This is a genomic window from Nostoc sp. DSM 114167 (assembly GCF_052692655.1).
Genome location: NZ_CP195116.1, coordinates 4,743,358 through 4,801,028, shown reverse-complemented (window position 1 = coordinate 4,801,028; position 57,671 = coordinate 4,743,358). Strand labels below are relative to the sequence as shown.

36 protein-coding genes and 2 pseudogenes are annotated in these 57,671 nt (G+C 42.0%); 19 read left to right on the top strand and 19 right to left on the bottom strand.

Annotated elements, in window-relative coordinates:
- Positions 1–276: 276 nt before the first annotated feature.
- Entirely contained in the window at positions 277–783 is a 507-nt protein-coding gene (yidD, locus tag NSTC731_RS20410) for a membrane protein insertion efficiency factor YidD (protein ID WP_445626532.1), read from the top strand.
- Positions 784–878: 95 nt separating this feature from the next.
- A complete protein-coding gene (locus NSTC731_RS20405) occupies positions 879–1,895 on the top strand; it encodes a sulfate/molybdate ABC transporter ATP-binding protein (protein WP_445626531.1) in 1,017 nt (338 codons plus the stop codon).
- A 310-nt stretch (positions 1,896–2,205) separates the two neighbouring features.
- Here the strand turns inward: NSTC731_RS20405 and NSTC731_RS20400 are convergent, their stop codons facing one another.
- Positions 2,206–5,025, bottom strand: a complete 2,820-nt coding sequence (locus NSTC731_RS20400; RefSeq protein WP_445626530.1) for a M16 family metallopeptidase — start codon at positions 5,023–5,025, stop codon at positions 2,206–2,208.
- A 401-nt stretch (positions 5,026–5,426) separates the two neighbouring features.
- Here NSTC731_RS20400 and NSTC731_RS20395 point away from each other — a divergent pair, with 401 nt between their 5' ends.
- Positions 5,427–5,894, top strand: a complete 468-nt coding sequence (locus NSTC731_RS20395) for a hypothetical protein (RefSeq protein ID WP_445626529.1) — start codon at positions 5,427–5,429, stop codon at positions 5,892–5,894.
- A 393-nt stretch (positions 5,895–6,287) separates the two neighbouring features.
- Here NSTC731_RS20395 and NSTC731_RS20390 read toward each other — a convergent pair whose 3' ends face one another.
- Positions 6,288–6,764: a Uma2 family endonuclease gene (locus NSTC731_RS20390; RefSeq protein ID WP_445626528.1), complete on the bottom strand. Its 477-nt coding sequence runs from the start codon at positions 6,762–6,764 to the stop codon at positions 6,288–6,290.
- Between the two features lie 165 nt (positions 6,765–6,929).
- Here NSTC731_RS20390 and NSTC731_RS20385 point away from each other — a divergent pair, with 165 nt between their 5' ends.
- Positions 6,930–10,616 (top strand): YlcI/YnfO family protein, encoded by a 3,687-nt coding sequence (locus NSTC731_RS20385; RefSeq protein WP_445626527.1) that lies wholly within the window; start codon positions 6,930–6,932, stop codon positions 10,614–10,616.
- A gap of 15 nt (positions 10,617–10,631) precedes the next feature.
- On the opposite strand, the gene NSTC731_RS20380 is transcribed toward NSTC731_RS20385, so the two are convergent.
- From NSTC731_RS20380 to NSTC731_RS20355, 6 genes are all read right to left on the bottom strand, one after another.
- On the bottom strand, positions 10,632–12,701 hold the full coding sequence (locus tag NSTC731_RS20380; RefSeq protein ID WP_445626526.1) for a prolyl oligopeptidase family serine peptidase: 2,070 nt from the start codon (positions 12,699–12,701) through the stop codon (positions 10,632–10,634).
- Between the two features lie 369 nt (positions 12,702–13,070).
- On the bottom strand, positions 13,071–18,713 hold the full coding sequence (locus NSTC731_RS20375; RefSeq protein WP_445626525.1) for a response regulator: 5,643 nt from the start codon (positions 18,711–18,713) through the stop codon (positions 13,071–13,073).
- Between the two features lie 189 nt (positions 18,714–18,902).
- The gene (locus NSTC731_RS20370) at positions 18,903–21,839 is read right to left on the bottom strand and encodes a methyl-accepting chemotaxis protein (protein ID WP_445626524.1); all 2,937 of its coding nucleotides are present in this window, start codon (positions 21,837–21,839) and stop codon (positions 18,903–18,905) included.
- Positions 21,840–21,853: 14 nt separating this feature from the next.
- Positions 21,854–22,384 (bottom strand): chemotaxis protein CheW, encoded by a 531-nt coding sequence (locus NSTC731_RS20365; RefSeq protein WP_445626523.1) that lies wholly within the window; start codon positions 22,382–22,384, stop codon positions 21,854–21,856.
- A gap of 13 nt (positions 22,385–22,397) precedes the next feature.
- Positions 22,398–22,763: a response regulator transcription factor gene (locus tag NSTC731_RS20360; RefSeq protein WP_069073698.1), complete on the bottom strand. Its 366-nt coding sequence runs from the start codon at positions 22,761–22,763 to the stop codon at positions 22,398–22,400.
- Between the two features lie 248 nt (positions 22,764–23,011).
- On the bottom strand, positions 23,012–24,190 hold the full coding sequence (locus tag NSTC731_RS20355) for a response regulator (RefSeq protein WP_445626522.1): 1,179 nt from the start codon (positions 24,188–24,190) through the stop codon (positions 23,012–23,014).
- A gap of 384 nt (positions 24,191–24,574) precedes the next feature.
- Here NSTC731_RS20355 and hmpF point away from each other — a divergent pair, with 384 nt between their 5' ends.
- Positions 24,575–26,335, top strand: a complete 1,761-nt coding sequence (gene hmpF / locus NSTC731_RS20350) for a pilus motility taxis protein HmpF (protein ID WP_445626521.1) — start codon at positions 24,575–24,577, stop codon at positions 26,333–26,335.
- Positions 26,336–26,609: 274 nt separating this feature from the next.
- Here hmpF and tilS read toward each other — a convergent pair whose 3' ends face one another.
- Complete coding sequence (tilS, locus tag NSTC731_RS20345) at positions 26,610–27,602, bottom strand: tRNA lysidine(34) synthetase TilS (RefSeq protein ID WP_445626520.1); 993 nt, start codon at positions 27,600–27,602, stop codon at positions 26,610–26,612.
- A 474-nt stretch (positions 27,603–28,076) separates the two neighbouring features.
- On the opposite strand from tilS, the pseudogene nrdJ (NSTC731_RS20340) reads away from it, so the two are divergent.
- The 3 genes and pseudogenes from nrdJ (NSTC731_RS20340) to NSTC731_RS20330 all read left to right on the top strand — a co-directional run.
- Positions 28,077–29,306, top strand: a pseudogene (nrdJ, locus tag NSTC731_RS20340) (ribonucleoside-triphosphate reductase, adenosylcobalamin-dependent); the annotation flags it as partial.
- Positions 29,307–29,661: 355 nt separating this feature from the next.
- Positions 29,662–30,732, top strand: a pseudogene (gene nrdJ, locus NSTC731_RS20335) (ribonucleoside-triphosphate reductase, adenosylcobalamin-dependent); the annotation flags it as partial.
- A 461-nt stretch (positions 30,733–31,193) separates the two neighbouring features.
- Complete coding sequence (locus NSTC731_RS20330; RefSeq protein ID WP_322696078.1) at positions 31,194–31,415, top strand: hypothetical protein; 222 nt, start codon at positions 31,194–31,196, stop codon at positions 31,413–31,415.
- Positions 31,416–31,726: 311 nt separating this feature from the next.
- Here NSTC731_RS20330 and NSTC731_RS20325 read toward each other — a convergent pair whose 3' ends face one another.
- Both NSTC731_RS20325 and NSTC731_RS20320 read right to left on the bottom strand, forming a co-directional pair.
- Positions 31,727–33,490 (bottom strand): WD40 repeat domain-containing protein, encoded by a 1,764-nt coding sequence (locus NSTC731_RS20325; RefSeq protein WP_445626519.1) that lies wholly within the window; start codon positions 33,488–33,490, stop codon positions 31,727–31,729.
- Positions 33,491–33,901: 411 nt separating this feature from the next.
- The gene (locus NSTC731_RS20320; RefSeq protein WP_445626518.1) at positions 33,902–34,297 is read right to left on the bottom strand and encodes a hypothetical protein; all 396 of its coding nucleotides are present in this window, start codon (positions 34,295–34,297) and stop codon (positions 33,902–33,904) included.
- Between the two features lie 264 nt (positions 34,298–34,561).
- Here NSTC731_RS20320 and NSTC731_RS20315 point away from each other — a divergent pair, with 264 nt between their 5' ends.
- Positions 34,562–35,239: an SDR family oxidoreductase gene (locus NSTC731_RS20315; protein WP_445626517.1), complete on the top strand. Its 678-nt coding sequence runs from the start codon at positions 34,562–34,564 to the stop codon at positions 35,237–35,239.
- A gap of 1 nt (position 35,240) precedes the next feature.
- Here NSTC731_RS20315 and NSTC731_RS20310 read toward each other — a convergent pair whose 3' ends face one another.
- From NSTC731_RS20310 to NSTC731_RS20300, 3 genes are all read right to left on the bottom strand, one after another.
- The gene (locus NSTC731_RS20310; RefSeq protein ID WP_445626516.1) at positions 35,241–36,293 is read right to left on the bottom strand and encodes a Rieske 2Fe-2S domain-containing protein; all 1,053 of its coding nucleotides are present in this window, start codon (positions 36,291–36,293) and stop codon (positions 35,241–35,243) included.
- A 183-nt stretch (positions 36,294–36,476) separates the two neighbouring features.
- Complete coding sequence (locus tag NSTC731_RS20305; protein WP_445626515.1) at positions 36,477–36,914, bottom strand: secondary thiamine-phosphate synthase enzyme YjbQ; 438 nt, start codon at positions 36,912–36,914, stop codon at positions 36,477–36,479.
- Positions 36,915–37,000: 86 nt separating this feature from the next.
- Positions 37,001–38,170 carry a pyridoxal phosphate-dependent aminotransferase gene (locus NSTC731_RS20300; protein WP_445626514.1) on the bottom strand — a complete coding sequence of 390 codons (1,170 nt, stop codon included), beginning with the start codon at positions 38,168–38,170 and terminating at the stop codon, positions 37,001–37,003.
- A 466-nt stretch (positions 38,171–38,636) separates the two neighbouring features.
- On the opposite strand from NSTC731_RS20300, the gene NSTC731_RS20295 reads away from it, so the two are divergent.
- The 4 genes from NSTC731_RS20295 to NSTC731_RS20280 all read left to right on the top strand — a co-directional run bounded on the left by NSTC731_RS20295 (position 38,637) and on the right by NSTC731_RS20280 (position 43,104).
- Entirely contained in the window at positions 38,637–39,629 is a 993-nt protein-coding gene (locus NSTC731_RS20295) for a hypothetical protein (RefSeq protein ID WP_445626513.1), read from the top strand.
- Between the two features lie 284 nt (positions 39,630–39,913).
- Complete coding sequence (locus tag NSTC731_RS20290) at positions 39,914–40,105, top strand: hypothetical protein (RefSeq protein ID WP_445632134.1); 192 nt, start codon at positions 39,914–39,916, stop codon at positions 40,103–40,105.
- A 90-nt stretch (positions 40,106–40,195) separates the two neighbouring features.
- Complete coding sequence (locus NSTC731_RS20285) at positions 40,196–41,347, top strand: AI-2E family transporter (protein ID WP_445626512.1); 1,152 nt, start codon at positions 40,196–40,198, stop codon at positions 41,345–41,347.
- Positions 41,348–41,934: 587 nt separating this feature from the next.
- A complete protein-coding gene (locus NSTC731_RS20280) occupies positions 41,935–43,104 on the top strand; it encodes a homocysteine biosynthesis protein (protein ID WP_445626511.1) in 1,170 nt (389 codons plus the stop codon).
- Positions 43,105–43,256: 152 nt separating this feature from the next.
- Here NSTC731_RS20280 and NSTC731_RS20275 read toward each other — a convergent pair whose 3' ends face one another.
- Positions 43,257–44,279: a hypothetical protein gene (locus tag NSTC731_RS20275; RefSeq protein WP_445626510.1), complete on the bottom strand. Its 1,023-nt coding sequence runs from the start codon at positions 44,277–44,279 to the stop codon at positions 43,257–43,259.
- A gap of 378 nt (positions 44,280–44,657) precedes the next feature.
- Between NSTC731_RS20275 and NSTC731_RS20270 the strand changes: the two genes are divergently transcribed.
- On the top strand, positions 44,658–45,551 hold the full coding sequence (locus tag NSTC731_RS20270; protein ID WP_445626509.1) for a tetratricopeptide repeat protein: 894 nt from the start codon (positions 44,658–44,660) through the stop codon (positions 45,549–45,551).
- A 153-nt stretch (positions 45,552–45,704) separates the two neighbouring features.
- Here NSTC731_RS20270 and NSTC731_RS20265 read toward each other — a convergent pair whose 3' ends face one another.
- The 4 genes from NSTC731_RS20265 to NSTC731_RS20250 all read right to left on the bottom strand — a co-directional run bounded on the left by NSTC731_RS20265 (position 45,705) and on the right by NSTC731_RS20250 (position 48,716).
- Complete coding sequence (locus tag NSTC731_RS20265) at positions 45,705–46,325, bottom strand: TMEM165/GDT1 family protein (RefSeq protein ID WP_445626508.1); 621 nt, start codon at positions 46,323–46,325, stop codon at positions 45,705–45,707.
- Between the two features lie 309 nt (positions 46,326–46,634).
- Entirely contained in the window at positions 46,635–47,087 is a 453-nt protein-coding gene (locus NSTC731_RS20260; protein WP_445626507.1) for a DUF29 domain-containing protein, read from the bottom strand.
- 113 nt (positions 47,088–47,200) lie between these two features.
- On the bottom strand, positions 47,201–47,521 hold the full coding sequence (locus NSTC731_RS20255) for a hypothetical protein (protein ID WP_445626506.1): 321 nt from the start codon (positions 47,519–47,521) through the stop codon (positions 47,201–47,203).
- A gap of 235 nt (positions 47,522–47,756) precedes the next feature.
- The gene (locus NSTC731_RS20250; RefSeq protein ID WP_445626505.1) at positions 47,757–48,716 is read right to left on the bottom strand and encodes a protochlorophyllide reductase; all 960 of its coding nucleotides are present in this window, start codon (positions 48,714–48,716) and stop codon (positions 47,757–47,759) included.
- 585 nt (positions 48,717–49,301) lie between these two features.
- Here NSTC731_RS20250 and NSTC731_RS20245 point away from each other — a divergent pair.
- The 5 genes from NSTC731_RS20245 (at position 49,302) to NSTC731_RS20225 (ending at position 57,031) form a co-directional block, all read left to right on the top strand.
- Positions 49,302–50,708 carry an AAA-like domain-containing protein gene (locus NSTC731_RS20245; RefSeq protein ID WP_445626504.1) on the top strand — a complete coding sequence of 469 codons (1,407 nt, stop codon included), beginning with the start codon at positions 49,302–49,304 and terminating at the stop codon, positions 50,706–50,708.
- A 265-nt stretch (positions 50,709–50,973) separates the two neighbouring features.
- Positions 50,974–52,536 carry an AAA-like domain-containing protein gene (locus tag NSTC731_RS20240; protein WP_445626503.1) on the top strand — a complete coding sequence of 521 codons (1,563 nt, stop codon included), beginning with the start codon at positions 50,974–50,976 and terminating at the stop codon, positions 52,534–52,536.
- A 210-nt stretch (positions 52,537–52,746) separates the two neighbouring features.
- A complete protein-coding gene (locus tag NSTC731_RS20235; RefSeq protein WP_445626502.1) occupies positions 52,747–54,060 on the top strand; it encodes a hypothetical protein in 1,314 nt (437 codons plus the stop codon).
- 186 nt (positions 54,061–54,246) lie between these two features.
- A complete protein-coding gene (gene recQ / locus NSTC731_RS20230; protein ID WP_445626501.1) occupies positions 54,247–56,415 on the top strand; it encodes a DNA helicase RecQ in 2,169 nt (722 codons plus the stop codon).
- Between the two features lie 43 nt (positions 56,416–56,458).
- On the top strand, positions 56,459–57,031 hold the full coding sequence (locus NSTC731_RS20225) for a Uma2 family endonuclease (RefSeq protein WP_445626500.1): 573 nt from the start codon (positions 56,459–56,461) through the stop codon (positions 57,029–57,031).
- The last annotated feature ends 640 nt before the right edge of the window (positions 57,032–57,671 follow it).

The following is a 57,671-nucleotide window of genomic DNA, read 5'->3' as shown; positions in this document are numbered from 1 at the left end:
TTCTGGTGATTTGGCGCTTTACCTCCAGGTTTCTGCACAAATGCAATATTCCTTAATGTTTCGATACGAATTGAACCTGGGGTATTGAGTATTTGGTATTGAGTATTGGGAAGAATGAAGAACAGGATTTACGCAAAATCATGAAAAACGAACCTCATAGATGCAAAGCGGCTTCTTGCAGGGTATAACACAAAGAAATAAGAGTTTCAAAGAGCTTTTGCGTAAGTACAAAAGAATATTGGTTAGTGCCAATGCCCAATGCCCCAGTTATAAAATATGCAGATTTCCTTATTCGATTCTTTTACTAGACAAATTAGTACTGCCGCAATTACTGGATATCAAAAACATATTTCTCCGCACAAAGGTTTTGCTTGTGCCCACAGAATACTATATGGCGGCGAATCTTGCTCGCAATACATTAAGCGGATAGTTGCTAAGGAAGGGTTAAAAGCAGCTTTTGTTAATTCCCGCGAACGATTTCAAGCTTGCAAGCAAGCCAATCAAATATTGCGAATGCAGAGCGAAAACTCAGAAGAATCTACAGAGGAGGAAAGAGACATGCAGCAACGACAAGCATCTGGTAAAGTTACTCAAAAATCTTCATTTATTAGTAGCGACAATACCAACTGTTTTGATTGTGCCGATTTGGGCTGTAATTGTGTCGAGATCGTTAGCATAACTCCCGATTGTGCTTCCCTAGATTGTGGTGCTGCTGATTGTAGTTCCCTAGATTGCAGTGGTGCTGACTGTAGCTTCCTCGATTGCGGTAGTTGCGGTAGCTAAATCTTGTTCATCCATAAATAACAATATATGGTATATGTAGGACACAGTAATCCTACCAAGGATCTGTAGATTTAGTTGCAGAGGTTATAGTAGCAGTGGGTATAGTAGTTGAGAACGTCTCCAAACAATTTGGGAGTTTCAAGGCAGTTGATGAGGTTAGCCTAGAAATTAAGAGTGGTTCGCTAGTTGCATTACTTGGTCCATCGGGATCGGGTAAATCTACGCTACTACGGTTAATTTCAGGTTTAGAAATGCCAGATAGCGGTAAAATCCTGCTTACCGGTAAGGACGCTACATACCAAAGTGTGCAACAACGAAATATTGGGTTTGTATTTCAGCACTATGCTCTATTCAAGCATCTGACAGTTAAGCAAAATATTGCCTTTGGCTTAGAAATTCGTAAGGCACAGCCAAAGAGGATTAAAGGACGAGTAGAACAGTTACTCGAATTGGTGCAATTGACTGGATTAGGCGATCGCTATCCATCACAACTTTCTGGCGGTCAAAGACAACGCGTAGCTTTAGCTAGGGCTTTGGCAGTAGAACCGGAAGTTTTATTGCTAGATGAACCCTTTGGCGCACTTGATGCTAAAGTCCGCAAAGACTTACGGGCATGGTTACGCCGCCTCCATGATGAGGTTCATGTTACCACAGTTTTCGTCACCCACGACCAAGAAGAAGCAATGGAAGTCTCCGATGAGGTTGTGGTGATGAATAAAGGACGTGTAGAACAGGTGGGGACACCATCTGAAATTTATGATAATCCTGCCACCGCATTTGTAATGAGCTTCATTGGCCCGGTGAATGTGTTACCCAGCAACTCGAAGATTTTTCAAAGTAGCGGGTTTGATGCGCCACACCCACAAGTATTTTTGCGCCCGCAAGATGTGATTTTAGAAAAGGCTGCTAACGGTACCACTACACCTGCAACAGTAAGCCGATTAATACATTTGGGTTGGGAAATTCAGGTGGAATTAACTTTCGATGACGGGCAAGTAGTGATGGCGCATTTAACACGCGATCGCTTTAATGACTTAAAGTTAGAACCTCTACAGCGAGTGTATGTGAAGCCAAAGGATGCAAAGTCCTTTCCAGTGTCTTATTCAATTTAAAGGAGGCAGAAGGCAGGAGGCAGGAGGCAGGAGGCAAGAAGTACGAAGGTGATATTAGCCATCCTACTAAATCATTCGTAAACAATGAAATCCCCGACTTTTTAAAGAAATCGGGGATTTTATTATTGCGATTTTTACCAATCAGATAGGATTGTTATACCATTTTGGATTTTAGTTGTGTAGGTTGGGTTGAGGAACGAAACCCAACATTTTCATAGCTTTGTTGGGTTGCGCTTTGCTTCACCCAACCTACAATTTTTCTTAACTGAACTGTATTGAATCAAATCCCATTAGTATGTATCTGAGGTGATTAGCTGCCTTTGGTTACACTATCTCCAGGCCCGGCGGTGACAATCACCAGATTTTCTGGCTTAATTAAATCTTCAATTGCCTTTTGTGTATCAGCCATAGTGACTGCTTCAATCCGTCGAGGAAACTCTCGGATTTCTGACCGTGAAAGCCCCAAGACAGCATTATCCAAAATGATGCTTGATACATCACTAGGATTAGCTAAATCCACAGGATAGCTATTGGTAATTGAGCGTTTTGCTGCGTTTAATTCAGCTTCAGTTACTCCTTGCTCGCGTAACTGTTTTAGTAATGCGAGAGTACTGGCGATCGCTTTTTGAGCATCAAGAGGAGCAGTTTGCATTTGAATCAAGAAGGGCCCCGGATTGATCCCAGCAGCAAAACCACTATATATACCGTAGGTTAAACCTTGGCGATCGCGCACTTCTGTACCCAAGCGGCTGGCTAAGGTATCACCACCCAAAATTTGATTTAGCACCAATGCCGCATAATAACGTGGATCTTTCCGGGAGATGCCGTTGTAGCCGATGTAAGTAACAGCCTCAGCTTTACCGGGAATTACTTTATTTAGTTGTGTCAAAGTTTTCGGAAATGGTACGGTTGGTATTTTAAGAACAGGTGGCTTACCTGTGGCTTGCCATTTACCAAAGACTTCATTTAGCAAAGCTTTTACCTTAGCTGGCTCGAAGTCTCCTACTAAGGCGATCGTTGTGGTATCCGGTCGGTAGTGTGTCTGGTAGAAACCAAGCAAATCATCACGAGTAATAGTCTTTAAACTCTCGGCTGTGGGAAAGCTGTGGAATGGATGATTTTCAGGGTAAATTGCCTGTTGGAATACTTGCCTTCCCAAACCTCTAGGGTCATCTAGCTGGACTTTCAGACTTGTCAATGCCCTTTGGCGACTTAGTTCTAACTGATCTGCGGGGAAAGTGGCGTTTTCTAACACATCTGCCAGAGTTTGAATCAATATTGGCAAATTTGCTGAAAGTCCCTCACCACTAACGCTAGTTCCCTCGCGGCTAGCGCTGAAACTCAAATCGGCTCCCAGGTCTTCTAAGGTTTTTGCTAGGGTCAGAGCATTTTTAGTCTGCGTCCCATTCATTAAGTTGCTTGCAGTTAGATTCGCTAATCCAGCTTTTTGATTGCCGTCAAATTCACTACCAGCGTCAATTTGTCCGCTTAAGTTAATAGTGGGAAGATTGCGATCGCTCAACAGCAGAACCTTCAAACCATTCTTTAAGGTAAACTCTTCTGGTAGTGATTGTTTAGCTGAATCTGTCTCTGATGTGGCAGGTGGCAAATATTTTGCTAGTTCTGCTGGATCTACAGGCTTACCAGGGCTGAAATTTTCCACCGTGCGACTAGAACCAGCGCTAGAAGTTCCTGGTTTACCATCTGGTTGAGTCGGCTCAAAGAAACCAATGGTTTGTTGAGCCGGATTGAGGTAAGTTTTTGCAGCTTTTTGGACTTGAGCAGGAGTTACTTTTGCGATCGCAGCCAGATACCTTTCAATAAAATGATAATCCCCTGCGATCGTTTGGTTATATCCCAGTTGATTAGCTTGACTAGTGATATCTTGATTACCCAAAATATACGAGGCTTGCAGTTGCGTCTTTGCCCGCTTCAACTCTTCTGAGGTAACAGGCTGCTCTTGCAATTTTACTAAAGATTCCTGGAGTACCTGGGCAATTTTCCCTAGTTCTTGACCGGGAGCCGCTGTAGCATTAATTTCATACCAACCCGGTTCGATCAGTTCGGCAGCACCACCACTCACTGAACTAGCCAGTCCAGATTCCACTAAAGCCTGATAAAGTCGAGAACTACGTCCACCTGTAAGAATGGCATCCATCAAATCAATTGCTGGAACATCAGGATGTTTAATATCTGGCAGAGGATACACCGCTTGCAATAGTGCTGTACTTCCAGGTTGCTTGAGGACAATCGGTGCTTTTTTCGCAGCAGGGGTAGATGGAGAAGCGTTGGCAACAGAAGAAGATGCCGAGGAATTATCAATCGTTCTCCTGGCATTATTGACTACCGTATTCTTTTTTGCTCGTTGCGATAACTTCCCAAAAGTTTCTTGGACAACTTTGAGTGCGGGTTTTGTGGCAAAATCTCCGGTAATCACCAATGTGGCATTTTCTGGGCTGTAGTAGGTTTGGTAATAATTCCGTACCTGCTCGACCGTGAATTTCTCGACATCGGCTTTTGTGCCTCCCACCGATAAACCATAAGCTCGATTAGGGAAAGCAGCTCGCATCACTGCCTTACTCAGACGATAACCTGGTGAATTTTCGTATCCCTGTAACTCGGAGATCACCACCCGCTTTTCACTGGTGAGTTGTTCAGGTCCAATTAAGGAATTTTCCATGCGATCGGCTTCTAGTGTCAGCAGTGCTTCTAATTTGTCTCGCTGCACTGTGCCAAAGTAAGCTGTTTCGTCATAACTAGTAAAAGCATTGAACTGGCTACCCAAAGCACTAAACAACCGTCCAAACTGTACTGGACGGTCATTTGTACCTTTGAACATCAAATGTTCTAGCTGGTGAGAAATACCATTCTCTCCCTTAACCTCGTTGCGTGAGCCAACTTTATACCAAACTTGCACGCTCACCACGGGAGCAGTATGGACTTCCTTAGTTAGTACCGTTAAGCCGTTGTCTAATACCGTTTTTTGCACTCCTTGGGTGAATGAGAGGGCTGAAACAGGTGTGACTGCTGTTGGTGTTGCAGCATTAGTGAAATTGCCATGCATTGGCACGATAGTTAAAATAAGGCTGAGGAAAAATCCTAAAAGCATCATGTACGATCGCCGTTTCATAAGCAATACAAAATTTCCAATTTTAAAATAAAACCCCAAAGGGTATTTCAAAATTTAAATCTAACTCAAGTTGCTAGTTATTGAGGGAATAAGACAAAAATGAAATCAAAATTCCCTTAAAACAAATGTGACAGGGGAAGATGATATATAAACTTATTGCTGTACTACTTTTTTGCCCATAGCATATCTGGGTGCATTTGTTAAAACTACCCAAGGGTTATCAGGTTCGCAGAGCAAACTTTTACAGAATATTAGAAATTATTGCAAATATATTAACAAGCATTGCAATGTGTTCCATTTTACACGATTGTAGCAATATCTACTTTTAAAATTGATTTGATACCTATTGTCATCCCATTCGGGTAAGTATCTCCGTCAAACTAGCAAAAACTTTTTTAGATATGCAAACAAGAAATTTGATTGGATCGTTTACATTAGGTATGCTGTTAACAGCAATACCTGTATTATCAGCTAATGCCTCAGAAGTAGTACCAAACTTATACCAGTTTCAAGGTAAGAATGTCAGCATTAGCTACTCAACGACAAGCTTTACTGGCAAGCCCCTTTTTACCTATAAAGATAAGCAACAGACATTAAACTTTCAAGGTACCGAGCAGATCCGTAGTGTAGAAACAGAAATTGGTACATTAGTAAGTGTGACTATCCGTAAGACAGTAGATACTGGCAATACCGTGTTTACTTTGATTTTACCCCGTGTAAACCTTGGAAAAACCAACTCAGCGCCAGTAGAAACTAAGGGAATCACAACAACAAATCTCTTTTCTGTGATTCCTAAATTCAACCAGGGGCAAAGACAAACTTATACGACAATCCATTTGACCGGTACAGCTCAAGCTGTCGCGTTTTAACCGCACAAGAAGGATAAAAATATCAAACTTCTTGCTCACATCGGGAAAAGCGGTAATACTGTTTGGTTAAGGCAAGACGCGAGGAATCGCCGTCTCTACAATAATCATTCCTTTGTAGAGAGGGTGATTTCTCGCATCTTTAATAATCTAGAATTTTTATCAAAAAATCTTAACCGAAGCGTATTGAGGGTGAAGGTAAATAATTGTTTGTCTTCATTATTATTGCTTAACCCTTTGTTAAGGTTGATATCGCATGATTTATGAAATAGATAATAATTTAAATGAAGTAAAGGTTAGTTTTATCCAGGTTTTAATTAAAGATTATCAAGACTTTTAAGATACATTTTAAAAAGAAGTAATTTAGGCGGTCGCTTTCTCCCTTGTTCTCTAAAATTACCGTTTAATTTGTCTAGGAAACTTAGAAACTAACAAAGATTGCTCTAACTCGCCTTGCTCATTATAGAATGTCATTTGACCTTGTTCATTACATAACCATACTTCAATAGCTTGAGCTTCTAAATATAAATTTCTTTGAAATTCCATTTCTTCCAAAGTGTTACCAGTTGATTTGACTTCTACACAAATTTCTGGTGCAATAGACGCTGATACTTCATCTTCAATTTGAGAAAATCGTTCTTCTGAACACCAAACAACATCAGCAACTTTCACACCGTCTGATGTGTTGATAGCGCATTCTGGCATGACTTCTCCTATATTCAATAAAGATTCTAATAAACGTTGGATTCTTCCTTGATAAAAAGAATGTTTAATTTTGACTGGACTCATGACGATTTGACCCCATTTATTTAATTCGATTTTGAAGGGTAAATCTTGTAATTGTTTGTGTTCGCAAACTTCTTCCCATTTCATAATTAATATTTGCCTAGAGTGAGTGATTGATTGAATTTTAACTCATCTATCAATATTAAAACTCACCCTCTGATTGCAGATAAAGAGAGTGGAAGCAAACTTAGTCTTACTATTCTATGGGCACAATACAATAAATGGTATCCATATCTGGTTACACTCATTGCTATGGAACGCGAAGCCTTAACAATCTGTTTTCCGCCTGACTTGCTTGCAAAAGCCAGGAAACTCAAGGAAGGTAGCGAATCATTTAATGATTTAATAGTTAAGGCTTTAGAACGGGAAATGCGACACCGCCAGAGATGGGCTGCCGATCGCACCAAGGCTGAAAACCTCTTTGTTGGTGGCGGCGAGATAGGTGCATTGTTGAGATCGCACGATTGGTCGCAAACGTCGCTAGGGGCCGTCGAAACCTGGTCGGACAGTCTAAAAACGGCTGTGCAGATCCTGTTGACAGAACTAGATCGAGTCCAGCAGCTAGAATCCGATCTGCTGTCGGTTAGCACATCAACAGATACCTTGCCTCAAGCTGCCCAAGCCGATGCGCTTCGAGTCAAGCTCACCAATGCGCTACGCCCGCTGACTGATGCTAATGAGATTCAGGCGATCGCTGCCCGCATTCTAGGCGAGTCTCTAGGTGCAAGCCGCGTCATTTACATCGAAGTGTTACCCGGCAGTAAGGAGATCATCGCTCATAAAAACTACACGAACGGCGTTGCCGAACTGAGCGGACTGTACCATCTAGAAGACTTTGGGCGCAACCTGACAGATGACCATCGAGCGGGGCGAACGGCGATCGTTCCTGATGTGGTCAACTACTCTAAATACACAGCCAGCGAAAAGGCAAGGTATCGATCAATCGATATTGCCGCGCATATTGATGTGCCGCTGATCGAGAACGATCGATTTGTCGCTTTGCTGGCGGTGCATCAGGCAAACCCTCGCCAGTGGACGGAAGATGAGGTGAAACGAGTCGAGGAAACCGCAGAGCAGACGTGGGCAGCTGTCGAGCGTGCCCGTGCTGAAGCAGCATTACGCAAGAGCCGCACCGAACTGGAAGGGCAACTGCGGAAGTTTGACGCGCTTGTCGCTGCAATTCCCGATTTTATTTACACCTTTGATTTGGCGGGACGGTTCACGTATGTCAACCCGGCGTTGCTCAATCTTTGGCAGAAAACTTCGCATGAAGCTTTGGGAAAAAACTTTTTTGAGCTGGATTATCCAACCGATTTAGCAACCCGACTTCAGCAGCAGATTCAACAGGTGATCGCCACGCACCAGCCGCTCAAGGATGAAATGCCCTACACTAGCGCAATCGGCACACGCGCCTATGAATACATTTTCGTGCCAATTTTGGGCATAAACGGCGTAGTAGATGCAGTGGCAGGCGTGACGCGAGACATCACCGAGCGCAAACAGGTAGAGCAAGCTTTGCGCCAAAGCGAGAAGCAGACTCGAAATATTTTAGAGAGCATCGCTGAAGCCTTCTTTGCACTGGATGAGAACTGGCAGTTTACTTATATGAATCCATCTGCCGAAATACTACTAGATCGCACTCCAGGCGATTTAGTTGGCAAGAATTTGTGGTCAGAATATCCAGGACTGATTAGCAATGAATTGGCCCAGGTTTACTGGAGCGCCATGCGCGATCGTGTGGCTGCGTCAATGACCGCGTTTTACCCGGATCACGATCGCTGGTACGAAGTTCGCACCTACCCGGCCCCAAACGGCATCAGCGTTTATTTCAGCAACATCACCCAGCGCAAACAAGCCGAACGACAAGTGGAGTTTTTAACCGAGTTAAGCCGAAGACTCGGCACAGTGACGGATGCAGTGGAAATCAACCGCATCGTCACGCGCGAAGTCGGAACGTTTTTGAACGGACACCGTTGCTATTATCTCGATGTCACGCCGGACGGCAGCCAGGTAACGGTTTTACCCGATTGGCGGCTCGACGGATCGGATCTTGCCGGAACTTACGACCTTTCCCTTTTCGGTGTGAAGGAATGGTGGGAAACGGCGGCACGTCAACCGTTCGGGATTGACGACGTGAACGTGCATCCGTGGACAAAGGATTTCGCCGACAATTACACGCCGATCAATCTGCAATCCTACGTCATCGCACCGTTTGTCCGTGAAGGGCGTTGGGTAGCTTCGATCGGAGTCAGTTCCAACAAGCCGCGCCATTGGACGGCGGATGAGATGTTGTTGCTGGAAAACGTTGCAGCGCGTGTCGCTCCGCTGATCGAACGCGCCCGCACTGAAGCCGCCTTGCGCGACAGTGAAAACCGCTTTCGCATGGCGATCGAAGCTGCCCAATTAGGCACGTGGGACTGGAATTTCATCACCAACCAATTGATTTGGGATGAGGGTTGCAAAGCCATGTTTGGCTTACCACCAGAAGCCGAGAGCAGCATTGAGGTCTTTTTTGCCGGATTGCACCCCGACGATCGCGAACGACTAGAACAGGTGGTGCAATGGACTTTGAATCCGGCCAGCAACGGCAAGTATGACGCAGAATATCGCACGATTGGGATTCAGGATGGGGTTGAACGGTGGATTGCGGCCAGAGGACAGGCTTACTTTGATGCTGCCGACAATCCACAACGGTTTGTTGGCACTGTACTCAATATCACTGAGCAAAAACGCATTGATGCAGAACGAGAACAACTCCTGGTTCGCGAACAAGCCGCAAGAGAGGCAGCCGATCGCGCCAACCGGATCAAAGATGAGTTTTTGGCGGTACTGTCCCATGAATTGCGATCGCCTCTCAACCCGATTTTGGGCTGGACGCAGTTACTACAAAACGGCAAACTCAGCGAAGCTCGTAGAGCTGAAGCCTTGAAAATTATCGAGCGCAATGCCAATTTACAGACGCAACTAATCGAAGACTTGCTCGACATCTCGCGGATCATGCAGGGCAAACTCAGCTTAACAGCGGCTCCGGTCAGGTTGACTTTTGTGATTTCTGCTGCTGTGGAAACGGTACGTTTGGCAGCAGAAGCAAAAAATATTGCGATCGCTCTCGATCTTGACTTTGAGATCGCTCTGATTTCTGGTGATGTAGCTCGCTTGCAGCAAGTAGTGTGGAATTTGCTTACCAATGCGGTTAAGTTCACACCCCACAGCGGACAAGTAACCGTTGAACTACGGCAACTCAACGGGCTAGCTCAAATTCGGGTAATCGATACTGGTAAGGGCATCAATCCCCAGTTTTTACCTCATGTATTTGAGTATTTTCGCCAAGAAGACGGCTCAACGACACGCAAATTTGGCGGGTTGGGATTGGGGCTAGCGATCGTGCGACAAATTGTAGAAATGCACGGGGGCACGGTGACAGCAGAAAGTCAGGGTGAGAATCAAGGTGCAACCTTTATCATCCAATTGCCCCTCATGCAGCAGGCAAGAGCGATGCCTGCGGCAAGAGCAAAGCTCAACGCATCTGAGCCAATACACACACAGATAGAAGCAGAAGTGCCTTTAGACGGCGTTCAAATTTTGCTGGTGGATGACGATACCGATACCCGCGAGTTTCAGGCATTTGTGCTGTCACAAAGCGGGGCAAATGTGACAGCCGTCACTTCTGGCTTAGAAGCTTTGCAAGCTCTAGAGCAGTTCACTCCTGACGTGCTAGTGAGTGACATAGGTATGCCTGAGATGGACGGCTATATGCTGATGCAGCAGATTCGATCTCGCCCACCGAATCAAGGAGGAAACATTCGGGCGATCGCACTAACCGCTTATGCCGCAGAAATTGACCAACAAAGAGCGCTTCAGGTAGGATTTCAAACTCACATTACAAAACCTGTAGAGCCAGAGAAGTTAGTGAGGGCGATAGTTAGTTTAGTCTCATAGGGTAGGCAATGCCCACTAAAATTTCACATCTAAAGCACGTACCAAAAAAGCCCATTTGTCTGCGGCTTCTTCGATAATTTTAGCCGTGGGTTTACCTGCACCATGTCCGGCTTTAGTCTCAATTCTAATTAGCGTTGGCGCATCACCTGCGTGAGCCTCTTGCAAAGCAGCAGCAAATTTGAAACTATGAGCAGGGACAACGCGATCGTCATGATCGGCTGTGGTAATTAAGGTTGCTGGGTAAGCTGTATCTGGTGTGATGTTGTGTAATGGTGAATAGGCATACAGCGCGGGAAACTCTTCTGGATTATCTGCTGAACCATATTCGGAAGTCCAAGCCCAACCGATAGTAAATTTGTGGAACCGCAACATATCCATAACGCCGACTGCTGGTAACGCTGCACCAAACAAATCGGGACGTTGCGTTATACAAGCACCCACTAATAAACCGCCGTTACTACCACCTGCGATCGCTAGCTTCTGTGTCTTAGTGTACTTGTTAGCAATCAACCACTCAGCAGCGCCAATAAAGTCATCAAAGACATTCTGCTTTTTATCCTTTATTCCTGCTTGATGCCATTCTTCGCCGTATTCTCCACCGCCGCGGATATTAGGCATCGCATAGACACCACCCATCTCCATCCACACTAACAGACTCACAGAAAAGCCAGGTGTCATTGAAGCATTAAAACCACCATAAGCATAGAGATAAGTAGGGTTATTTCCATCTAATTTAATACCCTTTTTGTGGGTAATAAACATTGGTACTCTAGTACCATCTTTGCTGTGATAAAAGACTTGTTTTGTCTCGTAATCATCAGGATTAAAATCGACCACTGGTTGACGGAAAATCTCACTTTTTCCTGTCACCATATCGTAGCGATAAATAGTGCCTGGTATAGTAAAGCTGGTAAAGCTATAAAAAGTTTCAGTATCATAACGCTTGCCCCCAAAACCTCCAGCTGAACCGAGTCCGGGTAGTTCTACCTCTCGAATAAATCCACCTTTGAGGTCAAAAATTTTGATTTGACTGTGAGCATCTTTGAGGTAATCAGCAACGAACTGATTATTAAGTATACCGACACTTTCGAGAGTCTCCGCAGATTGGGGAATGATTTCTTGCCAATTTTCTGGAGCGGGGTTTTTGGTATCAATCGCAATAACCCTTCCCCGTGGTGCATTTAAATCTGTGCGAAAATAAAAGACGCTATCATCATTATCGATAAAGCTATAATCTGCCTCAAATTGGTTAATTAGTTCTACGACTTCCGCATTAGGATTCGTTAAATCTTTGGAAAAAACCAAATTTTTAGAGTCAGTACCTAGCCAAATTGAAATTATTAGATAGCGTCCATCTTCAGTAACGCCACCACTAAAACCCCATTCCTTTTGGTCAGGACGATGATAAATTAAAACGTCTTCTGATTGAGGTTTACCTAGTTGATGATAGTAGAGCTTTTGATAATAGTTGACATCTTCTAATCGAGTTTTTTCATTTGGTTCATCGTAGCGACTGTAGAAAAAACCTTGATTATCGTGTGTCCAAGATGCGCCAGAGAATTTAATCCACTTCAGGTGGTCTTGAAGGTCTTCCCCAGTTTCAACATCGCGTATTTTCCACTCTTGCCAATCAGAACCGGAGGAGGATAGACCATAAGCTAAAAGCTTACCATCCTCGCTAATCGATAATCCCGAAAGAGCAACAGTGCCATCTTCTGAGAGTTTATTGGGATCTAGTAAAACTTTGGGTTGGTCGTCGAGGGTTTTCAAGGTGTAAAAAACACTTTGATTTTGCAGCCCGTCATTTTTAAAATAAAAGTAGCTTTCACCTTCTTTAAAAGGAATACCGTATTTTTCATAATCCCAAAGTTTGGTGAGGCGCTGTTTAATTTTTTCCCTAGCAGGAATTTCACTCAGGTAGCCAAAAGTAACTTGATTTTGTGCCTCAATCCAAGTTCTTGTTTCTTCAGAGTCAGGATCTTCTAACCAACGGTAAGGATCTGCAACTGAAGTACCGTGGTAATTATCGACTTGATTGCTCTTATGGCTGGTTGGATAAGTGAGAGATTTTTCAGAAGAAGGCATAGTCTTAGGTCAAAGTGCTTCTTTACATACTACAAAGATAGACCCAAGACTTGGGGTATTCACTCTAATTGTTCTCAAAGGGAAAGCCTCGGCAGAAGCCGAAGCCAATACGTGCTATTTTAATTCATAGAACAATTGTACTATAAAAACGGGTATCAGCTGTAACAAAACGTGAGTTCGATGAACCTCTCCCGGACAACCTCCCTCTCCCACGGGGAAAGGGAGGAGTAACGAGAAATTAGGGTTTTGGCTCCGCTCTCCGTGTCGGAGAGGGGTTGGGGGAGAGGTCAAAAAAGGGCTTGTCAAACTCACGTTAACAAAGGTAGAAGCGTGTAGAGTTTTCCCTAAAATCTAAGTCTTTTGGTTGATTTAGTTAACAAGTTTCTCTCCTTTCAGCATCCGCGCTGCGGCTTCAAGTAGAGCTTCTTCGAGATAGGGCTTGGTAAAGTAGCCACTAGCACCGAGTTGAGCGGCAATCTGTCTGTGCTTGTCTGCACCGCGCGAGGTGAGCATTGCGATCGGTAAGTGGTTGAGGTTAGAGTCTTTCTGGATGCGAGAGAGTAATTCCAGACCGTCGCAACGGGGCATTTCGATATCGCAAAATACAATATCGCAAGGCAGACCTGAGCGGAGTTTATCCCAAGCTTCCTGACCGTCACGCGCTTGTTCTACGCGATAACCGGCTTTATTAAATGTCAGGGATAGCAATTCTCGGACTGTGATTGAGTCATCGACAATCAGCACTGTCGGGTCAATCTTCGCGGGAGAGGTATCTGGAGGAGTGAGTTTTTGTTGCCAAGAATTGCCACCAGCTTGTGTAGAAATCCGTCCCTGGAAGATGTCAATTATTTCTAGTACATCAGCAATGGGCATAATCCGACCATCGCCCAAGACTGTAGCACCAGCTACACCAATTGGTTTAGGTGCTGGCCCTTCAAATTGCTTAATTACAATTTCTTGTTCGCTTAACACCAGGTCAATCTGTAGAGCAATCAGGGTATTTGCCGATCGCACCACAACCACAGAAACCATATCATCATCTCTGGTGCCGCCATAGACATTACCGCGACTGATTTGGCGATTGAAGGTTAAAAGTTCCTTCAGAGGTCGGAATGGTAGCACTGTATCGCGCCAGGAAATAAATGATTGCCCATTGGCATCGTGCTGAATATTTTTGACTGGGATATCCAGCGTATCTTCTACACCATCCATCGGGAAGGCGATCCTGGAGCGATCGGAGACGCAGCAGAGAGCTTTACAAATACTTAGAGTCAGTGGTAAACGAATGGTGAAGGTGGTTCCTTTGCCGATCGCAGAATCGGTGTTAACTGTTCCCCGAATTTCGCTAATTTCGGAGCGCACTACGTCCATACCCACGCCACGACCAGAAATTTCATCGGCTTGATCTTTAATCGTAAAACCAGACTGGAACAGCAGATCGTAGACTTCCAGACGAGACATGGCTTTTGCCTGCGCTTCTGTAATCATGCCAATCTTCACCGCCTTAGCCTTAACCTTTGCGGAATCGATACCTGCACCATCATCGCCGACAGAAATGATCGTTTGGTTCCCTTGGTGGAAGGCACGGATAGTAATGATTCCTACAGGTGGTTTACCGGCAGTTTGCCTTTCTTCTGGCGTTTCAATACCGTGAGCGATCGCATTATTCAGCATATGAGTCAACGGATCGGTCAGATGATCCAAAATCATCTTGTCAATTAAGGTATCGCCACCTTCGATCACCAACTCTACTTGTTTGCCACACTTAATGGCGTTGTCGCGCACTCCTCGCCGCCAGCGATCGATAGTTTGAGCAAAAGGCACCATTCGCGCTCTAGTTAATCCCTCTTGTAACTGGGTGGTTACTTGGCGAAACTGCCTTGCTACGCGCTCGGTTTCTTCGGTAACAAAATCAATGTCACTTGCCGACTCACGTACTCGCACAATCCGCTCAATCATCTGCTGGGACAGCGTATGGAAGGGAGTAAAACGATCCATTTCTAACTCGCTAAAACCCCTATCGGCATTGGAATCAGGGTCTTGTAAGCCGGAGTCTTTCTTTTTACGTCCAGCTAATAGAGAAGCTTCCAGTAGCGATCGCTCGTACAACTCCTGCATCCTTGCGCCTACATCTGAGAGTTGTTGTACCTGAATTAGCAAGTTATCTAATGACTGTCGCAGTCGTTCATGATCCTGCTCTAAGGTATTGCGATTTACCACCAATTCCCCAACTAAATTACTCATATCGTCCAGTTGCTTAACTGGAACCTTCATCGTTTCTTCAAATCTCGCAGCCCGACGAGTAGACGGACGGGTAGCTTGGCTGGTGTTCGATTTTACTACAGTAGAATGGGATATTGTTTGATTCGCTTCTGCCAGCAATTTCTCTAAGTCACCAAATTCATCTTTTATGGCTGGTGATGGAGTAGCATTTTTAGCTGAGACTGGTTGAGTGTTGAAGGGCTGGCGTTGGCGTAGACCGTCGTAGACATCGTTGTTGTTATCTGTACTTAGCAAGTCTTCCAAGGCAGCAAAATCTACTTCTGGTATCTTCTTAGCTTTGGGGATGGGTACTATGTCCTCTTCTAATAATGCTGCCAAGTCTGCAAATTCATCTTCTTGAGCAACTATTTCAGTGGTTTTTGTCAACAATAAATTATTTTCAACAACTGTGTTTTCTCTTGTATCAAAGGTAATTTCTAAATTATTATTTTCCTCAGTCTCTAAAACTTCTGGGCTTGTCTGGACTGAATCTGAAGTTTCCTCAAAATTAATAGTTTCTGATAGTTCGTCCACAGTATTCTCTGTGGTGTCCATTTGAATATAGGTCAATTCATTTGTTGCGACTTCAAACAGCAGTTGTGAATTTTCATCGAGAGAGCCGAACAAGTCACCTGGCTGTGCTTTGGATAATGCTGAATCTGAAGTTTCTCCAAAACTAATAGTTTCTGATAGCTCGTCCACAGTATTCTCTGTGGTGTCCATCTGAATATAGGTCAATTCATTTGTTGCGACTTCAAACAGCAGTTGTGAATTTTCATCGAGAGAGCCGAACAAGTCACCTGGCTGTGCTTCGGATAATGCTGAATCTGAAGTTTCTCCAAAACTAATAGTTTCTGATAGTTCGTCCACAGTATTCTCTGTGGTGTCCATTTGAATATAGGTCAATTCATTTGTTGCGACTTCAAACAACAGTTGCGGATTTTCATCGAGAGAGCCGAACAAGTCACCTGGCTGTGCTTCGGATAATGCTGAATCTGAAGTTTCTCCAAAACTAATAGTTTCTGATAGTTCGTCCACAATATTGTCTGTGGTGTCCATCTGAATATAGGTCAATTCATTTGTTGCGACATCTTCAGAGTCGAACAAGTCACCTGGCTGTGCTTCGGATAATGCTGAATCTGAAGTTTCTCCAAAACTAATAGTTTCTGATAGTTCGTCCACAGTATTTTCTGTGGTGTCCATCTGAATATAGGTCAATTCATTTGTTGCGACTTCAAACAGCAGTTGCGGATTATCCTCAAAAGAGCCTAATGAATTAACTTCCAGATCGACAGCAGATATATCTGAGCTTCCATGAGTAAATTCTGGAACAAAATCTAAAGATTCTGGTTGTTGTGACCTGAGAATTTCTTCTCCAGGATGCTGCGCGAACAAAGGCGTTTCAGGCGTAGAGGTATCGTTGATTATAGGAGAAATAGTTAAGTTACTTGATGTTAATTCATCAAATAAATTATCTCCAGAGTCTGATGATAATATCAAATCTAGCTGTTCTTGATGCTGGAAATTGATATCAAAATCTTCTTCTATATCAAAATTGGCTATAGGAGAAGGTATGGACTGCTGATTATCAGCAAAAATGTCATCAGCCGCCGCAGTAAACAAACTTTCATCTAACGCCCTTTCCACATTCTGCTCAATTAAGGAATCGAATTCGTCCTTTTCCTCTGTGGTTTCCTGGTTCCAGAAGTTGCTCAGATCGTTTTCTGATTGAGAAAACTCAGGTTCTGTTACTGGAGGCGTATCAAATAAATCAGTGATTTCTAGTTCACTTGTCGATAGTTGTGGCTGTTCTTCCATTTCAGCAAACAAGTTGTCCAAAGACAAGTCTGTTGGCTGAGGTAATTCTATGTAGTCACTAGGGGTAATTTCTTCTACCCAATTGGCATTTTTAGTTTCTAAAAATAAGTTATCAAAATTATTTTCTTGGTTAGTAGATAGTTCCACACTAGTAAACGGCTCAGTTTCTGGTTGAGTGACATTGCTAGTTGGCAATAGTTCATCATCATCTAACCCCAGTGTCAATAAATCTTCGACTACACTATTTTGGGCAATCTCGCTATTAGTCTGGTTTGGCTCGTTAGAAATATCAATAAATTCTTGTAAAATTTCGGAAGAAGATGAGTCTAAATTTATCTCAAATTCGTTAATATCGCTCAACTCTAAAGGCGTAGCAGATGTTTGTTGATTTTGCGGTTCTGAATTATCTTTTTCTAGGAAATGGTCGCCAAATAACAAGGATAAATCTTCTGTTGTAGCGGTGGTTGTTGGGTGTAGCGCGTTGCTTATATCCTCATTAAAGGAGAGTAAGTCAGATAAATCGTTATGAGCATCTTCAGCCTCAGTGCTGCTCAAATCAATTCCAAAGTCATCGATAGTAACAATATCTAAGGTTTCTTCTTGATGCCAGCTTTCATCTAGTTCGGGAGTCTCACCGTCAAATAAATCGGCAAGGGTATTTAACTCAGCTATTCCTACTTCTGGACCATTGGGATCGAGATTGTTACTGATTGGGTGTGCTTCGTCATGTGTGGTGAAAGTAAGACTATTGTTTCTACTTTCGTTTAGTGGTATTCCTTGTAACTGAAGGGAGGGGCGTTCGTCGGAGACGTTGGCGTAGCCAGACGCTCGTGGACTCCCTAACGCTGCGCTATCGCTACTATCTTTGTCTAAATTCAGTTCTTCAGTTGTCTGGGCTAACGCCTTGGTGTCACCAGATAGAACTGACTCTGATTCTGTCAGAACCGGAGATTGTTCATCAAATAAATCAGGGGTTATTTCTAATAACTCAATTTCTGCAAAGTTTAAAAGTGCCTCTAGTTGCTGACTAATTGCAATTTCGGCTTCTCTACCTTGCAGAACTAATTCTTGAGCTTGTTTGATTTCGGTAATGACAATTTTAGCTAAAGTCAGATAAGTATTTTCGGGATTGCCGATCGCACTCGCTGCTGCTTGACACAAACCACACCAGTTGGGCAAATTCCAAGTTTCACCAAGTTTGACTAATTGGTGACAGCATTGCTGGAGGTTTTGCCGAGTTGAAGGTGTTGTAGTTTGCTTAAATAATTGCAACATTTCCCGCAGTGTTTGCAGCACTTGGGCTTGAAACTCACTCCAGTTATTATTTTCTTTAGCGGTGACTGGCGCTAGCGCCTCTTGGGGTGCTACCGAGTCTGAAGATTCCTGATGAGTGTATTCTGCCAGATCGGGAATATCTCGCCGCATGAAAATTTCTGTAAGTGTGGAGACATTCTCTATAGAGGTTGTGAGTTCTGTTGCGTCAGAACTGCTGGCTACTCCACTCTTTGCTTGTTCTACAAGTAGTTCCAGATGCTGATACAGCCATTGAAAAACTGGCTCAGTTTCTGACATCAAAGTATTAGCTGCATCTTCAGAAAGACCATAAGGCCCACTCAAATGCTCTAAAAGCGATTTTAGGGTATCAGAGACACCAAGAAATAAAGACTCTAACTTTTGGTCAATCTGAACCGGATTATCTTTGAGAATTTTGAAACAATCTTCCAGACGGTGGGAGGTATGCTGGATGCTAGTCAATCCAAGCATCGCCGCTCCTCCTTTGATGGAGTGAGCCGCCCGGAAGACCTCACTGATCATTTCCGGGTCGTTCAGGGTACCTTCTAAATTCAGCAAGCCCTGCTCAATGGTATTCAGGTGATCCCTGGCTTCTTCGATAAAGTAACCCAAAATCCGCTGTTGTTGTTCCGGCAGCATAGCAAAAGTTATGAGTTATGAGTTATGAATTATGAGTTATGAATTATGAGTTATGAGTTGTGAGATGTGAGTTATGATTTTTATTTTTAACTCCTCACCTCTAACTCCTAACTTTTTTCCAAGTTACGAGTTGTGAGATGTGAGTTGTGATTTTTATTTCTAACTCCTCACTCCTAACTCCTAACTTTTTTACCTGGTTTCCATAGTTTCCACTCGGAAACGTTCAACGGAGGCGATCAAGTCACGGGATACACCTACTAAGTGTTGTAGGGCACCTGAAACTCGCTGTGCTTCTTGGGAAGTTTCTTGGGCGGTCAGTTCTACTGATTGCATTACATGAGCAACGGCGCGGGAGGTTTCCGTTTGTTCCACAGTGTCACTAGTAATAGATCGCACCAGAATATCGATGCGATTCGCCACTTGAATAATATTTTCGAGCGATCGCTTGGCATCTTCTGCCAATTTTGTACCTTTAATTACTTGTTGTGTGCCTTCTTCCATCGCGGTCATTACAGAGCCTGTTTCGCTTTGGATTTGCATCACAATTTGTTCAATTTCCTTCAAGGATTTAGCAGATTTATCTGCTAGCTGGCGCACTTCATCTGCAACGATCGCAAACCCGCGTCCGGCTTCTCCGGCTCTTGCCGCCTCAATACTAGCATTGAGTGCCAGTAAGTTTGTTCTGGAAGCAATTTGAGAAATCAACGCCACAATTTTAGAAATTTCTTGGGAAGATTCCGCCAATCGCTTCACTTTGCGAGTGGTTTCGGCAACAGTTTCTCGAATTTCTAAAATCCCTGCCACGGTATTTTCTACTGCTTCGCCACCTTTCAAGGCGATCGTACTAGCATCACGAGCAACGGTTTCGGCTTCCCGCGCCGCTTCTGCTACCCGCTGAATCGAGTCGGTCATCACCTGTACAGAATTCAGCGTCACCGCTAACTCTTCTGCTTGCCGCAAAGCATCACTAGATAAAGCTCTCGCAAAGGTTTCAGAGTTAGTTGCACCTTTTGTCACATCCTTCGCCGCCACTTTTACCTGTTGAACGATATCCCGCAAGTTTTGAATTGTCAGGTTAAAGGCGTCAGCTACGGCTCCTAGTACGTCGGCGGTCACTTCCGCTTGGACTGTTAAATCGCCTCTAGCAGCTCCTTCCACATCATCCAACAAACGAATCACCTGACGTTGGAGATTTTCTTTGGCTTCCTCTTGTTCATCGGCTTTGCGTTGGGCTTCACTTGTGGTTGTGAAAATTACCCGCGCCATTTCATTAAAGCCAGTGGCTAAATGCCCCAATTCATCTTCGGAAAACACTGTAGCTTGAGCATTCAGATTTCCTTGACGTACAGCCTCAAACTGAGCTTGGAGGTCATCAGTTGTGCGCCGAATTTGTTTCAGCGCCAGATTTCCCATAAAGCCTGCGGTAGCAAAACCTGCAATCCCGGCTGCCAGTGACATTGCCCAACCTGTGTTTCGTACTGATTCTCGTTGTTGGGGTGGTGAAAATGTGGTAGCGACAAAGCTAACTGTGGCTACAACCAGCGCTGAGACTATGCCCACACTCCCAGCAATTAGCCATTGTTTTCGTTCGATGGAGGCATTTTCTAATGGTGCTAACCATCCTTGCTCAATGCTGACGTTGGGTTCTAGTTTCGAGATATCTGTTTGGCTAAAGACTGGAACGGCTTCATGGGAACCAGTCATTGAGAAAAGTTCTTCTTCGCGATCGGCTGAATTACTTGCAAAAGCCTCTGCTACTTGCGGGCGTCCAGTGTCACTAGTTTCTGATGGAGCAGAATGCATTGTGACATTACCGAAGTTAGAATCTCCTTCGATCAGGTCAAACCCTGGAATATTTCCTAAATCATCAAATTCCTCAAAGTCATCTAAAAACTCGATATTGCTCTTAGAATTTTCTCCATTCAGTATGTTACTTGAGTCTTCATAAGAGTTTAAACCATCTGAGCCAAAGGCAGACTCAAATGCTTCCATATCAAAATTTTCATCATCGAAGCTATTTTTACCGATGAATTCACCTGATTTAAACTGCTTTTCTTTTCGAGGTAAATTACTATTAAAAGCTGATTCATTATCGGGTAAATTCGGCTGAAAATCTGATTTCGCTTCAACTCTTTTTGGTGTTAACCAACTATGGGATTCGGTTTCAGACAAGTTATTTTGATTGCCGTATTCCAAGTTATTTGTTGTTGGCGAATCATTTTTTGATTCTTCTGCAACAATCAGTAAAGTTTCGTCTCCAAAACTAGATTTTTTATATTCTAAATTTCCCATATTCTGAGATGGAGACTTTGGCTCACTCAACAAATCAGAAAAATTATTCTCGTTATTATCAGTTTGTGAATTAGAAGATGAAGAGTTATTATTATCAATAGTTGAATTTCCGTAAGGAGAATTTATCTCATTATCTGAGAATTGACTATTTGCTAATGATTCTTCAGAAATATCTTCTGAGATACTTTCCTGCCAAAAAGCAGGCAACTCTAACTCTGTGTTTTCCTCCCAGTTTTTATTTGACTCTTGTTCCTGTGATTCTTCATTCATGGCAAAAGGGTCATCACCAAAAGCTCTAGAAGAATCTGATATTTTTTCTGTTCCAATACTATCTTCTGTGGGCAGGTCGAATGGACTTTTTGAAGATGTATCTTCAACGCCATTCATACTTTCTTGATGCTCTCCAAAAAAGTTCAAATCAAGGTTGTCGCTGTCAAACTCTTGATTAGCGTTTAAATCTTCTAATTCTGATTCGCTATATGCCAGTGGATCGGATATCTCTGAAGAGTTTATTTCCTCTTGACTTTCTGATGGATCTATCTGCCCACTAAATGACTCTAAATATTGATTGATATTGTCAATTCCATTCTTGGCAAAACCAATAATTTCTCGATCGTTAGTCAAGCCTAACACCTGTTGATATTCTTCTTTTGCTACATCATAGTGCTGTAAAACATAGTAGATGTGACCTCTCAACAAATGGGTATTGGGGTCGTCTGGTAAATTTTGCACCACTTGGTCAACTAAAGTGGCCGCAACCTCATAATTTCTTTGAACATAGGCGGTCATCGCCTGTTGATATGTTGGCTCGTAATTATCAATACTTGCTGCCATTTCCTCCTCCAATTTCATCCTGCCCACCTAGCACTTCGTACAATTGCCATTTGATCGAGCAATCGTAGACACTGATTATTTTTAGCACCTAATGACCACTCTCCACGTAAAAAGGGAGCCATCGTATCTGGAACACTAGCTGGTGGCATGAGATTCTGGACATCCAACCAGTCCATACCACCGATTTCCTCTACTGCTAAACCCACTATTGTGTCTTGCTCTTCAATGGCAATCACCGAAATTTCAGCTCTATCCGTGTTTAATGCACCTGCTTCTCCCAGAAATTGACCCAAATCGGCCACCCAAATAACTCGACCTCGTAAATTTAGAGTACCCAAAAGTAAAGGAGAAGCATTAGGAATCGGGGTGATTCTATCAGGACTTAGTTCAATTACCTCTCGGATGCCAGTTGCTTGTAGTGCAAACTCCTGATGCGAGGGAATGTAAAACCTCAAATGTAACTCACCTTCAGGACTTTCTACTTGTAATTCTGGTCGAAAGTGGTCTTGACCGCCGCCACTTAAAAAGTCCGGTTTGCTGACCATGTTGTTTTTATCCTCATCCTCGCAGCAGTTGTTTGACTGTTCCTACCAACTCGGTTGGTTGAAACGGTTTGGCTATGTAAGCATCTGCACCCTGCTTCATACCCCAATAGCGATCGAATTCTTCGCCTTTGGAAGAACACATAACCACTGGGACATTTTGGGTTTTTGGATCGGATTTTAACCGCCGACAAACTTCGTAGCCGTTCATTCGGGGCATGACAATATCTAATACCACTAAATCTGGAGGTGCTATTTGAATTGCCTCTAATGCTTCTAATCCATCACTAGCATGGGTAACTGTTAGGCCAGTTGCTTTCAGGAGGTCTGTAATCATCTCCCTTTGCGCTATACTGTCTTCCACAATCAGAACTGTGCTCATAAGTGTCTATTTACCTCCTGATTTAGACGTTCCTAATTGGAACATTCCCTGATTCCTCCGCAAGTATTAACTGTATAAATTGATTTTATGTTTTCACTATTTTCCCGGAGATTGACGTTTCACTCAGTTAACTGACTCTGTGATAACATCTTTTGACTCATCTTTTAGTAGATCGACAAATCTTTGATCTCTTTATATGCCCCATAGGTGAGAGAGATAATCAATGCCCCATGCCCTATGCCCAATTTTCATTGGTTGTTGATATATTTTTCTACAAGCATCAGTAACTCAGTGTCTGTAAACGGTTTTGTCAAATAATCTGTTGCCCCGACCATCCTAGCTTTGACTCTATCCATAAACCCATCTTTCCCTGTAAGCATGATAATCGGTGTGAGCCGAAATGCTGTTGAATGTCGCAGCATGGCACAAACCTCGTATCCTTCCAATTCCGACATAGCAATGTCGCATAAAATTAAATCTGGTTTGAGTTGAAAAACCAGACTCAGTGCCTCTAAAGGATTGGTGAGAGCGATCGCTTCATAACCTTGTGGTTGTAAGATGGAATTTATAGTCTCACCGATGGCGATCGCATCGTCAATACATACTATCCGCCCTATCGGTTTTTCTTTCAATTCCCAACTATCCGTGTGTGTATCTGGGTGATTAGTCTCTGAATATACTAGTTGTAGCCAACTTTGTTGCACATAAGGGTATATTGCCTTAGCGACTGTCAAAATATCTCGGTTGAGATGGCGAGCTAGTTGTCGCAAGGATGTTTTACCATCAGCCCAATGTTGTAGCTTATTCACAGTTGCTTCTGGTAAAGAAGATTGTAGCTGAACTTTGTCAGATAGCACTGGCAATTGCTCTGGAGATTGAATGTGTGGATAGAGTTGTTTCCATTGTTGCACCTGCTTAGTAATTTTTGTCACCAAGGGAGCAATCTCATAAGTGTTTAATTGTGGGGCAAGTGCCGCACTCTGATGGAAAATGAAGTTACCTTGGCGTAAACTTAGTAGATCGAAGAGAGTTTCATGCACCAAACCGTAAATGATACTACCAGCTATCTTTGGGTTGATGATATTCCGCTCCATAAGCGCCCAAAGATAGGCATACTCTGGCGCATCGGTTGGTGGTAGGGTGGCAATGTGTTTGTCGGTGAGTCGCATCTCAACTCGATAATGACGTAAATAATCACTAATTCTGGATAAACTACTCTCACCTTCTTGGCAATAGATAATTTGACCATTAAGAAAAAAAACGAACCAAGACTGTTGTTTAGGGCGATAAATGTTTGCTCCATCTCCACCCAGTTTGTTGTTATGGTGAGAGCTATAAGCTTCCACCCATAGTTGCCCAGTTCGCTGTCCCAATTCAATCAATTGCAGGATACTGCAAATATCAATTTCATTTAAATTTCCCTGCATTTAGCTAAAAAGTACTCCTTAGTATTGCTGAATTCTGAATCGTGAATTATGACTTATTCTTTAAGTATTGATTATGGAGTATTGAAAAGATTTTTACTCTATGTCTGATTGTCATTAGGGAATACATTAAACTATAAACCTTTATCTTTCGTAATACACTTTGACAAAGCTAGTGTTAACACGGAAGTCATCATCACTGTCATCAGTACAAAATATAAAGGCGCGACCAGATCGCTTCTATAAGTATCAAGACGTAACATCTTGCGTCTATAGTTTTGTCTGTCTTGTTCTTCTAAACCTTAGTTCAGTGAGACAAGTTAACAGAATTATTTAAGGTATATCTCAAAACACGAAGTTTAAGTGCATCAATAAAGGACTAACGGTGTGCTGTATTTAGCAGAAGTACAAAAACAGAAAGGTGGTTTACTCAGTGGCGGTGGCAAAACCGAACTGAAACTGCTAGCTTGTCAGCGAACTGACCAGAATTGGAGTACTGTGTCGGAAGAGGTGATTGCCGCTGAGGATGCAAGCAAATTAAATGATGGTGCTTTGGTATTGGTTGAACTCAATCCCAATCGTCAAGTACAGCGGATTCAAGAAGCAGGACGTCCACTCGTCAACATTTTGCAGAATTTTTCCCGCCAGTTGGAGAAATTTAAGCTCAAGGAAGATGAAATCGATCAGTGGAAACAGTCATTAACATTTCAGGCGCAAGAGTTGAATCGCCGTGAAATGGACATGGAGGTACGAGCAGAACAGTTGCAGCAATTGGAGGATGAGGTACAACATCTAGAGGAGCAAAAACAGGAAGTTGACACCTCCCGTCAGGAAATTGAACGATTACAAGGAGAAATTGAGCGCAACCGCCAAGAGTTGGAAGGCGCTTGGGAGCATTTACGGGGTGAGCAGCGTCGCCTAGAAGAACGCCAAACGGATTTTCAACAAGGGACGGTTTTGGATGAGGAGCAAAGTCGAGTAATGAGTGAGTTACTCGATCGCTTGTCTAGTCGTGTTACTCCTACGGAAACAGTTAGAGAACACCTGCATCTAGCCTTTGAATTGGTCGAAAAGCAGCAAGCGACTCTTACCCCGCACTGGCAAAAACTGGAGGAGCATAAAAGTGCGATCGCACAACAGCAAGAAGAAGTTGAGCGTTTATCACAAACTTTTAGCGATCGCCAAAATGCATTACAAGAAGCGCAAAATTCTCTAGTACAGCAAACAGCCCAATTGCAAATAAATACAGCAGACCTTACCAGTAAGCAAGAATATGCTCGGATCGTCAAAGAGCAGTTACAAAACACTGAAGAGTTATATCAACAGATGCACTCTTTAGCGGCAACATCTGGTGATGTAGTTCTCGGCAAGCAAGCTGATGAGGAGGCTTTGGAGAAAATGCCTTTAGAAGAACTACAAAAGATAGTGCAAGACTTGCAGCATAAGTTAGAAATCGACGCTAGCTTTGTTCACGATCAAGAACAAGAACTGAAATATAAACAAGAAGCTATAGAAGAACTCCAAACTAAATTAAATCAAGCATCTGACCATGACCACATCAATTTGGAATTAGAACTAACTGATGAAAAAGACCTTTATCAGATGCTAAATTCCAGTTTGGTGGGGCAACGCCGCAATATGCTACAGCACCAGAAGTTTCTCAAGCAACATCAAACTGTACTGCTACGACGCCAAGGACATACTGTTACTGAAGAAGAAAGTAACAACAAAATTAATTTCGAGCCGATTTTGTTACAAATTGAAACCCAGCGACAACAATATTCACAGGAAGTTCAAAAGCTGGAACGTGAAATTGAGCAGATTCGTTCTGGTGTTGAGCTAAATCAGGGAATGATTGACAATCAAACTCACGATCTAGATGAAAAGCGCCAAGAATTGAAAGCGATCGAGGAAAATTTGTTATCCCTACGAAGAACAACTGCTGAATTATCTGGGCGAGTGAATCTTTATCAAGAAGCACTACAACCAATTCAAGATTCTCTAGATGGATTACGGCAAAAACTGCAAGGAATTGCAGAATCTTTAGATCAATTCCAGGAAACTGGTGATTATCAAGTCCAAGCGATCGCTCAGTTGCGTCATACTCTCCAGAGTTTAATGCCTCAGCCGGAATTACTGGCGTCTTAATAAGTTAGGAGTTAGGAGTTAAGAGTTGGAAGTTAGGAGTGATGAGTTACAGCACTTCCGGCAGCTATGAGTACATTTTGAAAGTTGAAAGCTATAAGAGGAGAGACAAGGAGAAAAACGGGATTGCATAATAGCAAGAAGCGCTGTAGAAGTTAGGAATTATCAATTAAAGAAAATTTCTCACTCAAATCTCAACATCCAAAACCAAAAAATCCAAACTTCAAATTCCAAATTTAAAACTCCTAACTCCTAACTCCTAACTGCCAACTTATAACTATTTAAAACAGATCCAATCGCCTTGTACTTGAGCGATCGCCCCACCAGGAAATGGATCGGTTTGCGATCGGTTGGGCGCTATAATTAAAGCCGTTAATTTTTCAATGTGTTCAAAACTGGGCGCATCGGTCAGTATTTGCTGCAATATCTGACGCATTACCCGACGTTGCAGTGCCAATGGTGCTTTTTGTAATTCCCGACGATTTAACCGTAAGGGAAAAACAGTAAGAGAATCTTCTTCATGTTTCACGCCTAATGCCCGATCCCGCAACTGCTGGGCAGCTTTTTCCAAATATTCCACTTCCGCTTGTAAAAGTTCTGCTGTTTGGGCTAAGGCTGATTCTACTTGGGGGTTGAAATTATCTCGCAAATATGGTAATAGTTCTTGGCGAATGCGATTGCGGGCATATTGCAAATTTTGATTAGTGGAATCTTCCCAAATTGGCAATTTAAATTCTTGACAAAATTGCTCTGTTTGTTTTCGAGTGATTTCTAAAAGTGGACGTACTAACACAATGCCTGTAGTTAGAGGGCGTTGCCAAGTTAGGGCTTGCAAACCATCAGCACCAGTACCGCGAATTAAATTGTAGAGGAGAGTTTCGGCGCGATCGCTCTTCGTGTGTCCTGTAACTATATATTGATAATTATTTACCTGAGCGATCGCACTTAAAGCTTGATAGCGCCAATCGCGTGCAGTCGCTTCACTATTTATCGGTTTGTTCGCTGTTTCTAAATAAAAGGATATACCCCAAGTTTTAGCTAAGTTTTCGACGTGGTTAGCATTAGCTTCGGAGTCAGAACGCCAGCGATGATCGCAGTGAGCAATACCTAAATCCCATCCCCATTTGGATTGTAAATCTAAAAGTAATTTTATTAAACACAGAGAATCTTGTCCGCCGGAGACAGCGATTAATAGCCGCTGGTTGCGCTCAAATAAGTGGCGCGATCTGATTGTGCGATGGATTTTTGCATGTAAGGGAGTCCATACCATTTTTGGATTTGACTGATAACTGCAACTTATTTAACTATGACTGCTAAGTAGCTCGGCGTAAAAATTTGTTGTTGGGATAAGGCAGGAAGCAGGAGGAAAAAGGGTTTTAGTTTAGTTTATCTTTCTTCACATAGTTTGGTTTTATTGTGCCAACTGACTTAGTTGTGGGAAAGTAATGAAGAGATCCTAAGTATAGTTAGCGGATAGCTAAGGTTTAGCCCATGCTGAGTAATGATAATCGGACTGAAGATGAGGCGATAGAGATAATTTACTTAAAAATAATGGTGTTAACTATAACCAAGTATATTTTTCCCATCCAAGGGTGAGGGACATTATACATCATAAATTTATGTTGTAATTAGTGCCGGATAGAGCTAGCGTAAAGTGGACAATTTGACAATCTTTAATACTCAAACTACTTGGCGTATAGTCATAATCTGTCCGCACGCAAGAAGAACGTAAGACACTTTATATATGGTTCAGAATCTCGAAAGAACACGCCAGAGTGCAAGGTTTCCAGAAACTGCACCGGCTGCTAATCCCGTATTTTTTAGAACCTATAGCCGCCGTACAAAGGCGGGACTTAGGGAAACATGGGATGAGGTATGCGATCGCACTATACAAGGCTTAGTCGAGTTGGGAAAGCTCACTCAAGAAGAAGCTGCCACACTGGATAAAATGCAGCGCAGCTTGAAAGCTATGCCCAGTGGGCGCTGGCTATGGGTTGGTGGTACAGACTGGATCGCCAAGCCAAAGAACTTTTCCGGGGCTTATAATTGCACTTCTACCAATCTCGAAGACTGGAGTGCCTTCGGCTTGATGATGGATTTAGCAATGATGGGCTGTGGAACTGGAGCCGTCCTAGAACCACAATTTATTAACCAGTTGCCTCCAATTCGCAATCAACTCAATGTCACTGTCCAAGGCGAAATTGGCAGCACTCCTGTCCAACAGCGGCGTGAATTTACTGAAACTCATATAGAAGGAAATAACGTCACTATTCACGTTGGAGATAGCCGTGAAGGTTGGGTTGAATCATATCAAGCCTTATTAGAACTCTCTACTGATGAACAATTTTCAGCAGAAGTTGAAGTATTAGTTGATATCAGCGATGTCCGAAAAGCAGGAGAAACTCTCAACGGCTTTGGAGGAGTTGCAAATCCGGTGAAATTGCCCGGACTTTATCAGCGTTGTGCTTCCATCCTGAATAAAGCTGTGGGACGGCAATTAAATTCAGTTGAATGCTGCCTGCTAATCGATCAAGCAGCTGTAACAATTGTTGCCGGTAATATTAGGCGATCGGCTGGCATGAGGCAAGGTTCAAGCGTTGATAGTTTGTTTGCTGATGCCAAAGATAACTTATGGCAGCAAGATGAAAATGGCAACTGGCGAATCGATCCAGAGCGTGATGCACTCAGGATGGCAAATCATACCAGAGTTTTTCACCGTAAGCCAACCTTAGAAGAATGTGTTGGTGCTGTCCGCAAACAATATTATAGTGGCGAGGGAGCGATTCAATGGGCTGGTGAAGCTGTAGCGCGATCGAATATTGATTTGCTGCCAACACAAGCTTTGAAAGTTGAGTTTTTACAAGCTTATGAACAAGGAACAGCAAAACAGTGGTTAGAAGAACGTTATTCAAATCTTGATGCTAATGAGCTAGAACATCGTTTAGCTCGCTATGGGCTAAATCCGTGTGGTAAGTGATTTTGCCTCACGTTAAAAACCTCGCAAAAACGGGGAAAGCTGAGATGCTAATCCCGTGGTAATCAAAGGAATTAAAAAGTCTTTGACACCGTACAGCGTAGAGAGTGAAACTAGATGACATCGAAAATTGTTGTTTAGAATATAATCTTTCCAAGAGTGCGGGGGCGGATGTGAAAAACACTTGTGTTAAGCGGCTTGCCCTGAGCGTAGCCGTTGGCGCAGCCTCTCGTAGAGAAGGGAGCCGAAACACTTTTATTATCTGATATCACATCTGTAAAAGGTACGCGGAGCTACTGCGAATAATCAAGCAGTAGAACTAGGGGATAAAAAGCTTCTAGGGTAACAAAGAAAGGAAATCATTGGTAGTAACTTTCACTGTAATTTGTCAGAGGTTCACCTTAATCAAATTGACCCACGTAACTACAAAGAACAAGAAGAAGCTTTCACTGCTGGAGCGTTATCTGTAGCGGCACTTTTAAATCACAAATTCCTGGAACCACGCTATCAATACAGCCGTGAATTAGACCCGATTGTGGGAGTTTCTTTTACAGGTTTATTTGATTTCTTTGTCCATGCTTTTGGTGTTAATTGGCTGCGCTGGTGGGAAGCAGGAAGACCCGCAACGCCGCAAGGATTAGCTTTCAAGCGTGAGGAAGAGAAATACCTCAGTTCTTGGAGAGATATTGTACATCGGGTGGTTTGGGATTATTGCGATCGCCACAATCTCAAGCGCCCAAATCGTTGTACCACAGTGCAACCAAGTGGTACTAAGGCTTTATTAACTAATGCTAGTTCGGGGTGGCATCCTCCGAAAGCGCAAAGATTTATTCGTCGCATCACCTTCGGTAAAAATGACCCAGTAGCCTTAGCTTGTATTGATTATGGTTACAACGTCATTCCCTCTCAATCAGACAAAGACGAACAAGGCAATTTGCTTAACGATCCCTTCGATCCACGGGTGAGTGAATGGCTAGTGGAAATCCCTGTTTCTGTAACTTGGGCTGATTTACCAGGGGCTGATGAAATTGATGTTTCTAAGTTTTCAGTCTTAGCCCAATTTGATTTTGTCCTCCAGGTTCAACGTTGGTACGTGACTCACAACACATCAGCTACTTTGGAACTTCGCTCTGATGAAATTGAGCCTTTGGGACAGCGCATTTACGAAACCATTCACAATGATGAGGGATATATTTCAGCTGCTCTTTTAGCGCGTTTTGACGATTTGCAATCATTCCCACGTTTGCCATTTGAACCAATAAATAAATCAACTTACGATCGCTTAACTCAAGAGGTGAAAGCGCGACGCAAAACAGATGATTTCTGTGCAGTACTAAGCCGCTACGATTTAGGCGAAATGACAGAGGCTGGCCCTAGTGGTTGTGATTCTGATAAGTGTATGTTTCCCGATCAAGAACCAAGCTGATAAGGCGAAATGATCGGGGAGTAGGGAGTGAGGGAGTGAGGAAGTGAGGGGACAAGGGGGACAAGGGGGACAAGGGGACAAGGGGGACAAGGGGACAAGGAGATAAACAAAACTCCTAACTTCTAACTCTTGTACAGACGCGATTAATCGCGTCTCTACTCTTAACTCCTAACTCATCACTCAGCACGGGCTAAACCTTAGCTTTCCGCTAACAGCACTCCTAACGCCCAATGCCCTTCAAGAGTGCTGAGTTCCGAGTTTTGAGTGCTGAGTAAGGCAGAGGGGAGAATAATTCTTAACTGCTAACTCCTAACTTTTAACTCCTAACTCCTAACTCCTAACTCCTAACTCTTAACTCAGCACTCAGCACTGTTTTGCCCCATGCCCAATCCCCAATCCTTTAACACGTTACGATCAATTAAGAAGTAATAATTTTTTACGGCAGTGCCAGGAGTCTTTTTATGTTCATTAATGAATTGTCACCTCTATTCAGAGAATTTACTCGGCATCCAGTCTCATTTGTCGGTGGGTTTTTCTCTGGTGTGCTTCGACTCAATCTTGCAGACGATCCCGTTAAAAGCTGGCTAGATAAACAGATCCGCTCAAATAGTTACACCAGTAGCACCACAACAGATGCACATAACGGCAAAGCCAGTGGTCCTCAGCAGATTTCGATTGACTAGAAACTCCAACCTGACATAGTTGAATTTACTACAAAATAAGGAGTCAGTGCTGCCGATGGTAGCGCTGACTCCTACTTTTTACAATCAACATCTTGGCAAAAGTGCTTTTTGCACTCTTGGGGAAAAGGGTAAAGGTTAAAGGGGAAAGAGACTTTTGCAGAACCTTTCCCCCTTCTCCTTTCCCCTTTTCCCGACAAATGCCAAGAAGTCTAATCAACATCTTGGCATTTGTTACTTTTGCAAGGTGTCTATTGTACTCCTGCAAAGAAGCAAGCTCCAAAGAAAGTGTGATGATGAATTACCAACTACGATTAACTGCGTTGCCAAATTTTAATTGTCTTATCCAAACTGCCGCTGACTAACATTTCGCCGGAAGCTGTGAAGGCTAATGCTGTAACTATATTCCCATGACCTGTAAACGTAGCCAGCAATTCCCCGGTTTGTAAATGCCACAACTTGATGGTTTTATCAGCACTACCGCTAGCGATAATTTGTCCATTAGGACTTAAAGCGATCGCATATACCCGATCTCTATGTCCTTTAAGGGTATGAAGTAATTCCCCAGTCTCCAATTGCCAAACTTTAATCGTTTGATCCCAACTACCACTCACGAGCAGTTTAGCATCTGCACTGATTGCTAAGGAACAAACGATGTGAGAATGACCCATGAGGGTATGCAGTGGTTGTGCATCTTTTAAACTTTTGATTCCCGTTTGCGGTGAGGTGCGCCAAACTTTGATTTTGCGGTAGCTACCTGTAACTAGAGTTTCGCCGTCTCGACTTAAAACTAGGGAATGAGCCGCTGTATCATCTAAGGAAAGTGCGATCGCAACCTGACGATGCATCAAATCCCAGAAGAGAATTTTTCTATCATCTCCGCCTGTCGCTAACATTCTGCCATCTGGGGTGAAAGCAGCACACCGCACTACTCCATTGTGTTTGTGCAAAATATCTATCAAGTCTAAAGCGCCTACGTGCCAAAGCTTAATTGTCGAATCTGCACCGCAACTCACTAAAGTCTGTCCATCTGAACTAAAAGCTAGGGAATTCACTTCATCCACCAGCCCAGATATTACCCAAGGATATTCTGATAATGTCTCTATTAATTCGCCTTTGCTTAAATCCCAGAGTTTCGTTTCGCCACGACTACCACTTGCCAAAATGGGTAAGGCTTTGCCATTATTACACCCGGAACTGAAAGCTAGGCAATTAATTCCTCTGGTGTGTCCTTGCAAAGTCTGCCAGCATTCCCAGTCACCGATTATAGCTTTGAGACAATGTTCTGATGGTAGAGTCTGTATTGTATCTGCGATCGCTCTCTCATTACTTACTGGCGACGTGTCTTTTTTACCCATCAATGATTCTAAATACCAACTTAACCCTCCTGCATATAACAAATTACTCGGAGTGACATACAGTTTTGGTTCGCTAAATTCAAGTTGATTTGTAGGTAAAAAGCCTGTTATAATACTCTGCTTTTCGTAACCTAAATTACCTGTAGATGGATAAAATAAACAGAGAAAAATTAATACTTGGTGATTTTTTAAATCTTCTTGAGTAATTGACCACCTAATTTTGTCTTTCTTAATACCATTAAAACTTTCTCCATCAGCAACGTAAACTTGAACACTTAGCTGAGGACGATCCTTGAGTATATAAGGAAATTTACTTTCGCCACCCAAATTTCCCTCATCATCTAAAATCATGTTTTGCAAAGTATCTTGTGACACCTTTTTGACTAACTTGCCCAAGCGTTCAGTTATTACCCTGTCAACAATATGCTCCCGGAAAAGATAATCTTGGGCTTGTTGTTGGAAGTATTTGGGAAAAGGTATCGTCCAGTCAGGAGGTTCAGGATATTCCGGCGGCGTCGGCGGCGGATTTTTGGCGAGAACTTCTGCTTGTTGGCGAGAAAGTTCTTGGAGTCTAGCCAATGGCTCGCCCCAAAAGGCTATAACTTCAGTGTGGCAACCTTTAACTTGACTTTCCAGCAAAGATAAGTCATAAGTTTTAGGTTTTTTCACACGTTGAAGGAAGTCAATTTGTTGAGCTTTGAGTAAGCTAATCCAATCCATCTACATTCCTGCGGCAAACTATTGCATACCTACGGTAAGCTATACAAATGCAATTACTCAAGTTTATAACCTTAGTTAATTAAAAATTCAGTAATATTAACAGTCTAATAAAACACAGCCATTGACAAATGTTTCCGGGAAAGAGATAGATGGATAGCACTTAGACATTTCATGAACTGATGCAGTTGAAGTATATAGAATTAGATGATATCAGTCAATTCTAACGGAGATAGAGATCGAGATACTGTTTCTAGAGAAACACTTCTAGCTGCAAAAGAAAGTTGAATTTGAGACAGATTTAAAGATTGCAGTCACGTTAAGTCAGCAAATAGCTACATAAAAATCACCTATTAACGATAATTCGCGGAAATATCCTCTGAAATCGAAATAAATGGTGAAGATTGGCTAATTTTAACCTTTGCGTTTTGGTTGTCTGGGTGTAGTACTTACATTAGATGAGTCGTCAAAAGTATCCCTTGCTTCGATTTGTTTAATTTTCATTTGTAAGTTCAAGTCATCACTGCTAACGATTGTTTCTAAATTCGCTAATCTCCGCTCTAGCAGTTCTATTTGTTGCTGTTGCAAATAGTTAGTTTTGGATTTTTGCTCATCAGAACGCCAAACAGCAACTGTACCAACAGCTGCGCCACCAATAGCAACTAAAGGAAGAATAGCACCACTTCTAGTAACGGCTGACAGTGGCACGCAAACTCCAAGAATGGCAACTGTAATTACCCAAATTCTTGTGGTAGCAGATAATCTCACATCTTGGTATTGTTCGAGATTGGGTTGAGATTTTTTAGCCATAAGTTTATCCACAGAAAAGTTATTTGCTACATTTGCACAAATGTTTACTAAAATACTTCCTACCATTGGGTTAGGTATAATTGCTATCTTATATATTTTTGTAATTATGGTTACTCAGTTATTTGCGATCGCGAGATTAAGATTGCAATGATAGCTATCTACTACTTTTGGAGGGGGCAAATCACTTTTCGATGGTCTTGAACAACTATTAAATACTGCCAATCCTCTGATAAAATCCTTTGAGCGTAAATAATTAAATTTATTATGACAAGTGGATCTTATATTTTTCTAGCTGGAGCAAGTCGCGGTGTTGGTCGAGAAATTGCTCAATATCTCACAGCACAACAGCTAAAGGTTAAAGCACTCCTGAGAACAGCAGCAGTTGCTACTGAACTAGAAGCAATGGGTATTGAAGTAGTTCAGGGAGATGCTTTGAATCTTGGCGATATAGAACGCGCAATGGTAACAGATGCACCTATTCACACCGTTATCAGTACAATTGGCGGTTTACCATCAGATGTAGAAAGGCCGGATTACCCTGGTAACAGAAATCTGATCGATGCAGCAGTTAAAGCTGGGGTGCAAAAGTTTATTCTTGTATCTTCCATAGGTGCTGGCAATAGTGTTGTTGCTGCCTCACCCCAAGTTTTAGAGGTACTGGGAAAAGTTTTAGCTGAGAAAGACAAAGCCGAACAACACTTAATTGCCAGTGGACTTACTTATACAATCATCCGTCCTGGTGGACTAAAGTCAGAACCAGCAACGGGTAATGGCGTTTTAACCGAAGATCCGCACATTATTGGTAGCATCAATCGTGCAGATGTGGCGCAATTAGTTGGTCGCAGTTTAAATAGCGATCGCGCCAATAATAAAATATTGTCAGCCGTAGACCGAAATATGCTATTTGGACAAAGAGAATTTGCCGAATTTACTTTGGAGTAATTTAAGCACGCCAGCGCAGTATTTGACCCTTGACAGGATTAACAAATTCTCGTTTTTCAGCGACAGAACGAGCATACTCCCGCTTTAACTGGTAATACCACTGTGCCTGCATATCGGAGTCTTTAATCAGCCGCAGCACAGGATTATATTTCAAACCAATTTGCTGTTTTTCCACAACTGTTCGGTCTTGGCCAATGAAAGTCCGCGCCAGCACGTGTAACAGTGGCTTGAAAAATCCCACCCAAGGGAGTGTCCAGTAAAGAGCAAAAGTTACTTCCGTTTCGGTGTCTGAAATTGGTGTAACTGCCGTCAAATTAACGACTCGATTATTACCAATAGTGGTTTCTTCAATTCTGACTCCAGGCAAACGAAAAGAAATCTCCGTTTCCGGGACACCACCGCCAATCAGCCAGTATAATCTACCCCCATTCGCAGGTAATCGGTGTCGTCGCATCGTAAAGCCGTAGGGCGAAGCATCAAATTGCTTTACTTCCTCGTGCAATTGCTCATTTCGCCACCACCAAGCACGATGAACATAAGGGGAATGAGCCGGGTCCATCAGACCGACTACTGCATGATCTATAAAACAAGGGAATTTTACCACCTCTACGAACTGGTGCGATCGCCCATCAAACCCTGGAATTACCGGAATTTCCATATCAGATGCAGGTTGAGGGTTATCGGGATCGGGCATATATATCCAGATATTGCCTTGGGCCTCGCGAATACTATATGACTGCACGTCGAAGCGACTCAAATCCATTTGCTGCTCCTCCACAAGAGAAGGTATCGCAGTACAGCGCCCAGCAGAGTTAAAGCGCCAACCGTGGTAACAGCATTCAACTTCTTGCCCATTGAATCTCCCACAACTCAAGGGCACACCACGATGGGGACAAATGTCCGTCATCGCAGACACTTTGCCATCTTGGCTGCGAACTAACAGCACTGGTTCTCCTAAAAAAATGCGGCTGATCATCATGCCTGGCTTGATTCGATCGCTAGGCAGAGCATAGTACCAAGTATTACGTAATACAAAATTATCGTTATTTTTCATAACTAATGGCCTCTGCCTTTGACACAACGAAAGTCCTGGTTTGTGGAAAGGAAGGTGATGCTGGAAAACATTCTTTTAGGTTTTTAATTGCTGTAGGTAAGTTCAACTGATGTACTTATTAGTCGTGTTCGTAATTCTCTCAGATTTAGGTTGTTCTCAGAGCATTGCAGGTTTGAAATTGCATTATTCGCCAGAAATTTGGATAAATACTGTTCTTTTGCGCGGGCCATCCAACTCAAAAAACAACACAGATTGCCAAGTTCCCAAAGCTAATTTACCATCCACAATGGGAATTATCTCACTAGTGTTCAGCATCATTGCCATTAAATGAGAGTGAGCATTAATCGGCTCATCTTCTGGGACATCTCTTAAATGCAAGTCATTATGCAAATAGCTGTCTGATTCAGGTGCTAATTTTTGTAAGAATACTTTTATATCTTCTAATAATCTGACTTCATTTTCATTGATAGCTAAGGCTGTTGTTGTGTGTCGAGAAAACACTAAAACTTGTCCATTTTTAATTGATGTTGAGGCAATAAAATCTTGAATTTGTGGGCTGATATTATAAATATTAATTTTTGGCTTAGTTTCAATTTCAATTAACTTATTAATAATTGGCATCTGTTAAATTTTATATTTGGGATTGTGAACGAGGTACACTAAAACAGCTTAACGCTTTCTTGAAGGAGGCAGGAATTCAATGACTCCTAGTTCTTGACTATAGTTTCCAAACCTTGCACTAATCTCTCTATACCTTCTTTTGCTGTCTCTTTTTGCAGCGCCCCATAGGCAACGCGTAGATAGCATCCGTCATCTATACCAAAGGTTGTACCTGGAATAACTGCAACTTTATGTTCCTGGATCAGTTGTTTGACTAACTCAAAAGCATCCATCTGGCTATGAACTTTGAGGAAAAAATAGAATGCGCCATTGGCAGGGATAATGCTACATAAGCTTTGTAGACGGTTAAGGGAGTCCAAGACTAGTTGGCGTACTTGAGCAATAGCTCCTATATGACTCTTCAAATATTCCTCTTTTGCTTGCAATGCCCCTAAAGCTGCATATTGAGAAATCACTGGCGGACAAATTAAAATTGTATCCTGGACTTTTTTAACGGCGACAAGTAGGTGTTTAGGAATCACCATGTAGCCAATGCGCCAACTAGCAAAACCGTATGCTTTGGAAAGGCTATACAGAGAAATGGTGTACTTGCTGCTATTACTAAATGAGCCAGGTGAAACGTGTTTTACTCCGTTATATGTAAAGTATTCGTAAGCTTCATCGCTGATGTGGTAAATACTGTGAGAAGCACAAATTTGATTTACTTGGCGCAATGCGGCTTCAGAATAAACAACTCCAGTCGGATTATTTGGTGAGATTGTCACCACAGCCCGTGTTTTGGGTGTAATTGCTTGAGCGATCGCTTCTTTTCGCAGTTGGTAATTTTCATCTGTCGCCACTAACACTGCACGACAACCAGCCATTGCGATCGCCATTTCGTGGTTGAAATAGTAGGGGGTATTCAGAATAATTTCATCGCCTGGGTTAGTGATAGCAAGAATGGCATTCATAAATCCCATATTGCTCCCTGCTGTCACAACGATGCAGTTTTCCGCGTTGATTTCAATGCCGTTGAAGGCTTGCAATTTTCCTGCTAGTTCTGTCAGTAAAGGGGGAATTCCCTCAACTGCTTTGTATAAATTATTAGTTGGTTCGGCTAAGAATTTGGCTAAAAATTCTATGGCTTCATGTGGTGGGTTGTAAGAAACAACACCTTGTCCTAGAGAGATGGTTCCAGGAGAGTTTTTAATCAATTCCCCAACCACAGGAATAATTGGCGATTGTACCGCCTGCATACGAGAGGTTAGGGATTCCATATTTTCTTGCCTATATACTTGCTTTTAGTATCTCTTACTGTGTTGTTTTTTGCTGCATATATTTATGTTTTTAACCGATTTGTACCTTTAAAATTTTCTTTTAAAGGCAATCAGATATACTTAAACAGGTCTGAAGAAAATTTAGACTACGACTTACGTAAGTGTCACCAAAAAATCGGATTTGTAGTTTGTAGTCAAGGCTTTAGTCTTTATTTTGAAGACTTTAGTTTTCTCTTTCAGAGACGCTAACGCGAATGAGACGCTACTTCGGCTTTGCTCAGTACAAGTGCGCCAACACTGCGAACTGAAAATAATATGCCAATTGCGTAAATCCTCTAGACTATACTTTACGGATACTTTACACAGATTTTAAGCTGGATTGATATTAGTGGATATCTATCTTTTGAAGTGTAAGTTAGAATGCAATTAGAAAGTTAAAGCTTAGATACTACTAATTAATAGAAATATGTTGATTTCACAACGTGGCATTATCACCTATGCTTACGGAGCATCTTATTATCTAGAAATGGCAAAGTCATTAGCACGTTCTCTACGTCTTCATTCACCAAATATTCCGCGTGCTATTGTTACCGATCGTGAAGATGATAAAGATTTGCTAGAGCTTTATGATTGCGTTATAAATCTTAGAAAAGAATACGGTTCTAACGTCAAACAAAAGCTTCACGTTTATGATTATTCTCCATTTAAATACACACTTTGTATTGATAGTGATTGCATAGCAGTAAGGGATATTAATTTTATTTTTGATGATTTTAAAGGCAGAAGTTTTAGTGTGCCAGGTAATGTATATCTTCAAGCAGGTGATAAAGATAATTTCATTGATGTAGATGACACACTCCAACGATTTAATCTGACAAAATTACCTAGATTTAATGGAGGTCTCTATTATTTTGAAAAAAACGATACTACGAAGGCCTTTTTTGAAACAGCACTAGAATTTTCAAGAGACTGGAAAAAGCTAGGTATTAGTGAATTTCGTGGTGATGGCCCTAATGATGAACGTATTTTTGGTCTAGCTATGATGCTACATAATCAAAGTATGTTTGAAGATAAAGGTCTGATGATGCGAACACCTATCGGTCTTCGTGGTTCTTTTAATATAGATGCTATTAAAGGTAAATCTACTTTTCAAAAATACAATCAGGTGGTGTCTCCGGCTCTTGTACACTTTGCCTGCGTTTGGGGAGAGCATCCGGTATATCATCGTGAAGTCACAAAGTTAAAAAACCTAGATAAAGATGCAGCCCACCAGGTCAAGTCTAATATATTTTCCGCAATTCAGTATAAGTTTGGCTATCAGATTGCTTTATTAAGATATATAGCTAAACGTGTACCAAAAAATCCTAAATATATTCAAGCTAGAGTGAAAAAACTTTTGATACAACTGTCTGAGTTGATTAAAACTAAATATAGAATTGAGGCAGTTCAGAGCAAATAAAGTTTGCTAAAACTCTGCATTCCTTTGTGCTTAATTTAAATTACTCAAAGGCTGTTTTGGTTACTTTCTGTAAAGCTTTAATAGTGTATAATGTGCTGTCTGAGGTTCAGGCAGCACTAACAAAGTGTAATAGCGATCGCGCCTCACATCCTTCGCTCCTGACAGGTACTAGAAATTATATTTTTGTGAAAACTACAAGGATTGTATCTGTGGGTTTATTCTAGAAACTACACGGTACAGCGCAAATTTGTATGTACCGCAAAAATCTGTATTGCCGTACTTTTATGGAAAATCAACTAGGATTAATTCTAAAACTGCTTTTACTCTCGGCTTTGTTATCAGTATCGATCAAGTATGCAGGGCCAAGTCTACCAATTCCGGCGACAGCAACCAACGCGCTGATTATAGTATTCTTGCCGACTGCGATCGTAGCGATCGCTCTACTGTGGCGATTTCAAGCAGAAAAACAAAATTAACTCAAACCATTTACGCACAAGTTCCTAAAATCAGCTAACCTAGCTTAATTACAATAAAATTGCATCTTGGCAACGGTTAGGAGTTAGCCTGTGAACCTCGGTCAATGGATCGGCTTAATCGCCATAGTTCTTTCTTTATACATCTTGTGGCAAATTCGGGAAGTGCTTTTGCTGATGTTTGCCGCAGTTGTGTTAGCCACCACCTTAAATCGGCTAGCGAAACGCTTCCAAAGCTTTGGGATGAGGCGCGGATTCGCCGTCCTCCTAGCAGTAGCTATCTTTTTCGCAGGTGTCGTGGGTTTTTTCTGGCTAATTGTGCCGCCATTTGCCCAGCAGTTTCAAGAACTAACCTATCAAGTTCCTAGAGGGTTTGGACGCTTTAATAGTTGGCTTGATGCCCTGAGAACTCGTATTCCTGACCAGTTAGTTCCTTATATCCCAGATATTAATAGTCTCATCCAACAAGTACAGCCTTTCGCCAATCGGCTACTGGGAAACTCCTTTGCTTTTGTATCTGGTTCTTTAGAAGTCGTTCTCAAGATTTTGCTAGTGTTGGTTTTAACAGGAATGATGTTAGCCGACCCAATGGCTTACCGCAAAGTATTTGTGCGGCTTTTCCCTTCATTTTATCGGCGGCGGGTAGATGGGATTTTAGATAAATGTGAAGTCTCTCTGGAGGGATGGATTACAGGCGCTTTCATTGCCATCTGTGTAGTGGGAGTGATGAGTCTGATTGGGTTATCAATTTTGCATGTCAAGGCAGCACTTGCTTTAGCAGTTTTAGCGGGATTTTTTAACTTGATTCCCAATCTGGGGCCAACAATGAGTGTAATCCCAGCAATGGCGATCGCCTTCTTAGATGAACCTTGGAAAGCGATCGCTGTCTTGATTCTCTACTTTATTATTCAACAAATTGAGAGTAATTTCATCACGCCTGTTGTGATGGCGCATCAAGTCTCATTGCTGCCAGCCATAACCTTAATTGCCCAGCTATTTTTCGTCACTTTCTTTGGCTTTTTAGGATTATTTCTAGCCCTACCCCTGACTGTTGTCGCTAAGATTTGGTTGCAAGAAGTGTTAATTAAAGATGTTCTGGATGAATGGGGAAATAATCATACACAAGAGACTGAATTTGTAATAGTTTCTCAATCTCCAGAAGCCGATGAGAATTGGAAAGCAGAAAATACAGACATTAAGAAGAAGCCATCGATTGATGATGACATCTTGAAACCAGAAGATTAGTCATTCAATTTTTGATTACAGAAAAAGGCGATCGCTTTTGGTCAGTGAGACATGAGTTCAAATCTCGTCCGGGTTTCTAAAACCTTGACCTGGTAGTTTAGCGGTAAAACACCACGACTTAAAGATTAAATTTGCAGAAACCGGAAATTAATTAGGCAGAAATTGTGAAACAACAACTGAAAGTTGTAAACTTTTGGTACAAACCCTTAGAGATGGACATTGCTTATTTAAAATCAGTAAATCCACTTAATTGTAACCATACATTTGATTGATAATACAAAAAATTTTTATAGTAATTTTACTTAGAAAAAAGCATTTTGGATACAGACAGCTTGTTTGCTCCAAAAAATATATCATTTTAATTTTGCAATCCTTGAATTGTTTTTTGGAATTTTATCCTTATTCGGGGTGTTAATGTCGGGCAGAGATTGGCGATCGCTATTTGGAGATGAAATTATCCAAAAGCCTCGATCGTCTGCGTTCACAAAGAGCAATGAAAATTTCTTTTCCCTACTCCCTAGTTACAGACGCGATTAATCGTGTTTCTCCCTATTTACCATTCAGCAGGAAGCGCAAGCACTGAGAAGATGCGAACAATTGCAGAAATTAACGAAAAAATTAAGCGCCAACGTGCGGTGGTGTTGACAACTGAAGAATTAAAAGCACGAGTTGTAGAAATCGGTGTTACTAAAGCTGCTAAAGAAGTTGATGTAATTACCACTGGTACTTTTGAGCCGATGGAATCAAGTGGTGCAATTATCAATCTGGGACATACCGATCCCCCAATAAAAATTCGCCGTTGTTGGTTAGATGGCGTGCCAGCATACTCTGGTTTTGGGGCAGTAGATTTATATTTGGGTGCGAGTTGCGCTGTGGAGACGACGGATGGGGAAGAAGTGCGAGAACGTGGTGGTGGTCATATAATCGAAGATTTGATCGCTGGTAAATCTATACACGTGAAAGCGCAAGGACAAGTAACAGATTGTTACCCCAGAGCAAATTTTGAAACTACAATTACCAGTGACACAATTAATCAGTTTTATTTATTCAATCCGCGCAATCTTTATCAAAATTTTATTGTTGGTGTAAATGGTGGCGATCGCCCCCTCTTCACCTATCTCGGCCCTTTACAACCGCGTTTGGGGAATGCTGTTTATTCTAACCCTGGTGCGATTTCCCCCTTACTCAACGACCCCGATTTGCAACTCGTTGGTATAGGTACTCGAATTTTTTTAGGCGGCGGTATTGGCTATGTCGCCTGGGAAGGCACTCAGCACTTTCCCTTACAAAAGCGTTTAGCTAATCGTACACCGATCGGGCCTTCCGCTACTTTAGCTTTAATTGGTGATGCCAAACAAATGGATGCTCATTGGGTGCGGGGGTGTTACTTCAAAAGTTATGGCCCCTCATTAATGTTAGGTGTTGGGGTACCACTACCTGTATTAAATGAACAAGTAATTGAACACTGTGCTGTCCAAGATCGAGACTTAGTAGCCCCAATAGTAGATTTTTCCATTCCCCGGCGCGTCCGTCCCACCTTTGGTTTGGTGAGTTACGCCCAACTCAAATCTGGGTGGATCGCCATAGAGGGCAAAGCAGTACGCTCTGCCCCCTTAGCGAGTTTGTTTTTTTCTAGGCAAGTCGCCTTAGAGTTGAAAAAGTGGATCGAAGCAGGTACGTTTACCCTGACAGAACCAGTTTCTCCAATTCCGATGGAGCGATCTTTTCTACCCCAAGACCGTCGAACGGATTTTTGATTGGGGGGAGTGCGGGAACAGGGGAGCAGGGAGACAAGGGGGACAAGAGGAAATTATTGAACAAATCTCCCCCATCTTCCTTGTCTACCTTGTCTCTTCTCCATACCCAATACTTCGGCTTCGCTCAGTACAAGTGCCCAATGCCCCATTCCCTACTCTTGAGTCGGTTTCGGTCGTTTGATAGGTTTAGGAACAGGTGTTCTTGGTATAGGTTTTGACACCACTGAAGGGTCGCCGCCTGTACTTGTTTTCTTGATGGGACGAGGGGTTTCGCCAGTGCGTCTGGGGGGGAATGGTTTTCTACCACCAGCACCACCAATGCCAGCACGAGGCCCACCTTTAAATGGTGGTTTGCGTTTTTTGGGTAAATCAGCGATCGCCTCAGCTTTTTCTACTACTAAAACGTCTGCTTCCCGCTTGGCTTGGAAGTCCCAGAATTTTCCCACTGCTTTGGTAGTTAGCACACCCCTCAATTTCAACTTAAAATATTTGGGTTTATCAGTTGATTTACGTGGAGCCTGCCTAATTTTGACTACCAAGCTTTTAGCATCAAAAGATTGGTATACTACTTCACCACGAACAGAAAAACCACCATCAGTAACTTCTGATGAAGGTCTGGGGGGAGTTGTATTTAGTTCAGAGTTCTCGGATAAGCCATCATCAAGTGTCTGTAATTGCAACTCCAAATCCGATTCGTCCTCATCTGTTGAGTTTTTAGCCAGATTTTCTGGCTCCCAAACTCCGACGATTTGGATGTGCAAGGTATCATTTTCTTGTCTGGTACGTGGATATACTACCCACAAGTGTTCTTTTTCTAGGTCTAGATGATTCTTGACTAAGCTCATAATCCGGCCTAGGAGGACGGCATTGAGTTCTACACCATCTGCGGTCAACAGCGTACCTTGAGTAAATTGTTCGCTGCTAGCATGATAGCGACCCCGGACTAACCCGATCGCTCGATACTGCATCGGTTCGCTGGGAGGTGGAATCGGTTGCTGGCGATTGATCGAGTTCCCATTTGAGTCAGTCTCGCTGGTGTTGACAGGCAAATTGTCAACTTGTTTAGAGGACTGGGCTGCTATGCGAACATTAGCGGCTGCCTCTACGTTAGTTGGGCCCTGGTTAGAGGCAGAAGAATTGGAAGATTCAGGCAACGGCATCAGGTCGGAATTCATAAAAACTCCTTGCGGCACAGACACATCCCATTGTGGGATTTTACAAAGGCAGCTGGAAAGAGCATTTGTGCGACTGATGAAAGTATATTGGCTTTTCACAAAATCACACTAGGGTACTCTATACAATCCTAAAGGCGCTAAATTTAATGTATAAACACTAAATGTCTAATTTAGCGGCTTTACACTAGTTTCGGAAGCATATCATAGCTACAATTCTGACGGCTCCTCCTAAAGTCATCACTTACTTTAGCAGTGTGGATAGTTAATTGTTATAAAATTCACAGGCAATTGGCGGTATTCCGCAAAGTTTTGGAAATTTTTAACTTTACGATTTGTGTAAATGATAATGTCATTAAAATTTAGGAGAAAGACAAAACCGTGTCTCAACCGCGCAATCGTTGGATAGTTCAAGTCGTCTTAGCGGTGGCAATTCTTGCTTTTGTGGGTGTTTCGGTGATTCCCATAATTGGAGCATTTAATAATACGCCACCCTCAAGTCAGAATACTGCTAGCACCAAAGGCAGTTTGTCCTCTGCTGACCAAAAATCAAAACTGGAAGACGAAGCACGGGGTTATGAACAGGTTTTGCAAAGGGAACCAGAAAATCAAACTGCGCTTAAGGGTCTGTTACAGGCGCGGCTGCAATTACTGAGTCAAAAAGATAAAAGTGAGGTTAAACCAGCTGATATCCAAGTTGTTATTGAACCCCTAGAAAAGCTAGCAAAACTGAATCCCGAACAGTCAGAATATTCAGTGTTACTAGCTCAAGCCAAACAGCAAATTGGCGATCGCGAAGGAGCCGCTCAAGCTTATCGCTCGGTTTTGTCCACGAAACCGGGCGATTTGAAGGCTTTGCAAGGAATGGTGGCTCTGTTAATCAGTCAGCAACGCCCCGAAGCAGCCATTGGTTTGTTGCAAGAAACCCTCTCTAATGCACCCCAAGCAAATACAATTCAGCCTGGAAGTGTAGATACAGTAGCGGTGCAGGTGCTGTTAGGTTCTGTTCATGCTTCCCAGAAACGGTACGCTCAAGCTAGCTCTATATATAACCAGGCAATTAAGAAAGATCCCAAAGATTTCCGCCCCGTTGTGGCAAAAGCAATGCTCCTGAAACAACAGGGCAAAGACGCAGAAGCAAAACTTTTGTTTGATAGTGCCGTAGCTTTAGCACCTGCTCAGTACAAAGACGGAATTAAAAAAGCAGCAACGGCTTCCCCTCTCCCTACTCCTGCTGCATCTCCCGCGCCTCCATTGGAAAGTAAGCCTAAGTAGGGGGCATTGGGCATTGGGCATGGGGCATGGGGCATTGGGCATGGAGAAGAGACAAGGTAGACAAGGAAGAGGGGGAAGACAAGGAAGAGACTTGTTCAATAATTCCCCCTTTTCTCCTTGTCCCCTTGTCTCCCCTGCCTCCCCTGCCCCTGATCACGCTCCTTCAATGGCAGCAACAATACCAAAGACTAAAAATAGGCATCCGCCAATCAGGGTGAGTTGACGCTCAGAAATACGTCCGGCAATCATTTTGCCGCCGATAACTGCGATCGCAGCACAAATAGAATGTCCTAAAATCGCACCTATTGTCACTCCAATGGGGTTATTACCTGCGGCTAGGGCAATAGTGGCAATTTGGGTGCGATCGCCCCACTCTGCCATAAATGTCAACGTAAAGGCTTCTATGATAATTGCCAAACCAGTCTTTTGCTTTGGTAACTGCAAATCTGCTTGTTTCACCGCAGCTTCAGCTTCGTCCACAACTTCTGTATCACAAGCAGCAGCTGACATCTTACTAGCGTCATACAACAGCTTGATACCAAAGGCAATAAATAAAGCTATTTCGGCGTAATGAATATAAACTTTTGGCAACAAAGATACTGCTTGTCCAAATATCACCGAAAGGATTGTCATCGCCGCCAAAGCAGCTGTCACACCTGTAAACACCAGCCGCCGCGGGTGGTGCATTGCCAAAATTACAGCAATAAAAAATGTTTTATCACCTAGTTCTGAAACTGTAATTAGTAATAAACCTGCGGTAAAAGCTGTTAACACTCTCTCAAGCTCCTGAAGAATCGTTTACCGATGTGAAGCTTGATGAGAGCCAAAAGACCTCACCAAGTTTACACTTTTCGGTGTGAACTTAGTGAAGGTCTCGCTTTCAAATATTGATTACTTGCCATCTGAACCAGGCTCATCGCCAGTATGTTGATTCAGATGTACTGGCTTTCAAGTTTTTTGCCAGCAGCTACTCCCCTTCTATGCGTCCGTCATTATACATATTTTCCATGTATTAAGTCAAGAGAGTAGGCATATAGAGGCATAACTGTAGAGTAAAGCGGTACATCCAGACCGATTCAGGGCTTACTGAGGTAAAAACTCATCATCTGTGACTTCTGCTAGCTGGTATGGGCAGTTCAGAGGAAAGGATTCCATTGACAAGCCCGTTTTAGCTTTTGCTTGCTTAACCGCTTGTGTGTAACACTCAGCAAAAACTGTTTCAAGATAGGATTTGAGACTAGGTGAATCATCTAGAGCTTCTTTGACGCGTCTACGATGTTCAATGATGCTTCCTTCCCAGCTACCGCTTCTTTTGTCGGGCTGAAATTGCCATTTGAGCAAATGCATTAGAATTACAATCAAATTACTCTTAAGACTCCGGCGTTCACTCCTTCCCATATCGGCAATTTCTTCAATTAGGTTCTCCCACTCAACGTTTGCGTAATCCTGACTTTGCAATTTTTCTATAGTCGTTTCTATCCATTGCAAGTAATCAGTTTCATATAGCGTTTGGGAATGCGCCTTTAAAGAAGACATAGCAGTTTCCATCAGAAATGTTTAGATAATTTTTCGTATCTATTTACAATTAACATCAGTGCGTTAACAAAGTGTAACGCACCCTCCTGGCTAAAGTAATGTCAATTGTCTAACTAATCAACTTTAAGCTTTGCCAATATCTCTAGGCGTTTCAGATAATTCTTCATGTGTTCAGCACTCTCTGTTGGAACACAACCATCGTTGTACAGATAAATTTTGTCTGTATTTGAATCACCTTTGTAAGAAAGTTTTGCTGCTGTTGCTAAACCTATACCTTTCAATTCAATGCAAATAGGATATTCTTCATACTTGATATGTTCCTTTGTTTTGAAACCAACTGGCTTGTATTCTCTATTAAGCACCACGTATTTTCCATCAGATTGTTTTTCAATGCAATAAGGAAGAAATACTGCTCTGAAATCGTTAAGCGCCATATCATTTCCTTTATCTAAAACTTTACAATTTTTATGATTTATTATCGATCACACTAAATACTAGCTTTTTTCACAACTGTATTGGCTCTGTAGCGCTACTTAAAAAAGCTATCAATAAAGTCAGAGGTGACGTAATAATCACCTCAAGCATTTTTACTTATACATGATGCCAATTCAAAAAAGTGGATTGATAAATCGATGAATCATGCACAAGGGTAACGCAAGTCCTGTATCATTAAGCAATTCCAACCAACTTGGCACTTAATTCCCATACGCGATCGCCTTTTTCGTCATCGCGAGCTTGAGGAGAGACTTTTTGCACAAAAGACTTACCATCTTTCTTCTGGCGATTTCCCCAACTCCAATAAACACCGGATTGATTATACTCAGGATCGGCAACCACGGCAGCAACCCGTTCTCCCGCTAACTCTTGAGACACATATCCCCCAGTGATGTACTTCTGGAATAAGGGGAAGATTTTCTGAAACAGGGGATAGTGGTTTCTAAATAGAGGCGTTTCTGCAACACATCCCGGATAAAGAGAACTGAAGACGATACCAGTTGACTCGTGATAGCGCTCGTGCAGTTCCCGCATAGTCAGCACGTTGCAAACCTTGCTGTCTTTGTAAGCTTTAACTGGTTCAAATTTTTTGCCATCAATCATCGATATTGGCTCTTTAAACCCTTCTGCAAAGCCTTGCAAATCGCCTAAATCGGGACGTGGTGGAATCTTTCCACCTAGTTCGTCTGGATTGTGCGTAACTGTTCCTAAAATTACCAGCCTTGGCTCTAAAGATGATTTCTTCAGATCCTCCAGCATCAGGTTGCACAATAGGAAATGCCCTAGATGATTGGTAGTGACAGTTAACTCGTAACCTTCTGGACTGCGTAACGGCTCTTTGATTAAGGGCATATAAATTGCAGCATTGCACACCAAAGCGTCTAGAGATTTGCCAGTGGCTCGGAAGTTCTTCACAAATTGTCGAACACTTTCCAAGGAGCCAAGGTCAATATGTATGCTGGTATAACTGTTGTAGGGGATTTCCACACTTTGGGCTGCTTTTTGTGCCTTTGCTAAATCCCGACACGCTAACACCACATACCATCCCCTTTCAGCAAGAGCTTTTGCAGCATACAAACCCACCCCTGAAGAGGCACCCGTAATTACAACCGTTGGCTTTTGATGTTGTTCCATTCTGTTCAGCTCACATTGACTGTCTCTAGAATCTCATACCAGCGAGCCATCGTTGTCACCAGGTTTTTCAGGGCTGTATTTAGGCTAAACTAACGCCCTTCGATCGCTCTGGTGAAAACAATAATCGAAGCAGAAAACTGAAACTATTACTAAATCAAGGTTTGAGGCTTTATTTTCTAATATAAATTTACAAATGTAAATGTAGCCAAAACCTGAAAAGTGAGGTTCGTAAGCCTTGCAGCAATTGCTTTCTCCAAGAGTGATGGAAGAGCGCTAAGTAAGTGGGCGAGAAAATCCCCAAGTATTTTACGAAATGTAAATACAGCACATACTTTACAAATTCGTTATTTCACCGTTTTTACAAAACTAAATATATATTGCTTTTATCGTGCTTGCCGACTTAAACTCTATACAAAAAACCTGATAAAAAGTAATTATAATCACATTTTTGGTATAGTGATGAATGCAGCAATATCAACTTTTTTTGATTTCAAATATTTTTTTTTCAGATATATTTCAGATGTATATTGTTACCAGGCTCAAAAGTATAAGCAAATTGCCTAGCTGTTTAACAACTTCTTCTCTGTGGATAAGCTTCTACAATCTGTAAAAAAAATTCTCCAAGACAAGCCTCTCGATCCAATTCAGTGGTTTGTGCTTTATCAATCGTGGTTGGGTAAAACTTATGGTGAGATGGCAGAGGTATCAGGCTACGGCAACAATTACATCAAGGAAATTGGTTCTGAGTTGTGGCAAGACCTTTCGATCGCACTTGGGGAAAGAATAACGAAAAAAAATCTACATTTAGCTTTGAAGAAACACTTGCAAGACGAGATAGATAATCAAAAAAATCAGGTTCAAGAAAAGTTTGGTGAAGAATCTAGTTTAGAAATGATTTCTCCAGGCTTTTTTTCAGCAAGCAAGATAGAGTTTCCTAGCGGCCCTGTAGCGCTAAATTCTCCTTTTTACATCAATCGCCCTTCTCTGGAAGAACTTGTTTGTAATGAGATTTTACAACCTGGTTGCTTAATCCGGCTCAAAGCACCTAGAAAGATGGGAAAAAGTTCTCTACTCAATCGGATGATTGCTTATGCTAGAGAGCAAGATTATCAAATTGTCTGTTTGGACTTTCAAGAAGCTGACCGAGATGTTTTTGTTTCTCTGGATAAATTTTTGCGTTGGTTTTGTGTAAATGCCAGTAGGCAGTTAAATCTCCTTCCTTGTGTAGATGATTTTTGGGATATAGAAATGGGCAGCAAGGTAAGCTGCAAAATCTATTTTGAAGCTTATTTGTTGCAATACATTAATGATAATCCTTTAGTTTTGGCTTTGAATGAAGTCCATCGGATTTTTGAACATCCCAATATTGCCCAAGACTTTCTGCCAATGCTGCGATTTTGGCATGAACAAGCAAAGCAAGATCGGATTTGGCAAAAACTACGGATGGTAGTGGTTCACACCACAGAAATTTATATTCCGCTCAAGCTCAACCAATCGCCTTTCAATGTTGGGATAACAATTACACTGCCACCATTTACCCTTAAGCAAGTACAGAGTTTAGCATTACGTTACGGACTAGATTGGGCAGGAAACTTGGAAGGGGCAAAACGCCTTGCACCCCTACAAGCAATGGTAGGAGGACATCCCTATCTGGTGAGCCTTGCATTTTATCATCTATGTCAGGGTAGAATGACGCTAGAGGTGTTATTAGAAACTGCATCTACACCAGTAGGAATTTACAGTCAGCATTTACGAGAACTGTTGACACTACTGCAAGCAGAACCAGAATTAATGTCAGCTATGGAACAGGTAATTGCCACAGATGAAAAAGTGGAGTTAAACGCGATCGCTGCTTACAAGTTAGAAAGCATGGGTTTGGTTCAACTAAACGGCAATCAAGCTAGCGCCATGTGTGAGTTATATCGTCTTTATTTTAGCCAACAGTTTGGAAAGCAAAATAGTGCTAATATTTCTTATGAATTTACCAGCTAGTTTTGAGTGTTCATACTAAACACTAAAGTTTTGACTACGAATCTAATTATTCATCGATATTATCAGAATTTTATTAACTGTCACAATCCAAATGTGTCAATTAGACTTCTTGCATAAGTCGGGAAAAGGGAAAGGGGGAAGGGGAAAAGGGACTCATGTTAAAGGGAAAGGATTTTGAATTTCTTTATCCTTTTACCCTTTACCCCGACCAATGCCAAGAAGTCTATTGAGATATAGAAGAAACTTAAAATTAAAAATCAATCAAATGAAAAATTATCGATACCAAGTTGGTGGTACTCTCACTAATGACGCTCCTAGCTATGTTGAGCGCAGAGCGGATATGGAACTTTACGAAGCTTTGAAACAAGGTGAATTTTGCTACATCCTAAGCTGTAGACAAATGGGTAAATCTTCACTTATGGTAAAAACAAAGCACCGTTTGCAAAAAGAGGGCTTTAAATGTGCCACCATTGATATGACTAATATTGGTTGTGAAAATATAACTCCAGAGCAGTGGTACAAAGGAGTTGTTGGTGACTTATGGTTAAGTTTTAAACTGTTAGGAAAAATTAATTTAAAAACTTGGTGGCAAGAACAAAACGATCTTTGTTTGGTTCAGAAACTCAGTCGATTTATTTCGGAAGTTTTATTAGCTCAGTTTCCTAACGAAAGGCTATTTATTTTTATTGATGAAATTGATAGTATACTCAGCCTCAATTTCTCCGTTGATGACTTTTTTAACATGATTCGATTCTGTTATAACCAACGAGCAATTAATCCAGAGTATCATCGAATAACATTTGCAATTTTTGGGGTTGCGACACCTTCAGACTTAGTTATATATGGAGATAATACTACCCCGTTTAATATTGGTAAAACTATACAAGTCAATGGTTTTACCTTTGAAGAAGCTCAACCACTATCTTTGGGATTAGATATTAAAGACAATCATCCTCAGAAAGTTTTGAAAGAAGTATTAGCTTGGACAGAAGGACAACCATTTCTTACTCAAAAGCTGTGTAGACTAATTGTGAGTTTATCTCAAGATGATTTAGGTAGAAAGCTAAAAATTCCCCCTGGCACAGAAGAATTTTGGATAGAAAATGTGGTGCGATCGCACGTCATTGAGAAATGGGAATCACAAGATGAACCGGAGCATTTGCGAACTATTCGCGATCGCATTCTCAGAAACGAAAAATTTGCTGCTAGATTGCTAGGAATTTATCAACAAGTCCTCCAAGGATTGAAAGTACCAGTTGATGATAGTCGAGAACAGGTAGAACTTTTGCTGTCTGGTTTGGTAATCAAAAAACAAGGTTATCTCCAAGTAAAAAACCGAATTTATCAAGAAGTTTTCAATTTAGAATGGGTTGCAAAAAAACTAGCTTACTTGCGTCCCTACTACGAAAACTTCAATGCATGGGTAGCTTCAGAAGAAAAAGATAAATCTCGCCTATTACGCGGACAAGCCTTGATAGATGCCCAAATTTGGGCAAATGGTAAAAGCTTGAGCAACTTAGATTATCGATTTTTAGCTGCTAGTGAAGAATTAGATCGGCGAGAAGTACAGCAGGCATTAGAAGCTGAACGTGCTCAAGAAGTAGAAGCACGACTTGCAGAACAACAAAAAAGGCTGGCTCAACAAAAGAGAAATGCCACAATAGTGACACTTTTGCTCGTGGGAATGACCATTAAATTAGTGATTTCTATAGTGTGGGGAGTATCGCTTTTACGAAAGATTGATGCTTTAGAATCACAGTTAAAATGCACTCAGATAGGGCATAAAGGCAAAGTAATAACTGCCAATTCTCGGTTAGGTGGATGCTGAGGCTAATTTAAGATTTTACTTTTTGCAGAATTATTTAAAATTTACATTATTTGAACATTCATCTCTATCTGAAGAAAGATGAATAGATTTTTTAGCTAACAAATAATTCGATACTACATATATATTCACTTCGATAAAGTTATTACTTAAAGTCAGTAAACCGAAAATTTAATGTCAGCTTGACTGCCAAGTACAAAACTTGTAAAAACAATGCATAACAAAAGATTGTCAAAAACTCCCTCATCCATCAATACCAATTCCCAAGCAGCAGAACAAAACCCAAGATTGGCGTATAGACCGTTTGGTAGCCAAATTCAAAAAGCATCAGTTGCACCTGTGACAGAAACGGATATAGAAGATGTTGCCTTTGCAGAACAGAAGTTTGAAGCAACCAGTCTGGAATTACAAGCCAAATATGGCAAGATTACGCCAGAGGGGCAGGAACGGCTGACTGTCCTGCAAGCCAAGATGGATGGATTATTGAATTCTCGACTGGAACACGCAACTCGATTTGAACATAACATTGCCAATATTTCACTAAGAAGACCAGATATACCAATTCAGGCAAAGCTGACAATTGGAGAGCCTGGAGATAAGTATGAGCAGGAAGCTGACGAAACAGCGCGTCAGGTTGTGCAAAAAATTCATCAGCCACAAAGGGAGAAACTTCAACGCGATTCATTGCCTGAAGAGGAAGATGAATTGCAAATGAAACCAGAGGGCAATATCCAGTGCGAGTCATTGCCCGAAGAAGAAGAAGAAGAATTGCAAATGAAGCCGATGGTGCAGCGTGTGTCAGACGGTGGTGTGGCAGCAACACAAGATTTAGAAACATCCATCAATCAGGCACGGGGTGAGGATGAGGTTATGAAGAAAGACCCCACTATAACGGTGACAGATATCATACAGAGGATGCCGGCTGCACGAACGACTAGAACATCGACGAGACTGGGGACGTATGATAGAAATGCACCATCAACAGACACGCAAGGTAGAACCAGAGGTGCACAAAGGAATCGCGAACAGCGCAATACTATAGCCGGAGGTGGTGAGGTTGCGCCGCCACAGAGAAATCTAAGCAATCAACCGTTTTCAACGGCTAGTGATCAAACAAAGTTGTGGAATGGTTTTGAGCGGCCATCTTGGTCGAGAGGGTTTGAGGATAATTTTTGGGCATCACAGGAGTCGAGGCAAGAAACAACCCCCAATGGAGAACAACGTACTGTATACAAATGTCAAGTAGGCTCTAATGATTACGCTTGGTTGCCTCGGTCTGGAGCAGCTCATAGTGATGAAGATCATGCAACAATTGGACATATTGTGCAGTGGCGAAATTTCATACGAGACAATATTGATCCACAGGATTACGAGGTGCTAGGCGGGGTAATAGAGGCGTATAGTATGAACGATGTGGAACAGGCATATCAAAATCTAGAAAACCTTCGAGCAGAAGGAATGATATGGAACAGTAAGACAAGTGGAAAAGCCTATGGAGGAGATCCATTGTTACAAAAATGGAAGTGACATTGAATAAGCCCTTCGGGAATTGGCAGTCTAGAAAGTCAATTGATCGCTCCTAGCATGAAGGTTGATTCAGCGTGCGATCGCCAACAGAAACGCAGGTCTGGCCAAAGCTGCCGATGATGTGAGTTAAAATCCTGATATCTTCAATAACTACCCACGCAGAACGGCCCCGAAAAAGCGATCGCTATGCTTCAGTATCCCCATCTCGAACAAGCGCTAAAATATCACTTCGGTTATGACCAATTCCGCCCCGGACAACGGCAAATTATCGAAGATGCGCTGCAAAATCGAGACTTAATGGTGGTGATGCCGACTGGCGGGGGGAAATCTTTGTGTTTTCAGCTACCAGCGTTGTTAAAAAATGGGCTAACGGTGGTGGTGTCACCGTTAATTGCTTTAATGCAAGACCAAGTAGAGGCATTGCGAAATAATAATATTAATGCGACATTTCTCAATAGCAGTTTGAACGCTTACCAAGTGCGATCGCGGGAAGAAGCCATCCTCAGCGGTAAAGTAAAATTACTCTACGTCGCCCCAGAACGTCTTCTCAGTGAAAGGTTTCTCCCATTTCTCGATTTAGTTAAAGAAAAAATCGGTATTTCTAGCTTTGCTATTGATGAAGCGCACTGTGTTTCAGAATGGGGACATGATTTTCGTCCAGAATATCGCCAGTTGAAATCTCTGCGGAAACGCTATCCTGATGTGCCTACAATCGCTCTCACCGCCACAGCAACCGATCGCGTCCGTAGTGATATCATTCAACAACTAGGACTAAAGCAACCAAGCATCCATCTTGCCAGTTTTAACCGTGAAAATCTTTATTACGAAGTTCGTCCTAAAACTAAATATGCTTACGCTGAATTATTAGAACTAATTCGAGAAACTGAAGGTTCGATAATTATTTATTCTTTAACTCGGAAAAAAGTTGATGAATTAACTTTTAAATTACAAAATGATAAAGTTATTGCTTTGCCTTATCATGCCGGATTAAGTGATGAAGAACGTAGTAACAATCAAACGCGATTTATCCGAGATGATGTCCGGGTGATAGTGGCAACAATCGCCTTTGGAATGGGAATTAATAAACCCGATGTCCGGTTGGTAGTTCATTTCGATCTGCCCAGAAATATAGAAAGTTATTATCAAGAATCGGGTAGGGCTGGTAGAGACGGAGAACCATCTCGATGTACAATATTTTTCAGCTTTGGTGATGTTAAAACAATTGAATGGAGTATCGATCAAAAAGCTGACCCTCAAGAACAGTTGATTGCTAAACAACAACTGCGTCAGATGATCGATTACGCTGAAGGGACTGATTGTCGGCGAACAATTCAACTGGGTTATTTTGGCGAAAGGTTTCCTGGGAATTGTGGTAATTGTGACAATTGTCGTCATCCCAAACCCGTGCAAGATTGGACAATTGAAGCTATGAAGTTTTTATCTTGTGTGGCGCGTTGCAAAGAAAGGTTTGGAATGTTACACATAATTGATGTGTTGCGAGGAGCAAAAAAAGACAAAATTATTCAATACGAACACGATAAGCTTTCTACCTACGGTATTGGTAAAGATAGAACTGTAGATGAATGGCGAATGTTGGGGCGATCGCTTTTACATCAAGGGTTAATAGAACAAACTAGCGATGGTTACTCAGTTTTAAAACTAAATGCCTTAAGTTGGCAAGTCATGCGAAAACAACGCACAGTTTCCCTAGCTGTAACCACAGTGCAAAAGATTACCTGGGAACCGGATAGTGAAAAAGCAGAAGTTGCAGAAATATTATTACAGAAGTTGCGATCGCTACGTAAACAATTAGCTGATGAGCAATCTGTACCACCTTACGTCATCTTCCACGATTCCACTTTAAAACTGATGGTACAGGTGCAACCCCAAAACTTAGCCGAATTTGCCAAACTTTCTGGTGTAGGTAGTCACAAACTTGCTCAATATGGCGAAAAGTTCATTACAGAAATTCGCGCCTACCGCCAAGAAAAAGGTTTGCAAAATAAATCAGTTACTTCCGCTTCCGTATCATCTCCAAACTCTTCTTCTTCTTATACTGAATTGCAGACATTACAATTACATCAACAAGGTTTAAATATTGCTCAAATCGCCCAAAAACGCAACCTTAGTCCAGCAACAGTTAGCAATCATCTAGAAAAACTAATTGAGAAAAATCAGCCAGTTGATTTAAATCAATTAATACCTCTAGAACATCAACAAAAAATTTGGCAAGTTTTAGAAGTACTTGGTGATATTTCTCTCACTCCCATCAAAGAACAACTAGGTGAAAGCTACACTTTTGATGAAATTCGCTTAGTACGGAGTAAGTGGCGGCGGGAAAATCGTAAGAGATAATTTGTTCAGAACAAGTAATAAACAAGATTAAAGGAGTTAGCCGATGAGTAAGATCCTTAATAATGGAGTACGCTGGACAATTCACGATGTGGAACTCTTCGCAGAAAATGAGGGGACGCGCTACGAGATAGTTGATGGGGAATTATTTATGACCAGGGCACCTCACTTTAAACATCAGCAAACTTGTGGCAGAATTTTCCAACAGCTTAATATTTGGTCAGAGTCTACTGGTTTAGGAGAAGCTGTAATCAACCCCGGCGTTTTGTTTTCAGAATCAGATAATGTGATTCCTGATGTAGTTTGGGCTACTAAAGAAACCTTGGCGCTAACATTGGATGAAGCGGGACATTTAACTGGCGCACCAGATTTAGTAGTAGAAGTTTTGTCTGAAAGTAAGTCATACGAAAGACGAGATAAGGAAGCTAAACTTAAACTTTATTCTTCCAGAGGAGTAAAAGAATATTGGATTGCTGATTGGCGAGCGCGTAAACTAGAGGTTTATCGGCGCGAACAAAGTCAACTTAACTTGGTCGCAACTTTATTTAGTAGCGATCGTCTCATTTCTGGGCTATTGCCTGGTTTTAGCTGTACTGTAGACCAGCTTTTTCCTGTATAAATTTTAGGTTGAATGGAAAAACAGCTTTTATTCTTTTCCCAAAACACAATCTGTATAATTTATTGTTCAGATATCGCCTTGCACCAATAACTAAGTTTTCTCCTCATCAAGGCGATATCTATAGCTCGTCAGTTTACATTAAGAAAAACTGGGAATTTCAGAGTTAGAATCTTGTGATGTCATAGCAGACTTTGAAGACTCAGTGTTTTGGTTTTTGACAGACAGAATTACAGATACCAGCTTAGGCAGTGCTAGACAGACAACAGTATTTAATATCGTCAGAAATATACCATCTATCAAACTCATATATTAATCTTCTCCGTTTGAAAATTGGTGGTGACTATCTATATTTATTAGTTTGAAGCAAAATCAGTAGAATTGCGTAAAAACAGAATTTAAATTTCTTTTAGAGAATATAAGCTAAATAAATATATTTTTATCGAAACAGAATAAAGGCGTCAGTCGCCAGAATACAAGAAGGGTCTTTTGAACGAAAAGGCAGATAGGGTCGCGTCTTGATTCTCAATCCTGAATTCTGAATTCTGACTTCCTACTCTGAGATGTGTTAGGGGGTCAAACCCCCTATTCACCAGATATATCCTCGCCCAAGTCAGAGAACTGAGTCTCTAGGTAGAGAGCT

Bases quoted from the DNA above. Each gene is read 5' to 3' on its own strand.
- NSTC731_RS20225 (WP_445626500.1), top strand. From the start codon at position 56,459: ATGAGTAAGATCCTTAATAATGGAGTACGCTGGACAATTCACGATGTG.
- NSTC731_RS20375 (WP_445626525.1), bottom strand. From the start codon at position 18,713: ATGCTGCCGGAACAACAACAGCGGATTTTGGGTTACTTTATCGAAGAA.
- NSTC731_RS20355 (WP_445626522.1), bottom strand. From the start codon at position 24,190: ATGCAGGGAAATTTAAATGAAATTGATATTTGCAGTATCCTGCAATTG.
- NSTC731_RS20360 (WP_069073698.1), bottom strand. From the start codon at position 22,763: ATGAGCACAGTTCTGATTGTGGAAGACAGTATAGCGCAAAGGGAGATG.
- NSTC731_RS20330 (WP_322696078.1), top strand. From the start codon at position 31,194: ATGTTCATTAATGAATTGTCACCTCTATTCAGAGAATTTACTCGGCAT.
- NSTC731_RS20320 (WP_445626518.1), bottom strand. From the start codon at position 34,297: ATGGCTAAAAAATCTCAACCCAATCTCGAACAATACCAAGATGTGAGA.
- NSTC731_RS20395 (WP_445626529.1), top strand. From the start codon at position 5,427: ATGCAAACAAGAAATTTGATTGGATCGTTTACATTAGGTATGCTGTTA.
- NSTC731_RS20275 (WP_445626510.1), bottom strand. From the start codon at position 44,279: ATGAATTCCGACCTGATGCCGTTGCCTGAATCTTCCAATTCTTCTGCC.
- NSTC731_RS20310 (WP_445626516.1), bottom strand. From the start codon at position 36,293: ATGAAAAATAACGATAATTTTGTATTACGTAATACTTGGTACTATGCT.
- recQ (WP_445626501.1), top strand. From the start codon at position 54,247: ATGCTTCAGTATCCCCATCTCGAACAAGCGCTAAAATATCACTTCGGT.
- NSTC731_RS20290 (WP_445632134.1), top strand. From the start codon at position 39,914: ATGGAAAATCAACTAGGATTAATTCTAAAACTGCTTTTACTCTCGGCT.
- NSTC731_RS20325 (WP_445626519.1), bottom strand. From the start codon at position 33,490: ATGGATTGGATTAGCTTACTCAAAGCTCAACAAATTGACTTCCTTCAA.
- NSTC731_RS20400 (WP_445626530.1), bottom strand. From the start codon at position 5,025: ATGAAACGGCGATCGTACATGATGCTTTTAGGATTTTTCCTCAGCCTT.
- NSTC731_RS20260 (WP_445626507.1), bottom strand. From the start codon at position 47,087: ATGTCTTCTTTAAAGGCGCATTCCCAAACGCTATATGAAACTGATTAC.
- yidD (WP_445626532.1), top strand. From the start codon at position 277: ATGCAGATTTCCTTATTCGATTCTTTTACTAGACAAATTAGTACTGCC.
- NSTC731_RS20305 (WP_445626515.1), bottom strand. From the start codon at position 36,914: ATGCCAATTATTAATAAGTTAATTGAAATTGAAACTAAGCCAAAAATT.
- NSTC731_RS20250 (WP_445626505.1), bottom strand. From the start codon at position 48,716: ATGGAACAACATCAAAAGCCAACGGTTGTAATTACGGGTGCCTCTTCA.
- NSTC731_RS20385 (WP_445626527.1), top strand. From the start codon at position 6,930: ATGGAACGCGAAGCCTTAACAATCTGTTTTCCGCCTGACTTGCTTGCA.
- NSTC731_RS20280 (WP_445626511.1), top strand. From the start codon at position 41,935: ATGCGAACAATTGCAGAAATTAACGAAAAAATTAAGCGCCAACGTGCG.
- NSTC731_RS20315 (WP_445626517.1), top strand. From the start codon at position 34,562: ATGACAAGTGGATCTTATATTTTTCTAGCTGGAGCAAGTCGCGGTGTT.
- NSTC731_RS20370 (WP_445626524.1), bottom strand. From the start codon at position 21,839: ATGGCAGCAAGTATTGATAATTACGAGCCAACATATCAACAGGCGATG.
- NSTC731_RS20300 (WP_445626514.1), bottom strand. From the start codon at position 38,170: ATGGAATCCCTAACCTCTCGTATGCAGGCGGTACAATCGCCAATTATT.
- NSTC731_RS20365 (WP_445626523.1), bottom strand. From the start codon at position 22,384: ATGGTCAGCAAACCGGACTTTTTAAGTGGCGGCGGTCAAGACCACTTT.
- NSTC731_RS20235 (WP_445626502.1), top strand. From the start codon at position 52,747: ATGCATAACAAAAGATTGTCAAAAACTCCCTCATCCATCAATACCAAT.
- NSTC731_RS20255 (WP_445626506.1), bottom strand. From the start codon at position 47,521: ATGGCGCTTAACGATTTCAGAGCAGTATTTCTTCCTTATTGCATTGAA.
- NSTC731_RS20380 (WP_445626526.1), bottom strand. From the start codon at position 12,701: ATGCCTTCTTCTGAAAAATCTCTCACTTATCCAACCAGCCATAAGAGC.
- tilS (WP_445626520.1), bottom strand. From the start codon at position 27,602: ATGGTATGGACTCCCTTACATGCAAAAATCCATCGCACAATCAGATCG.
- NSTC731_RS20240 (WP_445626503.1), top strand. From the start codon at position 50,974: ATGAAAAATTATCGATACCAAGTTGGTGGTACTCTCACTAATGACGCT.
- NSTC731_RS20390 (WP_445626528.1), bottom strand. From the start codon at position 6,764: ATGAAATGGGAAGAAGTTTGCGAACACAAACAATTACAAGATTTACCC.
- NSTC731_RS20295 (WP_445626513.1), top strand. From the start codon at position 38,637: ATGTTGATTTCACAACGTGGCATTATCACCTATGCTTACGGAGCATCT.